We start from the raw sequence: 57,671 nt of genomic DNA on the forward strand, positions 1-57,671 counted from the left end.
GTGTGATGGAGGTGTTCAAGTTCGGCTTTTTGTTCATCGGTAATGAATATTTTCATGACGGATACCCTGAACCTCATTTGGGCGAAAATCAAGCAGTTTCAATGAGCACAGGTATATACCCAATGGATTTCAAGATGCATCGCGACGGCAGGGGAGCGAATCCCCGGGAGCATAGATAACTATGTGACCGGGGTGAGTGAGTGCAGCCAACAAAGAGGCAACTTGAAAGATAACGGGTATAGATCTCATTCAGATTTAACTATGACTAATCAATTTTATTCTTTGAATACTTTATATATCTCATTTGCTCCATTTAAAATCGGTTCAGTAGAAAGCTGAAACCAATTACTAATCGTTCTCGAATTATTGATGTTTTGATCCAAAAGTGAAGAATCATATCTGTGAACACTTGCAGCGTATCCTATTTGCCTTGAAATTTCACCTAATGTAATTTCAGGAATGGATGTGATTAAGTAAGCAATATTTTCTGAAATTTCTTCTTTGTTTTTCACTTTAACTGATTGGTGTTTTGAAAGTATGCGGGAGACGGTTTTTGATATTTTAACCCCCTTCAAGAGATGTTTTTCAAGAGTGTTTAAGAAATCCTTCTTATTTAACCTTTTTTCAATCTTTGTATACAGTTCGGTGTATAGGATATCAAAATGGAGTTGAATTTGACTAGCATGAACCATGCTTAAGTCATAGGTAGAAAATAACTCACCGCATAAATTGCTATCCTTTCTATATTCATGCACCTTATCAATATACTTAATTAAAAAAAATGTTGACTCAAAGTTATAAATAGTCATGTCATCTAAATTGTATGGTAACTCGTATTGTTCAAAGCATAACCTTATAATTCTTTCTAATTTTTCATTATCGTTATTTTTTAGGAATATTTCAGCTAATACTTTTTTTGCTGCAATATCATCTGGATGTTCTTCTATCTGTTGTGTAAAATCTTGAATTGCCATTTCCGTTAACTTGGTATCAATTGACCATTTGTGGGCCAAAATTGATAGTTTTAGATTAGTGAGATATAAGTCTCCAGGGAAATATATGAGCCCATCTTGTATTGTAGATATAGCATCAAATACTTTATTACCTTGATAAAGAGACAGTGTTTTATGATAAAATATAGAGCTCATATCAAAACCTGTTTGAATAGCAATATTCATTGCTTGATCATATAGCTCTACTGCATTAAGAGGAGATTTTCTTATGTCGCGGATCATTCCTGCTTTAGTTAGAACTGCTTCAATTAGCTCTGGGTTAATACTTAAAGCCTGATCAAGGCAAGAGAACGCTTTTTTATTTTTACCTAACTCACAATAACATTGTGCTAAATTCTTCCACGTCTTTGCATCTTTGGGATTTATTTTTAACACTTCACCATAATTTCTTATGGCATTATTAAAATTACCTATCGCTAAATCCATATTTGCATAATTATAGTAGTCTAACCAATCCCAACATTCTCCATGTAGAGCTTCTTCATGTATTTTTTTTGCATCTTTAACAAGATTAAGGTTCTTTTCTTTTATTCCTTTCTCACAGAAAATACAGGCTTTAATTTTAAGGATATGATTGTTTTTCAATCCTTTATTTTCAAACTTTATAATGACCATTAAAGCTTGATCATACTGATACAAATTATAATAACTTAAAGATAATAAGCTGATCTCCCCTAATGTAGGATCCTTCTTGTTCTTTAGTTTTCCCACTATAGAATCATAATTTTTATTCTTGAAGAAATTTAATAATAAATCATAACTGACTTCTTCAGTAATCAAGTTTTCTAACACGCCTTTTTCTAAAGAGTTTAACCCTAGATTGATGATTATCTCATTTTTATTTTTTATAGTGATATAAATCTCATTAATACTTTCACCATTAAGAGTTTTATGAAAGGAGTAATTAAACGTTTTTGTTTCTGCTTTTTTATTTTTATTAAATTTCTCTAAAATTATGGAGTTCCACTCCCAGTAGACAACATCTTCAGATATAGAATGAATTATAAATATAGAGCTAAGTGTATTCGATAGATAGTTTATGGTTTTGATTGGCACGGGATATTTAAAGTTACCATCTGAATCGACAAGTTGATTTCTTCTGCTCTTAAGTTGAATGTGGCTTCTAATGTTTGTTGCAAAACCATCTTCGATAATTTCTAGAATACAATCAACACCATAATCGCCACCACTTTCTTTACGAAGAATAAATTTTTCAGATGGAATTATTGATTCTATTTTTCTAAAACTATCGGTTTCTTGCTGATGTGTTGGATAAACCTGAGGAAGCATTCCCATAATAATTACCTGTTTAAAAAACATATCTATGATTATTCTACTAATCGAAATAAAAGTAAAATTAAACATATCTCATCACCACAGCCCGCGCACTTGTGATATGTAACGCCCGCGCTTGTCTCTATACTCCAGAACTATCGTCTCTTTCCTAATGTACCACCGCGTCAGATAATGTCGAATGTTATAGGCAATACCAGCTACTGATCACAAATCGAACTTGTTTATCCAGACAGCTCAGAAAAATGAGTCATGTCACGTTTATCAGACAGAAAGCTCAACACAGAAATGTCTAATAAAACTACATAGGCTTTGGCCTGATGGTCGACATGTACTCATAATATTTTTGAGGTTATGAGTTATTCGAATATGGAAATGTTGAGTAAACTGAAAATCAGCTAATAAATGGCTGATGATGTCTTTGGGATGATCTATTTGCCTCAAAAGCTCACGTGCTAGGATATTAAAATTCATTTTTCGCTCAAATAAGAAGTGTTAAAGGTTTTATTTGTGCCTCATTTATTATAAGACCTTTTAAAATATCAAAATATCAAAATATCAAAATATCAAAATATCAAAATATCAAAATATTAAAACCAGCCGGTTTTATAACAGAGCTTTTTTGTTCCTGACTGGGAGATTTGAACCTTGGCAGGCTTTTATATACTTGTCAATAAGTTATCCAACCTGAGTACATTCAAATGATTCATCAATCCCGCAGTAATTCAAAGAATAAGCACTAGCTTTTCTCAACAAGCTCAATAAGCCGTAAATAACGAGGATCCGTTACTAGGCTCGGTTCCACCTCTTCGATCAGTGCAAGCACTTTTTGTAACTCGTATGGTGGACGAGTGAGACTTAACGGTGTAATTCTGTTCATTAAATCCAGTGTCGTTTCAGGAAAGTAAGCTGTAATGGGCACTTTATTACCAAACTCTTGTGAGAATCGGTAGAATGGACGATTATCCGTTTCAACTGGTACCAAGAACATTTTCACTGCCTCGTAAACACTAGGAAAGCTATCGCCAGTATCATCAAGTAGACCTATCCATGCCTTCACCGAAGCGGTTGTCCTGTATCGGTGTTCTTTGGGCCAGTCCTCACTAATTAACGGAATAACATGTTTGGTCCAGCCGTTTTCGTTTTTCTGTCCAACCAAGCCCAACCAAAAAAGGAATCGATTTCGAGTCTCATCAGTCATTACTCGTAAAATCGAGCGTATTTCTCTTCGGGAAAGGCCTCCAGGTTCATCAGGGTGAAAGACTCTTAAGAAGCCTAACCACTGGGCGGCTACCACTGAATAGTCTCCTTCCCAGGAACACCTTTCGAGCCAGGGTATGAGCTTAAGCAGAAGGGGTTTGATAAGTCTGGCCAAGGGAGGTGAAGGTACATGACCATCATGAAGAAAGCCGTTCCAGGCTGGTTCCGAAGAGAGATGTTCAAAGGCCAACATCGGAATGAGATGTTCCTCTGTCCAGCTAGGGTCAACAAACATTAGCCAGTTCAACTTGCTAGCCGTTATTGCCACTGCATGGTCCGCACCTTCTCCCGGGGCCGTAAAGAGATGCTCGATACGTGACTTAATATAATCAGGAATAAGTGAACCGGCCTGCTGTTCTGCCCCAGGTATAGCTTGAAAAAGGGCTTGGGTACACTTACCTACAGGGCCGTTGATTGCATGACTGAAAGTGCGTCGGGATTGATTAATAACTTCTCCACCTCGGTGGATCTCACCAAGGCCGCTTTTCGTGGCATTAGCCTCACCGCTCAGTATGCCTTCAACGATACGATCATAAACTGTCCAACCGAGATCGGCATCAAATTTAAGAGTTGCAATTAAGTTTTGTTCGAGCCAACGGCTCAATGTATGACGTAATTCGACGATAACTGTGTTCGGGAGTCGTGCTACACGATTCAGAAATACCCACATCAGTCTGGGTTTAATGTCTGCAGGAAGTTCACTTATCATCGACGACCAGAATTCTTCAGGATAATCGTCAGTTTTTCCCGCAATCGTCAGCGCGGACAACGCTTTCCACGGATTTTCTTTTACTAAACCGGTAAAAGGCCGCTTCCTAGTAAAGTCATCATTTTCCTGCTTTAGTTCTTCTCTTGCCTTAGGAATTATTTCGTTTAAAGGAAGATCCAAAACTACATCTGGTTTTTCGTCCGTACCAACCCAGCCCGTGCGGGAGCCCCAGCTGATTACCACCGAGGTTGCCCAGCCGTCATTCCATGCAGAAATTCTTTTGATCATCACGGCAAGCCGATCACTATAAATTTCTGCCAGTTCACAGCCTTGCAGCTCGAGGTAGCGAGCGTACTTGGCTGCTAATACTTCCCTTTCTTCCAAGAATTCTTCATCAGACCAGTAAGGGAATTGATTGGGACCTGTCAGAATGCGCTCGATAATTTGGTCCTGGTTCTCATGAGAGAATTCTTTCCAGCGGTCTGCCAGTAGGAAAAGAAGCTCTCGAGTAACATTTGTGTCCCAGAAGTCCTTATGTTCTAAGGACAAGACTTCTTTGGCAACATGATCAGCCCCAAATACGTTCGTTTTACTGAACGCATACAGTTTGAGTTTCCTGAAGTAGTACTGTTCTGTTGCGGGCCAAATCGTTGCATGTGCATTTGCCAATTCAGGCCATTTGGCAGCTACTCGATCATAAAGTCGGATAAACCAGATAAATATTTCTGCAGATTTATTGAAGAATTCTTCTCCTTCGACCTCACGATCTGGATAGCAGCTAGGAGTTGGGAAGTAGAACTCCTCAATATCCTCCAACAGTCCTGAGGCAATGGTTAATTGCTTCTCAAGGATGTCAAATACCTGTAACAATACATCATCAGGGACGTCTATATCTTCGTTGTGTCTTTCAGTGAACACAACTTCGTATTGACCTAATTCACTTAAATGGATTTCCTCCCAAGGGCTCTTCGGCGGTCTGACATGCCCCAAGCCATACGGCGGTTTAATCTCCAGCCGCGGTGTCATAACCCTACGGAATTCTCGCAGGACGCTTGCAGTCCAACCTTCAGCATCAATACGTGCTTTCAGTTCATACCAACCATTATCATAATGATAATTACGAGGATCCTGATGATGTTCAATGATTAGATTCCAGATATGACGAACACCCTTATGAACAGAGCCTAAGTAGCCTGTTTGCCATTCAAACTGTTTTAACAAATGTGGATGGAGTCTATTCTGCCGGATAGCCCACCAGGCGATTACCGGACTATCGATTGATTTGCCAAGCCAAGTGATGAGATGGGCAAGCCTTTTTGGAATTGTTTCGAAGGGCCCAGCAAGCCGATGAAAATCATGTGGGTTATTATCTTCATCCCTCCAGATAATGAGATTATCGTTTCTGATGCCTTTTTTACGCTCATCGTCAGATATATCTTTCAGATCGTCATCGAGTCCATAAGCGTCTTGTGGATCAAACGTTTCTGCATCAGCTTCATCAAATTCGCTATATCTTTTCTTCTTTTTGGCTGATCGAATATTCGCATCCATTACACATATCCATTCTGGATGTGGGCGCGGCTCTGCTTCGGCGAATAATCTCGCACCTTGTGCGGTGCGAAGAACATGAGCGACCTGACCACGCTCATGGGGAGTCAGAATTTTCGGGTCTTGCTGGCTTTTAGAGATTATAGAAGCTCGCCATCTACGTGGGTCATCTGCTCGTTCTGCCCATGCTTCCATACTCTTCCAAAACACAGGATGGTCGGAATAGGCTATGGCTGTAACTCCTCGATCACGCCATTTGGCTTCGATCTCCTCAGGAAGTCCACGATCAAATGCATAGAGTCGGGAACGGTCATACTGACCATCATGATTGAGTCCCTGAAGAAGATATTTGACCGGTGGATCTTCTGCTTGATAGCCAACCAATACAACGATGTAGTGATCAAGAAGAAGTTTGATAAAGTTGGTAGCCCATCCTTCTGAAAGATAAGCACGTCCAAAATCTGCACTACTCAACACGTAAGGATGATTTTCAGAGGCAGCCTCCACCAGTCGCCCATGCAGATACGTTATTCCCTCAATTTTCGAACCGAAGTTCAGGTCAGGAAATGCTGGCGGAACGTGCCTGGTAAGTTTCACTCCCTTTTGACCTACTTCGAATAATCGGTCGAAGTTCGTAGTTACAATCTGCGGTACTCCACTCTTGTTTGAGGAAATTCGTTTGATCAGAGCATGCTCGTACCCAATATCTTCGTTAGCTTGAGGAGCATTTAGACGCTTAGTGACAAGAGCATTAACTTCATCCTTGCCATATTCAAGGTGGAGCAGGTTGAAAATTTGGTCGAGAGGGACATTCGCCGCAGATTGGTCGTGTAGCCATGGGCGAAATGCAGTCATGATTTCTGAGTCGCATGGTGGGTCAAAGCATTCAATTACGTACCGAGTAAGGTCTACAAATGTTGGCATTCCAGATGATAACGAAACACCAGCACCACATAGAAATACGACTCGACCAGTATCACAGCGTTCTAAGAGGATATCAGGTATGGAGGGCCCTTCAGAATGGAATCTCATGAGCTTAACTTATCAAGGCGTTAATTTTATTCTTAGATTTTACTATTTTTAGCAATGTGATGAAACCTAGGGGGTATTAGAAATTCTTTGTCATTCCAGTGATATAATTCAAAAGGAATGAAAAAATGATTCAGTCTTTCGATTTCGACAATATCCTGAAAACAATTCAGGATGGTTAGGCTATGACGATATTAATCACGACGAATAATTTAAACACTTCTTAGCCGTAGATGAACTGACCCATCAAACTAGAAGATCCTGCCCTTTATTTTGAGCCGACCTACGACTCAGATGCATGCTTGGGTAGGAACAAGTGCTTGTAGTGATCCCCTTCAATGCAATCTTTTGACCAGAAACTTGCAGCTCTTTGTAGATGAAGCAAGATTTAACTCCTGACTTTTAGGCTTTACTCACTTACCTCTGATAAATCCGACTGTTAGAGGTGATTCAGATAACCCCATATACTGACACAACTCTTAATTTAAAAAAAGCATTAGTAGCCAAAGTGTAAGTGGCATCATATCCCCTATTGGCAGCCTTGAGAATTAGGTAGCAACTTTAGATTGTAATTAAAACAATAATCTTATTGTGATACCTAAAACAATCTGCTTACCTAAATCCATTTAAAAGGATGTTTTTGTATTGATACTTAGGCGCGTTAGGTTGTGATTTCAATCGCTTTCGCAGCATGGGGGAGTAAAATCCATTCTGATTTTACCTTATTTCAAGTGAGTTGAAACACGTACTCACTTACTTTTTCACATAAGTGTCAAGTAATGAAACCCATCAGCCTTTCGCCTCAATGAGATTGAACTATGCCTTAATCTCATTTCACCTCACATGAGCAGAATCGTTTTCGCACATCCAGCCCACGTTTGTGCTATTAGCATCTTAACGCTAGCTCTATTACGCTATTACGGTGGGCTTAGTAAACTATCGTAAGTTGGCAATGCCAGAACTTACCTGAATAATTCCAGAAATGTTATCTGAGCCAAAAAAAGAGCTTGCTCTACTCTGATTAGTATGGTTATAGTTTTCCGGCATCCGGTGTCAGGACGTTAATCCTGACAACTCAGAAGACGACACATGGTGCCCCAAACATCTTTCTTGTGCTATTAGTCTGACTCACCTTTTTTCCAAACATTGGATATAACCAGTGTCTTTCAAGAACAATGATGGCTCAAGCGGGGAAGCCGAAATATTTACCAATACTTTCAGAGCTGGTTGCACCATCCCTGTCCGGGCTACCACTAGCGAAATTGGCATATCCGGTGGAAACCCTTACCCACTTCTCTTGAAGGAGTCTGCCACCATGCTGGCTACTACCCCACTCCAAAATTTCCCTAAATTCGAATATCGTTTTCTGGTCCTGCCACACGCTGACATGGCGACTAAACCTTGCTGCGTCTCTGTTAAGGTTTCTACCGAACTGGAAGCCCGATGCATACTGGCGCCTCATTTTATCCTGTTCTTTGCCGCCTAGGAGGTACGTCATGCATAATTCTCTTGACCTCGTTGACGCGATGAACAAAATCGAATGCCTAGCCGCTGCTGCTCAGTTTCTGACGAGCAATGAAGAAGAGCGCATGGTTCAAATGGAACTGCTCAGCATCATCGAAGATACCGCCCGTAAGGCACATGATTTCAAAGGAGGTAGCGATGCGTAACTATTTCCAGATCAAAGGCTATGGCATCAATAAACGCGGACTGATAGTAGATATCAGCTATCAGATCATTCCTTCCACCAACAAACATACCACCGCAAACGCATTACAGAAGGCGGAGTAAGATGGCCTTACCCACGTCACCTCAATGTGCAGGAGATAGCAGCATGACCCATAGTCAAATGTCCCTTGAGGAAGTAATTAGCCGAGTACAGCAAGCGCAGACGGTGCTGTCTGTCTGGATGAAAGCTCTAACCACTGACGACGGTAACGTGCCGGACATGGTTGATTCAGTGATAACCATTCTGGACGGCCTACCAGATGCAATCGCACTTCAAATGGAGGAACCAAGCATGAGCCATGAGACCACTCTCCCTGAGATGGCTGAGAAAGCATGCCAAGCAGAAATCATTTGCCGAATGTTGGAAAGTTACCCGCATGAGATGACTGAGCCTGAGCTTGAAGCTATTTACTCCTTGCTTAGCAAATTAATCGGTAATGTTGCCTATTGGCTGGTCGAAGAGCTGGCCCGAAAAGGAGGCAGGTAATGGCTATCGAGTTCACTGAAATCGACCAGCAGGCGGCGGAATTGAGAAAAGCACGCTCTATTCTTTCTTTGATTACGGATAGCCTACCTAACACCGATGAGAACGAAGAATGCTCATGGGCTATTACGGCAGCATACAGCATCGTTTCCAATGTTATTGAGGCGCTAGATAAAATAGTTTCCATCCACCTACAGGAACTCCATGAAGGAAATAATAACTATGAGAGCTAACATCACTAACAACGTTCACCTCAATAGATTAGCCGACAGGTTTAAAAGTCTCTGAAAGGAAAGCACATTAAATAAAGAGGGTTTCAGGAGCTGACTGGAGAAGAAAACATCAGAGAAAAGCCCTTACGGCCACATGAGTTACCATTTCCGATTAAGATAAATCCTACTCTGGCGCTACCGCCTCTCCCATACTGATAGATGATTGGTGCTTATAGATTCGGATAACTATACTTTTTCCAAAGGCTTTCGATTGGCCTTAGGATTAATCTGAATGACAACTTTTGGGGATGGAGATAAATATGAAAAAAGTAGCGATTACCATTCTTTTGGCGCTAGCTCTGTCTGGTTGCGACAAACCGAAAATTGATGCGTCAAATGATGAATCAATGAAAGAATCAATTCAAAAGGTTAGAGAATCTTTACCCGAAGATAAGAGATCTCAGTTTGATGATGCTCTTATGATTGTCGCATTTAGCCAAATAAGTATGCAGGACCTTATACAGGGAGGAATGAGTGATAACTCATCCATACTTGAGGACAAAATGAAAGATTCCTTGGCAGGTAAGACTGGGGATGAAGTGATTACCTACGCTGATACAGTCAAGAAGGAACGAGCCGCGAAGGAAAAAGAACAAGCTCTGCAAGAGATAAAAGAGCTAGAAGAGAAACAGCAAGTCTCAAATAAAAACCTTGAGCAACTGAAAGCTTTCAAGGTGACAAGATCTCGGTTCTATTTTGAAAAGCAACAATATGGCAGAGATCAGCCGGTCATATCATTGAGTGTGGAGAACGGGACTACAAAGTCTGTCTCCACAGCTTACTTTAAAGGCGTTATTGCTAGTCCCGATAGAGAAGTACCTTGGTTTAGCGACTCATTCAGTTACCAAATTTCAGGCGGCCTTGAGCCAGGTGAGAAAGCTGATTGGGATTTAGCGCCAAACAGATTCTCAGATTGGGGAACAGTTGATGCTCCCGCGGATGCTGTTTTTACCGTAACAGTCATTCAAATAGATGATGCTGAGGGTAATTCAATTTTTGGCGATACCTCATTCAATGATGAAGATGCCTCTAGACTCGCAGAACTCAAAGCGAAATATCCTGAGGATACCCACTAAAAATGGACTAAAGTAGCCCACCGCTAGGTGGGTTATTTTGCGGAATGTTTCCATTTGATGTGGGCCGCTTCCAGACCGACCAGTGAGCCATCCAGACGTAAATCATAGCCACAAATGGCACACGGTAGTGATAAGCACGCAAAACTACATCACGAAAACGTGGATCACGGCTACTTGACTTCTTATTAATATCAAAACCGAGTCGTTCAGAAATAACAGATAGAATAACTGTTATCGAATCATATTTTCGCAAGGATAATTTATTGGTCAAGATATTTTCACCAAATTAAAAATTTTCATAATAAATTATTAATTCATCTTCTCCTCCAATAAATTATTTAAATGAATACAAATTCATTTACCCACAGCATAATTATGTTGCAACTATTATACGAAGTTACGAAACATTATAAATTGCAATTATTACCAATCAAAACTTCATTATATAAAAACAAATATCTAATTAGATTGGCATTATAAATAAAAAAGATAATCATATTAAACACCTAACAATAAATCACTTATTTTCTGTGCTAATCAAGATAATTTGTATTTCTCTCAAAATACACATAATAATCATTTGCACTGGTGGTTTTAATATGTTAATTATTTTCACTTGTTAAGATTTATTTTTTCTCTAACACATCTTGAACTACTTATGTAGTTGAATAACATAACATTATTATTACTTTTCTCAAAATATCAAGAGGAGACTGTTATGGCATTACAAGAAATTGGAAAGATGAGTCTTAAAAACTCAGGCGGATTTATTGCTAGAATCCAATTTAGTTATATGGATGGCGACGGTGAAAAGCATTTAAGTAATAAAGGTAATGATATTAATCTTGGAGCAACAAAAACTGCTGATCCAGGCGATCTTGGCGTTCCTGATGGCGCAATGATTTTTATGCATGTGTCTGTAGTATGGGGAAATGATAATGAAGCTCGTCAAACTTTTTTATACAAAAAAGGAAGTCAATCAACTGCGAGTTATGTTATCAGTGGCACGACATTAAATAATGATCTCGGCTTGATCGATGTTTCGTAATACATATAGGCCCTCCATTTTGGGGGCCTGTTTTATAAATTAATCACATTTCACATCTTATCCCTTCAATTACAGCACACCTGATAAAACTAGAAATTTAACTTTGTGGAAACCTTGGATTCTCCTTAATCTAGTAAACACTTCTAACTTATTTAGTGAATAACTCCCAAGAATCTCGTTACTTAACCAATACTTTGCCAGCCAGTAGAACTATGTTGAATATTATGGAACTCTCAATAACCGGTGCAAAGTTAAGTTATTTCTGCACAACCCGCCTTTTCCTGAAAGGACATCTATGACCATGACAAATTCATAGTTTTCCAATTATCTCTAGTAAGCTATTTTAAAAATACGTATTGATGTTAAAATTTTTGTACCATTTCTACAGATGCGAAATCATATTCTTAATAAACTATTACAAAGAACAACCCGATTGATTTTTTAATCTGTATTCGCAAACGCGTAGCACTGTCTATTCAGAAGGAGAGCTTATGAAATCAAGAGCTGCTGTTGCATTCGGACCAGGCCGCCCCCTTGAAATTGTTGAAATCGATGTAGCCCCGCCCCAAGCCGGTGAAGTGTTGGTCAAAATCAGTCATACCGGCGTGTGTCATACGGATGCCTTCACCCTGTCAGGGGATGATCCGGAGGGCGTTTTTCCTGTCATACTTGGGCATGAAGGCGCTGGCGTAGTCGTTGAGGTTGGCGAAGGCGTAACCAGCGTCAAACCCGGTGACCACGTTATCCCTCTTTATACCGCAGAATGCGGAGAATGCCTGTTTTGCCAATCAGGAAAAACCAACCTGTGTGTAGCTGTGCGGGCAACTCAAGGGAAAGGCGTAATGCCGGATGGCACAACCCGTTTTTCCTACAAAGGGCAGCCTATTTATCATTATATGGGATGCTCCACATTCAGCGAGTACACAGTGGTAGCCGAAGTATCACTGGCAAAAATCCACCCGGAAGCAAACCATGAAGAAGTGTGCCTACTGGGCTGTGGTGTCACTACTGGCATCGGCGCAGTGCACAATACCGCGAAAGTGCAATCCGGTGACTCTGTCGCCGTCTTTGGACTCGGCGGCATTGGCCTCGCCGTGATCCAAGGCGCTCGTCAGGCAAAAGCTGGCAGGATCATTGCCATCGATACAAATCCGGCAAAATTTGAGCTGGCAAGACAGTTCGGCGCCACCGACTGCCTGAATCCGAATGATTACGATAAACCTATCCAACAAGTCATTATCGGGATGACGGAATGGGGAGTAGATCATACTTTCGAGTGTATTGGTAATGTCAATGTGATGCGTGCTGCGCTCGAAAGCGCACACCGTGGATGGGGGCAATCAGTGATTATTGGTGTGGCTGGCGCTGGACAGGAAATCTCAACCCGACCATTCCAACTGGTCACAGGTCGTTCGTGGCGAGGCACTGCCTTCGGTGGTGTCAAAGGCCGTAGTCAGTTGCCTAAAATGGTGGAAGAGGCAATGAAAGGTGAAATTGAGTTAAAACCTTTTGTTACTCACACCTTACCGCTCGAACGCATTAATGAAGCATTCGATCTGATGCATGAGGGAAAATCTATTCGTACAGTCATCCATTACTAAGCTGTTCTGAGGGAGTTAAAAACCATGCTGTAATAGGTAGTTTTTAACAAAACAAGAAACGATAGCCCCAGGTTCACCATGAAATGAGTGAGCCTGTATGTTTTACAGAGAGGAAAAAGAATGGAGAGGATTGAACGCCACACTTGTTTTGGGGGATGGCAGGATGTTTATCAGCATGAATCGGCCGTACTTGGCTGCACCATGAATTTTGCAGTCTACCTTCCTCCTCAGGCTGAACATCAGAAATTACCTGTGCTGTATTGGCTCTCGGGCCTAACCTGTAATGAGCAGAATTTCATCACTAAAGCGGGAGCTCAACGCTACGCTGCCGAACAGGGTATTATCCTTGTCGCCCCAGATACCAGCCCTCGTGGTAAGAAAGTTGCAGATGATGACGCTTATGATTTAGGTCAGGGCGCCGGTTTTTACCTCAATGCAACACAAGAACCTTGGGCGCAGCACTATTGCATGTATGATTATGTGGTGTCAGAGCTACCAGAGCTGATCGAAACACACTTCCCGGTAACAGCCGCACGAGCCATTAGTGGTCATTCTATGGGCGGTCATGGCGCACTGATGATCGCACTACGCAATCCAGATCGTTACCACAGCGTATCGGCCTTTTCACCGATTGTTGCTCCCTCTCAGGTTCCTTGGGGAGAAAAAGCTTTTCGCACTTATTTGGGCGAAGATCGTGACACATGGAAAACCTATGACACAATCGAGCTGCTAACCAATAGCGCCAAATCATTGCATATGCTAATTGATATCGGTACCGACGACCCATTTCTTAAAGAACAATTACGTCCTGAGCTGTTGAAGAATGTATGCGAAAACAGTGGGCATTCCTACACGCTGAACCTGCGCACCGGTTATGATCATAGCTACTATTTCGTCGCCAGTTTTATCGGCGAGCATATCGCATATCATGCCAACGTATTGAAGGGAACTTGTTCTGATAATCAATAAACCACACACAAGTCCATCAATTTTTTACTATAAAGGATGCTCAAATCAATACAAGTTCAGACAAAAAGCCCGACATTAAAAGGCATTAAGGAAGTTTTTTTACCACATGTATCTTGGGTCAATCCTGTAAAGTAGGCCGCTGGTTTGAAGTGAGTTCTCCAGCGGCATCCTGCCAAATCCTGCAACAATTTTATGAAGAATCACTGGAATAACTTATTAAAAGGCAGAAGATATAGGGAACAAACTTTTCATCGATGACAAAATAAAAAATGCGATTCGTCATAAATAAATTGAATAATATCCCATGTAAGATATTGGAGAACAAAACACCCAATGAATTATTTTTAAATCAAAAAATTATCTTATAGTATAGATAAAATCATTTTCACTTATTATACCAATATACACACTTTAATAAATCATTCACCCAAGATGATAAATCTTAGTCATAAACCCACTAGATAATTGACTACGAAAAAATCAGGATGGCAAAACATCTAATGAATTATTAGAGAAATATGAAACTATTTACTAACAGTGTAATTATGTCGCAATTACTATGCAAAACAATTGAAATTATTACCAATAAAAATAATAAAGTTATTATTGTATAAAAATAACCATCTCATTAGATTATATTGTAAAGAAAAAATAGGAACCAGATTACATATCTAATGAAATAAAATCGCTTATTCTGGTATTTATCAAAATAATTTTTGTTTTTGCTAAAATGCACATAATAATTATTTGATCTAATGGTTTTAATATGTTATTTATTTTTACCTGTGAATATCTATTTTTTATTTAACACATCTTAAATTGCCTATGTATCTGAATAACTAAACGTTATTAGTTTTTTCTCAAAAGGAGACTGTGATGACATTGCAAGAAATTGGCAAGATGAGTCTTAAAAATTCAGGTGGATTTGTTGCTAGAATCCAATTCAGTTATATGGATGGCGACGGTGAAAAGCATTTAAGTAAACAAGGTAATAATATTACTCTTGGATTAACCGATACCGTTGACCCAGGCGATCTTGGCGTTCCTGATGGTTCAATAGTTTTTATGCATGTATTTGTAGTATGGGGAAATGATAATGAAGCCCGTAAAGCTTTTTTATACAAAAAAGGAAGCCAAATACTTGCTAGCTACGATATCAGTGGTACGACATTAAGCAATGATCTTGGTTTAATCGATATTTCGTAATAGATATAAACTTTTCATTTTTAAACTGCCTCCCTATGTACGGATTAGTGTCCAACATTTGGGAGACAGTTCATGCTTGCACTCTCTCACATTCCGAGCCTGAAAACACGTTTATCAGGCATTGTTCCTAATATTTCAGTCACTCTTCTACATGTACACCATCACACCAAAAGTGTGTTAGTTAGTAGCGAAATTCTTTTTTGTGATTTGAGTTATAAAAATCCATTTGAAAAAAAATAGTTCTGTTCATCTCCAGCACAGTACTGTTACTTTAGTATCTCTGTATCTTCTTATAGAGCTCCGGTATTAAATCATTACCTATTATTTGGTTGGAAATATAGAGGTGAAGACTTGAGCGATTTTATATTCTCGAAAAACCATCTGAATCCCTTTCAATCTCAGTTGGAGGAACTTGATGCAAAATTAGTTCCTATTGAGGGAGAGGTTCCTTCAAAGTTAAAAGGTACTTTCTTTAGAATTGGTCCCGGTCGCCTGCACAGGGGAGACGAATATTATAATCATCTATTTGATGGGGATGGGATGATATTCAAAGTAACGTTCAGTGATAATGGGGTATTCTATAGAAACAGACATGTATTAACAAAGGAATACTTAAGAGAGGAAAAAGCTCAAAAGTTACTGTATCGCTCAGTTGGAACCGTCCCCAGAAAAATAAAATTCAGGATGAGATTTTTTATTATTAAAAATACGGCAAATACAAATATTGTGTATCATTCTCATAAACTTCTGGCGTTATGGGAAGGAGGGATGCCACATTTAATTAATCCTGTAACTCTTGAGACAATTTCAAAATATGATTTTTCTGGAAAGCTAAGAACACGACTTTCCTTCCTTCCCAAACTTAACCTTTGTGAAGCACCATTTACAGCACATCCTAGAAAAATATCAGATGATGATAATTTATATGGATTTGGCGTGACATATGGTATTGGATCTAAGTTGACGCTATACAAAATAGACAGTGCCGGCGACCTGACTGTTATACGCAATATTCAGCTTAAGAAAAGGTACTTAATTCACGATTTCATAGTGACAAAAAATTACTTTTTATTTTTTTTAGGTGGGCCGCATATAAAACTTACGTTGAGGAATATAATTGGCAATGAAAGCATCCTTGCATCCATGAATTCACGTGAAAGTGAAGATAGCAGGATTCTTTTAGTTTCAAGAGAATGCCATGATGCGAAATTCTATGATGCAGTTCCTGGATTTATTTTCCATTTCGTAAATGGCTATGAAGATGCCAATGGGAATGTGATTTTCGATGCCTCATTTTGGAGGTCATTCCCAGTATTTACACACAATATATTTGAAAATAATAGCTCAGAGCTTTGTCGTTTTACTTTATGTACTGCATCCGGGAATATCGATAAAGAAATTTTATTCAGGGGAAATACTGATTTTCCAGCCATAAACCCTATCGTCTGTGGTAGAAAGCACAGATATGCCTGGTTCGTTTGCTGGGGGGATTCTGAAAGTGAAGAGAAATCAATAATTAAATTTGATTTTTTTAACAAGAGTGTATTAAGCCACAGTTTTGATAATGATTTGCCTGAAGAGCCTGTTTTTGTAGCCAAAGAGGATTCTGTTAAAGAAGATGATGGTTGGCTTATTTTTAGGGTTTATGTCGAAAAATTGCACTGTACAGATATCGTGGTTTTAAATGCTGATGATCTCTCAGTAGTGTGCAGATTACGTTTGCCGCACCATATTCCAATGGGAATGCATCACTGCTGGATAAATGAAGTTATGCTGGAAGCCTAAAGCCTATCATTGTTTTTCAAATGGCTTAGTGAAATTATTTACGTGATTCGGGAAATATTTATGAACGTTAATACTGCACGCGTTATGAATTACGAAGAGACATTACTGGAGCTACAGAGTGCGCTACAACAGCACCTGGAACTGGTACTTCCTTCAGGAGCCCCGGATGACAAAGTCTGCGCAGCCATGCGAGAAAGTACGCTGGTGTCTGGAAAACGTATCCGCCCCCTCTTATTGCTGCTCATAATCCTGGATCTTGGAGAAAACCCCAAGAAGACTGACTTTCTACAACTGGCATCTGCAATTGAAATAGTGCATGCAGCCTCATTAATTTTAGACGATCTTCCCTGTATGGATAATGCTGAGCATCGGCGCGGACACCCAGCTATTCATCGGCAGTATGGTGAAAGTGTCGCGATCCTAGCGGCTGTAGCCTTGCTGAGCCGAGCTTTTGGCCTCATTGTAGAAACAAACCTTCCTGAATACGATAAATCTGCTGCTGTCGCCATACTTTCCCATGCAGTTGGTTTAAACGGTCTTGTCCAGGGGCAGTTTCGCGATCTGAATAATACATTCTGTACTGGTAATTATCATACCATTGCGACCACCAACAATTTAAAAACCGGTTTGCTTTTCGACGCAACATTTCAGTTAGCGGCAATTGCTGTGAATGCACCTGATATAACTCGTCAGGCATTGCGTCATGTATCACAGCATTTGGGGCAGGCGTTTCAATTACTGGATGACTTGAACGATGACCAGAATAATACAGGTAAAGATATGTATCAGGATAAGGAAAAGTTAACAATGGTTACACTGCTCGGAAAATCTAAAGTGCATGAACATTTACGCAGGCACATCAGATACATTGATAAATATTTGGCAGTAGTGGGTCGCAGAAATTTAGCCTCACAATATTTTATACGATACTGGTTTGATAAAAACATTGCGATGTTTAATTAATTTCAACCTTGGCCTGAAAAAAATGAAAAATATCGATCACACTCAGCGTAAAAATGAGCATCTGGATATTATATTCCATTCCCCTCAAACTGAGACCCAAGTAAGAACGGGGTTTGCTGAGCGGGGAGCAGATAAAAGTCGCCTGCTTTTGCACAGGAAGCGCCGATATTGCTGCGCTGCGTACCGCTGTTCTGCTACCAACATGAATTTTTCCACTATGACTGCATATCTTTAACCTCTTTCAACAAACACGAATTTCCGTGATGTATATGACTCTCAATGAGATTAGTAACTTTGTGATTGTCGGAGGATCAACAAAATGATGTACGACTGGGATCTGATTTTGGTGGGGGGAGGATTGTCCAACGGGCTGATCGCGATGCGTCTTCAACAGTGTAAACCACATCTGCGAGTGTTGCTTATTGAAAGTACAGAAATAATAGGAGGTAATCACACATGGTCATTTCATCAACATGATCTTACTGAGGCGGAACATGGATGGATTGCACCACTGATCACCTATCGCTGGTCAGGTTACGACGTAATTTTTCCAGCATTTCAACGCACATTGCCACATTCATATTTCAGTATCACGTCCCAACACTTTGCAAACATACTCCGAGCATATTTGGGTAAGCGTATACAGACTCGTTTATTGGTAAAGGAGCTGACTCCACAGAAAGTTTACTTACAGGACGGCTCGGCTCTAAGCGCAGGCGCAGTCATTGATGGGAGAGGCTGGCGACCGGGGCCATTTATGGGGTGTGGTACCCAGGCATTTTTTGGTCAGGAATGGGAACTGGAAGAAGCGCACTCTTTAACCCACCCGATTTTAATGGACACCAGTGTGGGACAGGATACAGGTTATCGATTTGTCTATGTCTTGCCGTTTTCCTCAACTCGTCTGCTGATAGAGGACACTCACTACGTTGATCGGGGACCACCGGATAAGACCTTGTCACAGGCAACTATCGCAGAGTACGCAAAGAGGCATGGCTGGAAACTGGGGAAATTAGTTCGAGAAGAGAGCGGTTGTCTCCCGATTACACTTACAGGGGATTTTACCTCTTTCTGGGCACAACTAGCAGGCCAGCCCACCTGCGGGTTACGCGCAGCTTTGTTTCACCCCACAACAGGCTACTCTCTGCCACACGCCGTTCGGTTAGCAGATCGTATCGTTGCTCTGCCAGAGCTTACCGATACATCCTTATTCATTACCCTCAGGGATTACGCACGACATCAGTGGCAACACCAGCGCTTTTTCCGTCTTCTAAATCGCATGCTCTTCCTGGCTGGGAAGCCACAACAACGTTGGAAAATGATGCAGCGTTTTTATCAACTTTCCCCAAATTTGATTGCACGTTTTTATGCAGAGCAACTTAATGCCGTCGATAAAGCCCGGATTCTCATAGGTAAACCTCCGGTGCCGATAAAAGGCGCCCTAAAGGCAATGTTTAAACAACACAAGAAGCTTCAGGGTTTTTATCATGATTAAAGCGCTGGTAATTGGTGCTGGGTTTGGTGGGCTGGCGCTGGCAATAAGGCTCCAGTCCGCGGGGATTCCGACATGTATTTTGGAACAACGGGACAAGCCGGGTGGACGCGCCTATGTTTATAAGGAACAGGGGTTCACCTTTGATGCCGGCCCCACCGTAATCACCGCTCCCAATGCCATTGAAGAATTGTTCACACAGGCTGGTAAACGTATGGCTGATTACGTCGATTTACTTCCCATACGCCCTTTTTATCGGCTCTGTTGGGAATCGGGCAAGATATTTGATTACGACAATGATCAGCAACATCTGGAAGCTCAAATTCATAGGTTCAATTCAGGTGATGTCAACGGATATCGACGCTTTCTGGACTATTCCCGGGAAGCCTTTAATGAAGGCTACCTAAAACTTGGAACAGTGCCCTTCCTCTCTTTTCGCAATATGCTGAGTGCGGCGCCACAGTTGGTACGTCTACACGCATGGCGTAGTGTTTATAGCCATGTGGCGCACTTTATCAAGGATGAGAGTCTGCGCCAGGCATTTTCATTTCACTCGCTACTGATAGGAGGTAACCCCTTTGTTGCACCTTCTATCTATACTTTGATCCACGCACTGGAACGAGAATGGGGGGTCTGGTTTCCGCGTGGAGGAACCAGCGCCTTGGTTGAGGCAATGGTGAAATTGTTTACTGACATTGGTGGAAAAATTGAGCTTAATGCAAAGGTAAAACGCTTCACCACCCATGACAATCGGGTTACAGGTGTACAATTAACTGATGGACGCAATATGACATGTGACGTTGTGGCCTCAAATGCCGATGTTATTCACACCTATAAGCACCTATTGGGTCAGCATCCGGTCGGAATGGCCCGCGCCCGAACACTGGCGCGTAAACGAATGAGCAACTCACTGTTCGTGCTTTATTTCGGTCTGAACCACCACCAGGCCCAATTAGCCCATCATACAGTTTGCTTTGGTCCACGCTATAAGGAACTCATCGAAGATATTTTTTATCATGACCGACTGGCGGAGGATTTTTCGCTCTATCTCCATGCCCCCTGTGTTACTGACCCATCCCTTGCTCCTCCGGGATGCGCAAGTTACTACGTTCTGGCCCCTGTACCACATCTGGGGACAGCTAATCTCAACTGGGATATAGAGGGGCCGCGCTTACGTGACCGTATTTTCGCGTATCTGGAAAAGCACTATATGCCAGGTCTGCTCAAGCAATTAGTCGTTCATCGTATCTTTACCCCATTTGATTTTCGTGACCAGCTAAATGCCCATCTAGGTTCGGCCTTCTCCTTTGAACCGTTGCTGACACAAAGCGCCTGGTTCCGACCACACAATCGGGACAGCCGTATTGATAATCTGTACCTCGTCGGCGCAGGCACACATCCTGGAGCGGGTATTCCCGGCGTGATTGGATCAGCAAAAACCACAGCCACATTGATGTTAGAAGATATCGCCAGATGAATCCCACGCTACTTAAACACGTTACTCAGATAATGAAGCAAGGCTCAAAAAGCTTTGCCAGTGTCACTCGACTTTTCGATAGGGCAACACGGAACAGCACAATGATGCTGTACGCCTGGTGCCGTTATTGTGATGATATAATAGACGGGCAAGAGCTGGGGAGACGAGTAAGCAATGTTGATAAGTATGACGCCCACGAGAAACTTCAAATGCTGCAATGCCTGACGAAGCAGGCTTATGATGGTTTACCGATGACCGAACCTGCTTTTGCAGCCTTTCAGACAGTCGCTCTGAGTCATGAAATCCCTCAGCAACAGGCCTTCGAACATCTGGAAGGATTCGCGATGGATGTACGCGGTGATCCTTGCAGAACGTTGGATGACACTCTGAGATATTGTTACCATGTCGCGGGAGTGGTTGGACTGATGATGGCAAGGGTGATGGGGGTTCGCGAGGATAGTGTGCTGGATCGGGCCTGCGATCTAGGAATTGCTTTTCAGTTAACTAATATTGCTCGAGATATTATTGAGGACGCAAAGGCCGGGCGTTGCTACCTTCCGCTAGAATGGCTTTACCAAGAAGGGTTAATGCCGGACACACTTATTTATACCGAAAACCGTCCTGCGCTAGCTCGGGTGGCATCCCGATTGATTGCGGAAGCGGAATCTTATTATACCTCTGCCCTGATAGGGCTTGCTGGTTTACCTTTACGTTCAGCCTGGGTCATAGCTTCTGCTCATAGTATCTATCGTGAAATCGGCATTAAAGTGCAGCAAGCAGGAGTACAGGCCTGGGAATGCAGACAAAAAACCAATCGTAGAGAGAAAGTTACCTTATTAATGACCGGCGCAATGCAGGCGTTTACATCTCGGGTGGCAACAATAACGCCTCGCGATCCCAAATTGTGGCAGCGGCCTCATTAAAACTTAATGCCGCTTCGTTGTGAGGTACCCTGTATTTTGTCACCTCAGCAGAGATGTTAACTAACCAACTTAGGTAATCCCGTATTTCTTTGTAAGCAAGATGCATCCCACTTAGATTTCATTTACGTTCAATTACCACTCTCACCGAGCAGGCGCCAATATTGTTGGATATAGCAACCTTCTAACAATAATCGCTATAAATATTGGTATGACTCCTGAATAACCGTGAGTCAAAGACATCCCGAAACCCACTATGAACTATGATTCAACCAATCAGGCTTAACCATATGAGATTTGCAATGGCTGGCGCAAAGTAGGTTATTTCTCCGCAACCAGCCTTTTCCTGACATGCTGCACTCTACTCCCTCTTTCGAGGGTTCAAACCCATTGCTGGGTAAGGATTAGTCAGGTTCGCAATAGGCATTCCAACAGCCTATGCTTATCACATCTAGACATGATAAGCACTTGTTTTAAAAAGCAAAACGGCGAACTCTAGAATGGAATGTCATCATCAAAATCCATTGGCGGCTCATTGCTCTGTGGAGCAAAAGATTGAGCTGGACGTGAAGGAGCGCCACCACCGCTGAACTGCTGAGATTGTTGCTGTGGTTGCGGCTGCTGTGGCTGTCCCCAACTTCCGCCTTGCGGTTGGCTATCCTGGAAATTACCACCAGCGCGGCTTCCCATCATTTGCATGGTGCCGCCCATGTTCACCACCACTTCTGTGGTGTAACGCTCCTGACCGTTCTGATCCTGCCATTTGCGGGTTTGCAGAGAACCTTCAATATAAACCTGTGAACCTTTACGCAGGTATTCTCCCGCGACTTCTGCCAATTTGCCAAACAAAACAACCCGGTGCCATTCAGTCTTCTCTTTCATCTCACCGGTCTGTTTATCGCGCCAGCTTTCAGAAGTCGCCAGAGTAATGTTAGTCACTGCACCGCCGTTTGGCATATAGCGGACTTCCGGGTCTTGCCCCAGGTTACCGATTAAAATAACTTTGTTTATGCCTCTGCTGGCCATTGGGAATACTCCTGATGAAATGAATTTCTACAATTATTAAGTAACGCAGTTTAACATGCGACACTAAAAATGAAACGCAGCCGCTTTAAAGCAGACTTTGCGAAGCTCACCGTACTTCCATGTTGTCATACCGTACTTATTACATTATTTCACTTAAATACTGTATATCTAATCAGTCAACTCTGTGTAATAATAACTCACTTATTATTATATACCCTATGGATTTCAAGATGAATCGCGGCGGCAAGGGAGTGAATCCCCGGGAGCATAGCAAACTATGTGACCGGGGTGAGCGAGTGCAGCCAACAAAGAGGCAACTTGAAAGATAACGGGTATATGCACGTATGAATAATCCGGGAAATGATTCATGGATAACATCGAAGTTCGGGGCGCACGTACCCACAATCTCAAAAATATCAATCTGATAATTCCCCGAGACAAGCTGATCGTTATCACGGGCTTGTCCGGCTCAGGTAAATCTTCTCTGGCATTTGATACGCTTTATGCTGAGGGACAGCGTCGTTATGTAGAATCGCTTTCAGCTTATGCGCGTCAGTTTCTGTCGCTGATGGAGAAACCCGATGTTGACCATATCGAAGGATTATCCCCGGCCATTTCCATCGAGCAAAAATCTACTTCCCATAATCCACGTTCAACCGTGGGGACAATTACCGAAATTCATGATTATCTACGTTTGCTGTTTGCCCGCGTAGGTGAACCACGTTGTCCAGAGCACGATATTCCATTGGCGGCACAGACGGTTAGTCAGATGGTAGATAATGTGCTAACACTGCCAGAAGGCCATCGTCTGATGTTGCTGGCGCCGATCGTCAAAGAGCGAAAAGGCGAGCATACTAAATTGTTGGATAATCTGGCGGCACAAGGTTATATCCGTGCTCGCATTGATGGTGAAGTCTGTGATCTATCTGATCCACCGAAATTAGAATTACAGAAAAAACATACCATTGAAGTCGTTATTGATCGCTTTAAAGTTCGCGCCGATCTGGCGCAACGTCTGGCGGAATCTTTTGAAACAGCGCTGGAACTTTCAGGCGGTACCGCTATTGTCGCCAATATCGATGATAATACAGCCGAAGAGCTGATTTTCTCTGCTAACTTTGCGTGTCCTGCATGTGGCTATAGCATGAGTGAGCTGGAACCTCGCCTATTCTCTTTCAATAATCCAGCCGGTGCTTGCCCAACTTGTGATGGTTTAGGTATTCAGCAATTTTTTGATCCTGATAGAGTCATTCAGAATGGTGATATCTCTCTAGCTGGTGGAGCAATTCGTGGCTGGGATCGTCGTAATTTCTACTATTTCCAAATGCTGTGTTCATTGGCGGAACATTATAAATTCGATATCGAAGCTCCCTTTAATTCCCTTAGCGCCAATATTCAGAAAGTGGTGTTGTACGGTTCCGGTAAACAATCCATCGAATTTAAATACATCAATGACCGTGGCGATACCACGGTACGCCACCATCCGTTCGAAGGTGTACTGCATAATATGGAACGCCGTTATAAAGAGACGGAATCCACCGCCGTTCGGGAGGAACTGGCGAAATATATTAGTAATCGCTCGTGTATTTCCTGCCACGGAACCCGCTTACGTAAAGAAGCCCGTTACGTATTTATTGAGAATACCACTCTGCCGGAGATCTCAGATTTCAGTATTGGCCATGCAATGGATTTCTTTCAAAACATTAAACTCAGTGGTCAACGTGCGCAAATTGCTGAAAAAGTATTGAAAGAGATCCGCGACCGTCTGAAATTCCTGGTTAATGTCGGTCTGAATTATCTGACTCTCTCTCGTTCTGCCGAAACTCTATCCGGCGGCGAAGCTCAACGTATCCGCCTTGCCAGCCAGATTGGCGCAGGTTTAGTGGGCGTGATGTATGTACTTGATGAACCTTCTATCGGGTTGCACCAGCGGGATAATGAACGCCTGCTGGAAACGCTAATCCACTTGCGCAATCTGGGAAATACCGTGATTGTGGTTGAACATGATGAGGACGCCATCCGAGCTGCCGACCATATCATTGATATCGGCCCCGGCGCAGGTGTACATGGCGGTGAAATCGTCGCGGAAGGCACAGTTAAAGACATTATGGTGAGCAAAGAGTCACTGACAGGTCAATTTCTGAGTGGCAAACGGGAAATTGCCATCCCAGAAAAGCGTATCCCGGCTGATCCGAAAAAAGTGCTGAAACTGATCGGAGCGAAAGGCAATAACCTGAAAAATGTGACGTTCAATCTGCCGGTTGGGTTATTTACTTGTATTACCGGGGTTTCTGGTTCCGGTAAATCGACGCTAATCAATGATACCCTGTTCCCCATTGCCCAACGTCAGTTAAATGGCGCGACCAATATCACCCCTGCACCTTATATCGATATTCAAGGGTTAGAGCATTTCGATAAAGTGATTGATATTGACCAGAGCCCGATTGGCCGAACTCCCCGCTCTAACCCGGCAACTTATACCGGCGTATTCACACCCGTCCGTGAATTGTTCGCTGGCGTACCTGAATCACGCGCCCGTGGTTATACACCCGGACGATTCAGTTTTAACGTCAAAGGTGGGCGCTGTGAAGCTTGCCAAGGTGATGGTGTTATTAAGGTAGAAATGCACTTCTTGCCTGATATTTATGTCCCTTGTGATCAGTGCAAAGGTAAGCGTTATAACCGTGAAACACTGGAAGTAAAATATAAGGGCAAGAATATCAATGAAGTATTGAATATGACGATCGAAGAAGCTCGTGAATTCTTTGATGCGGTTCCTGCTCTGGCCCGTAAACTGCAAACTCTCATGGACGTTGGTCTTTCTTACATCCGTCTGGGTCAGTCAGCAACAACGTTATCAGGCGGTGAAGCGCAGCGAGTAAAACTGGCACGTGAACTATCTAAACGCGGAACTGGGCAGACGTTATATATTCTTGATGAGCCAACAACAGGTTTGCATTTTGCTGACATTCAACAGCTATTAGCGGTTCTGCATCAATTACGCGATCAAGGGAATACCATTGTGGTTATTGAACATAACCTTGATGTGATTAAAACCGCTGACTGGATCGTGGATCTTGGCCCAGAAGGAGGTAGCGGCGGCGGCGAAATCCTGATTTCTGGTACACCAGAGGAGGTCGCCGAATGTGAAACATCACATACTGCACGTTTCCTGAAACCGATATTGAAAAAAGAAGCATAATTCGCAAACAAGGGGCAATTTAAGCCCCTTTATTTCTGACGACGATTTCTCAAACCTTTGAGGTAGAACCCCTTTAACCAACTTGAGGATGGAACTTAAAGCATAACGCAGTTGTTTTACCCACGGCTTTCCCAATAATGGCAAGCAATTTTCGCTGCCAGTTCAGCGTTATTAAGTACCAACTGAATATTGGCAGATAGGCTATCACCCCCAGTTAACTCAGCCACTCTGGATAACAAAAACGGCGTACACGCTTTTCCAGTTACTCTCTGTTCTATGGATTCTCGTACTGCCCGTTCGATCGCAACGTTGATCTCCGCTTCCGGCATGGCGTATGGTTCAGGGATAGGATTGGCAATCACCAAACCGCCCTGTAATCCAGTATCCCATTTTACTGCCATCGCCTGAGCTATTTGTTCTGGGGAATCCAGACGAATATTGACGGGGAATGGGCTGGTACGACAGAAGAACGCCGGCAAAACATGAGTCTGATAGCCAATTAATGGTACACCGTGAGTTTCAAGATATTCTGTTGTCAGGCCAAGATCCAGAATGGATTTAGCACCAGCACAGACTACCGCGACACTGGTTTTCGCTAACTCCTGTAAATCGGCAGAAATATCAAAAGTCTGTTCCGCGCCACGGTGCACACCACCAATACCGCCGGTAGCGAAGATTCTAATCCCGGCCATAGCAGCAATAATCATGGTAGAAGCAACCGTCGTCGCGCCATTTTTTCCGGCAGCGATAACAAAGGGTAAATCACGACGACTGACTTTAGTTATCTTGTCACCTTCTCTACCTAAAAACTCTATTTCTTCATGCGACAGACCGGCTTTCATCATCCCATTGATAACAGCAATTGTTGCAGGAACAGCGCCATTTTCCCTGATTTTCCGCTCAACTTGTCGCGCAGTGTTTACATTTTGCGGATAAGGCATTCCATGAGCAATAATGGTCGATTCCAACGCTACAATCGGTTGATGATTCTCTAAGGCCTCTGTAACTTCTAGGGAAATATCCAAATATTCATTGCTAATAGCATGATTTTTCATGAGATTGTAATTCCAACAGTTTTTGGACACTGCCATTTGACAGATTTGGATTATTAGTAAATTCGCAAGAGAGCGTGAGTGCAGAGCATCCTTGGGCAAAGCGAACACTTTCTGCTAGTGTCATATTTTCTAGCCAGCAGTTCACCAGTCCAGCCATCATGGCATCTCCGGCGCCTGTTACATTGACAATCTTGATACTGATGGGAAGTGACCACCCCGCCACGCCATTACTTTCACTAAAGTAGACACCCTCTACGCCCATGCTGAGTACTAACCGCTGCACACCTTGATCGTGAAACCACCGCGCCACTGCCGGAACATCGGTAGGTTGGGTAATTTTCATTCCACTCAGTGCTTCCGCTTCCAAACAATTAGGTTTTAAGGTGTGGATATAGGAAAGCCAGTTTTTAATCTTAGGTGCTTTAAATGCGGATACTGTATCCACAAATACCGGCACTGTTCCGGCATTAGTCAACAGCCAAACCAAAGCTTCTTCAGATAAATTGCAATCAATAGCCAATACACCAGCATGCTGAATAAGATCACAATGATTCGCTAACAACGATGGCGTCAGTTTTTCCAAAATATGCATGTCATTGATGGCGACTAACATCTCACCACCGTCATCTAATAAGGAGACATATGTCGAGGTATTTTCACCATAAAGCTTATAGCAGTAGTCGATATTAACGCCTGCGCATCTGGCCTGATCCAGTAAAGTGCTACCATAGAAATCATCGCCAACAACAGAAATAAGATGACATTCTTTACCTAATAACGTGATATTTTGGGCAATATTTCTGCCTACACCACCAGGGGTACATTTTATTTTTCCTGGGTTAGAATCTTGATAAATGAGTTTATTTGATGCATAACCGCAAACATCCATATTAATAGAACCAACCGCTACTACATAATTGTGGTCAGATAAAATATAACCTTTCCCTTTTATATATCCCTTATTCATTAAATTCATAATATGACCAGCAACACCTGAGCGACTTATACCTAAAATATCGGCAATTTCCTGCTGAGGAATTAACGGATCTCGTCTCAGAAGTTGCAATATTTGTTTTTCCCGATTCGTCATTTTTAGACACTTGTTTGTTCTTAAACACACGTTTGTTTTATGTGTTAAAAACAAAACAGTAAAGCAAGATTTTTTATTTTACAACGAAGTTGAGAGAATGATCGTAAGAGTATATGACTGGATTTTCAGCCTGATTTTATGTGATAACTATCAAGTTAAATCCGGTTGAAAAATCATTTTTTCTGAATATTAATAATCAACCGGTGTTTTATGCTAGAAATAAATTCAATAAAACAAAGCACTAAGTAAACCCTTATCGAAGGCTAACAAATGTTTGGATATACCTTGAAATGGTGAAAATTATTTTTCACCATCTGAAACATGTTTCATTAAAAAGTGATCTGTTTCACATTAAAAAATATACTTCATAGCCGAAAATATCCGCGAACAAATTATATATGCTGAGATTAGAACAATTCTCACGTTAAACTTCACCCTATAAAGAATAAATATAAATAGTTTAACTCTATTACACTTATAAACAAAAATGCTTATAAACCTCTTGCTCATATAAACAAAAATGTTTATATTTATTTTCAAGTTAAACAAACAGGAGGAGGCAGTGAAGCAAAGCGAGTTTCGCCGGTAGCTTAAAGCTCAAAGAGAAGAATTTAAAGATGGGACTAACCATTTGAAAGTTTTCTTGAACGGTAAGCAAACCACGATGCCAAGGCACCCTAGTAAAGAAATCCCAGAACCGCTGAGGAAATTAATATTAAAACAGCTAGGCATCAAATGACAGACCGGCCCTAAGGGGCTGGTTACTCGCATAACTTCACTGAGTAAAATATGCGATACCCAGTAAAATTCGAACATGACGAAACAGGTTGGGCTGTGATATTCCCAGATATCCCAGAAGCCTTAACAGGCGGAGATACTAGAGAAGAAGCGTTAGCTATGGCGCAGGATGCTCTGGTTACTACATTTGATTTCTACTTTGAAAACCGGCGCGAAATACCAACACCATCGACTGAAGGAGAAGCTTTTGTCGAAGTACCAGCCAGTATAGCGGCTAAGGTTTTACTGTTGAATACGATGCTTCAAACAAGAACAAGCAACGCAGAGCTTGCGCGGTTATTGGGAACCCGACCGCAAGAAATTCAACGTATAGTGTCATTAGGTCATAGCACTAAAATTGACACCATCGCGAATGCGTTAAATGCCTTGGGAAAACATCTAGAACTTGTTGCCATTTAAACATCACCATCAAATAGTCTTAAACCTTGCCACAGCAAGGTTTAAGTAAATGACTAAATTTAAATTACGGCCTAATTACCATTTATCTCGATAGTCAAATGATATTTGATACCAATATTTATCTGTTTCAATGTTATTTTTAAAATATGATTCAAGTGTTGGCACCCATTCTTTTTTTACATCTAATGCACCATTATTAATATTATCTTCAATAGGAAGCCCTAATTTTTCTATTACTGAACCATCATCTCCCAGATCTCTAGAATATTCCTCACCAATAAACTCTTCCGTTTTTCTATCAAACCACGCAATGTTTAACTTTAGTCCCATAACTTACCTCATAAAAATTTTTTAATGCTACATTTTAGATCAGCCGCTGCTAATTGCTTACCTGTTTTATTAAACAAAAAGTACACATTAATACTATATATAAACACAGACAATTAAAGTAGAAACAGATCGATCTCAAGCAATTAATTACCGCAAATATTAAACCTGACAGCCTAGTCTACACAGATAATTTTGCCAGCTATGATGTATTAGATATATCCGATTCTAAACACTATCGAATAAACCATAGCACAGAGTTTGTAGACGCTAAAAATGGTCAAAATCATATCAATGGGATAGAGAATTTTGAAACCAGGCCAAACGTCATATGCGTAGATTTAATGGCATACCAAAGGAGCATTTTGAGTTGTTTCTCAAGGAATGTGAGTGGAGATTTAATACACTGGGTGTAAAAGACCAATTACACTTTCTAAAACAAATAGTTAAAGGTAAAATATAATCGCTATCTAGGACAACCCCTTAAATTCTATTTTTCTTATAAATATCAGGACGAACAATTTGCCAAACAAAGTTATCTGATTTTACCGGCGAATAACCCGTCTTTTCATATAACCAAGGAGCTGTGGTAGTAACCAGCATAATTCTTCTGAGCTTTACTATTTGAGGATGTTCCAGACAACACTCCATCATCCAACGTGCTAATCCTAACCCCTGATAATCATCCAAGATAAAAACATCACATAGATAACCAAAGGTCGCGAAATCAGTCACAATACGCGCAAATCCTATCTGCCGCGAATTTTCGTACAAACCAAAATTTAAGCTATTTTCAATTGATAAATTCACAGTTTCTTTATCAATTCCTTCTGCCCAACTCATTTTTGCCAGAAACTGATGAATAAAATTAATATCTAATTCATGTTTATCCGTAGAAATAATATAACCATTCTTTTCCCAACGATTTAACTTTTCCATTTAGCTTCCTTATTAAATAAAACGATATTAATTACCCTTTAATCATAATAATCAAAGAATAGCATTCGTCAAGATATATTATAAAAATTTTCTCGTAGAGAAACCCAAGTTATAATAAGTAATCATCATTTTTTTAAGTAAGTAAATTCAATAAGCTAATGATGAAGTGTATTCGTTATTACCATCAAGATAGGATTATATAAAGAACTGACTCTCTATTCATCATATAGCTCAATCCTTCTAATCGCTAATCCTTACCTGACATATCGGGTTCAATTCAAACAAGGTAGCTTTATACTCTGGTGATTGATATGTAAGTTACCGTTTTTTAGCTATAGTAATAATAAATACATTATGTCCATTTTTTTCATCTTCCTTGATATTTTCTATAGCTTCTTTATTATTTTTTTCCACCTTTTCTAAGTCATTCCCCGGATTCACTAATCCATCCCAAATAGCATCTAACCTAGCCTCAAATTTTCCGGTGTTACAATGCCAAATAAACCCTTCAATACGTGAAATTACTAAATTCTTATTAGTGGCAATTTCACAGACTCCAATTGCCGCTTGAGGTGTTAACTTCATTATCACGCTTCCACCTAAGGTAAAAAATTCATTAGGATTAGTATAAACACGCAACTTATCTATAGATATACTCATTTTATTTACTCCACTTAATTCGACTATCAGCCTTCCAACCAGAATCCGTTTTATCCACTATACCCGTTATCTTTCAAGTTGCCTCTTTGTTGGCTGCACTCACTCACCCCGGTCACATCGTTATCTATGCTCCCGGGGATTCGCTCCCTTGCCGTCGCGATGCATCTTGAAATTCATAGGGTATATCTGAGTAACCTCTCCCATTCTATCGTTTACTACTATATATCCATTCGTGATATATCGTTTGACTAATAATTACAGGTCAAAATAAAAATAAGAATAAAAATATTAAAATTCAATTAGTTGCAGAAAAAAGCAAGCGCACCATATTATGGTGCGCTTCTAAAAAGGGATGTACTGCTATTTTACAAATTATCGATCATTATCATCAATAACAGATTATTTATATTAGAATCCATTATTTATTTACCGCCGCAAATGTCTCAGCAATACGTGCAACATTACGATGGTTAACACCTGCCATACAGACTCGGCCATTACCGACCAGATAAACAGCAAATTCTTGGCGCAAGCGATCCACCTGTTTCTGACTAAAACCGGTATAGCTGAACATCCCGCGCTGTTTCACAAAATACTCAAAGTTTTTCTCTGGTAATACGGTTTTCAACGCATCCACCAGCACCGTGCGCATTTCCAAAATACGCAAGCGCATATGTTCAACTTCTGTCAACCATTGTGCCTTCAAAACAGGATCAGTCAGTACTTTCGCCACAACCTGCGCACCAAAATTCGGCGGGGTAGAGTAGACGCGACGTACACCCGCTTTTAACTGCCCAAATACCCGCTCTTTGGTCTGTTCATCATCACAGATGACAGACAAACCACCCACGCGCTCACCATACATAGAAAATATCTTGGAGAAAGAGTTGCTCACCAGACAAGGCAAACCGGCTGTCGCCATAGCACGAATGGCATAAGCATCTTTTTCCATACCATCCCCAAGCCCCTGATAAGCAATATCAAGGAATGGCAGTAATTCTCTCTCTTTAACAATCTGAACAACTTGATCCCATTGATCATTGGTCAGATCCGATCCGGTTGGGTTATGGCAACAAGGGTGCATCACAATAATGCTTTTTGCCGGCAATTTCCTGAATGTTTCCAGCATTTCATTGAATTTTACCCCTTTAGTCTGTGTATCAAAATAAGGGTAATAGTTCACCTTAATACCAGCCCCCGCAAAAATAGCGGCGTGGTTTTCCCAAGTTGGATCACTGCACCACACTTCTGAATCAGGGAAATAACGATGCAGAAAATCAGCACCGATTTTAAGGGCGCCAGAACCGCCCAATGATTGAATCGTTGCCACTATCCGCTGTTTCAATACCGGATGATCTTTACCAAATAACAGTTCCTGAACCGCAAGACGATATGATTCCAATCCCTCCATCGGTAGATAAAGAGAAGCCGTCTGTGACAACGCTCTAAGCTGTTCTTCTGCGGTAGCCACTGCCTGCAATTGCGGAATCACACCCTGCTCATCGTAATACAGCCCGATACTCAGATTAATTTTTTCCGTGCGAGGATCTTTTGTAAACTCTTCAGCCAGCGAAAGAATAGGATCACCAGCATAAGCATCAACATTCTGGAACATCAGGCTCTACTCCTTATCAGTCAGTTATTTAATAAACAATATAACCTACAGCATTATTCGTCCAGGTATTCCATCACCACTCTGGAAGTGAGTTTGGTCACCAGTTCATAAGTAATGATACCAGTGCATTCAGCAATCCGTTCCACTGGCAGCACATCTCCCCAGAGCACCACTTCATCACCCACTTTATCTGTCGCATCTGGCCCTAAATCAACAGAGATCATGTCCATTGAGACACGACCAGCAATCGGCACTTCACGACCATTAATATGTATTGGCGTTCCCGAAGGCGCACTGCGCGGATAACCATCACCATAACCAATAGCCACAACACCAAGATAAGTATCACGTTCACTGACCCAAGTCCCGCCATAGCCAACCGATTCACCAGCTTTATGCTTACGAACAGCAATTAAGCTCGACTTTAAGGTCATTGCTGGGATCAGGTTAAAATCCGTGGCCGTTTTATCAGACAATGGCGATACACCATACATCATCAGCCCAGGACGCACCCAATCTTGATGGACTTCCGGCCACAACAGGATACCTCCCGATGCATCAATGGATTTTTCTCCCGGTTTGTCAGCACAGAAAGCCTGAAAACAGGCTATCTGCTGGCAAGTGGTGTCTACCGTTGGCTCATCAGCTCTGCCAAAATGGCTGACAATATTGACGGGCTGTTGCACATTTTTACAACGACTTAGCCGTTGATAAAATTCTTCGGCATCTTCCGGCCTTACACCTAAGCGATGCATCCCGCTATCCAATTTCATCCATACTTTTATCGGATGAGATAATTTAGCCTGTTCCAGCGCTTCCAACTGTTCAATGCTGTGAACCACGGTTTCAATATGGTTAGCAACCAATGTTGGTAGATCAGCCGCACCAAAGCATCCTTCCAATAACAGAATCGGTTTGACAATACCACCATGACGCAACGTCAATGCTTCACCAATTCGCGCTACACCGAAACAATCGGCGTCATCCAGCGTATGTGCTGTCTCCAGTAAACCGTGGCCATAAGCGTTTGCTTTCACAACTGCAATCAGATTGCTTTTAGGGGCGATCTCCCTTACCCGTTGCAAGTTATGTCGCAGAGCGCGGCGGTCAATAACTGCGGTTGCCGCTTTCATTCTATTCCTTAAATTTATTGATTCTTTGGTAGTTAATACTTATTCGTCGTCATAACTTGGTCCGGCGTAGTTATCAAACCGCGACCATTGACCATTAAACGTCAGGCGAACTGTACCGATTGGACCGTTACGTTGCTTACCAAGAATAATTTCAGCCACACCTTTCATGTCGCTGCTCTCATGGTAAACCTCGTCACGATAGATAAACATAATGAGGTCGGCATCCTGCTCAATAGAGCCGGATTCACGTAGATCAGAGTTAACTGGGCGCTTATCTGCCCGCTGTTCAAGGCTACGGTTGAGCTGAGAAAGTGCAACCACCGGTACTTGAAGCTCTTTAGCCAAAGCTTTTAGTGAACGGGAAATCTCCGCAATTTCCAAAGTACGATTATCAGATAAGGCCGGAACCCGCATTAATTGCAGGTAGTCGATCATGATCAGGCTCAATCCGCCATTTTCGCGGAAGACACGCCGAGCACGGGAACGAACTTCGGTAGGCGTCAGGCCAGATGAGTCGTCAATATACATATTGCGTTTTTCCAGCAATATCCCCATCGTACTGGAGATCCGCGCCCAATCTTCATCATCAAGCTGACCGGTACGGATACGGGTTTGATCCACCCGTGAAAGGGATGCCAGCATACGCATCATGATCTGGTTGCCGGGCATCTCAAGACTGAAGATCAAAACAGGCTTATCCTGCATCATGGCTGCGTTTTCACACAGGTTCATGGCGAAAGTGGTTTTACCCATAGAAGGACGCGCAGCCACAATGATCAAGTCTGATTTTTGCAAACCTGCGGTTTTCTTATCCAGATCCTGATAACCGGTTGAAACACCGGTTACACCATCGTGAGGACGTTGATAAAGTTGCTCAATCCGCTCGACGGTTTCTTCAAGGATCTGTTCTATTCCTTTCGGCCCTTCATCTTTACTAGCACGATTTTCAGCGATCTGGAACACCCGAGATTCGGCCAGATCCAATAATTCTTCGCTGCTCCTGCCTTGAGGATCATAACCGGCATCTGCAATTTCATTTGCAACTGCGATCATCTCGCGGACAACAGCACGTTCGCGGACAATATCCGCATAAGCATTAATATTAGCCGCACTTGGCGTATTTTTAGATAATTCGGCCAGATAAGCAAAACCGCCTACATTATTCAGTTCCCCACTCTGCTCAAGGGATTCCGATAATGTAATCAGGTCGATAGGGTTGCCCATCTCCAGCAACCGCTGCATTTCAGCAAAAATGCGCCGATGTGGACGGCTGAAAAAATCATTGCTAGTAACACGTTCGGAAACATTATCCCAACGTTCATTATCCAGCATTAAACCGCCTAACACAGACTGCTCTGCTTCCAAAGAGTGTGGCGGAAGTTTCAGCCCTTCCATTTGGCGATCTTTCGGTTCAGCCATTTTGTTGTGAGTTGATTTTTTTCCCGCCATGAATCCCGCAATAATCTACTGATAAATCTGCAACAGCACATGAGTATACGCTATGAAGTGCCTTGAGTAATTACATATAGTTTGTAATTATTTCTGACACATTAAAGCCCGTTTACAATCAGTTCAACTACTACGCGCACACACATTCCCCTTATATTGATGAGGTTGAGTCATGGCAAAACATATCGAATTTTCCTCTATTGGCGGCCCCGAGGTCCTGCAATATTCTGAATTCACCCCCAGAGCTCCTGCTGACGATGAAGTACAAGTAGAAAATAGAGCGATTGGAATCAATTACATCGACACTTATATGCGTAGCGGACTATACCCACCGGCACAATTACCGAGCGGTCTTGGCACTGAGGCCGCAGGCGTAGTGACCAAAGTGGGTTCCGCTGTGACTACCATAAAAGTGGGTGATCGTGTAGTTTATGCGCAATCAACTTTAGGCGCTTACAGTGAAGTGCATAATGTCGCGGAAAGCAAAGTCGCTGTTCTGCCAGATACCATCTCCTTCGAACAAGCCGCTGCTTCTTTTCTGAAAGGGCTGACTGTTTACTATCTTCTGCGCCGTACCTACAAAATCCAGTCAGGCGAACCCTTTTTGTTTCATGCCGCCGCTGGCGGCGTCGGGCTAATTGCCTGCCAATGGGCAAAAGCTTTGGGTGCAAAACTGATCGGAACGGTTGGCTCTGATGAGAAAGCACAACGCGCTAAAGATGCCGGTGCATGGCAGGTCATTAACTATAACCGTGAAAATATTGTCGAACGGATTCATCAAATCACCAACGGTGAAAAAGTCGGTGTAGTTTATGATTCTGTTGGTAAATCGACCTGGCTGGATTCACTAGACTGCCTGAAACGCCACGGGTTGATGGTCAGCTTTGGCAATGCATCCGGGCCAGTTACCGGTGTCGATTTAGGGATTTTAAATCAGAAAGGCTCACTGTTTGTTACCCGCCCTTCTATCGCCGGCTATATTTCAACTCGCGAAGAATTGGATGAGGCGAGCAAAGAATTGTTTGATCTGATTGCCAGCGGCAAAATTAATGTGGATGTCCCAGAAAATCAGAAGTTCCCGTTAAGTGAGGCAACAAAGGCACATCAGATTCTAGAAAGTCGAGCAACGCAAGGATCAAGTTTACTGCTCCCTTAGCGGTAAGATGAGCGGGTTATTAACCAAATCAACAAGTCTAATTCCTCATTATGCCGCAATTGCCTGCACGAGTAACCTTAGACCGGAGAGCAATGCTGGCTGAATATTTGAAAGATAAAACAAAACAATACCCCTCCTGGTAGGGGTATCACACCTCAAACAGGTAAGTAACGATAAGATTGAGGCGCTGTTATCCCCTGACCAAGCATATTTAAAGGCAGAGGTTTATCGTATTTTTTAACATTACCAATACTAATTGCAACAGCCTTTTCTCTTCCTTCAAAATAACTATCAAAAAAATCCTTTGTTGTGCCCGCAAATTGATGAGTCATCTCCCATACAACAGAAGGAGCATCAGAAATAATATCTTCAATTTCAAACTCACCAACAACCATTCCGATCGGCATAGTCGCATATATAACAACAGATTGAACTTGATTATTTTTAAAAGCAACTTTCCTAAATTCAAATTTCTTTGAACCATCAAGTATTCTATCAACATATTCTGGTTTAATTGACAATAAAACTTTCATTAACTTCACTCAGTTTGATAATATTATTAAATTGATCATCAGTTAATTTCATTATTCCCCAATAATCATCATTATTTAAACCGACTTCATTAATGAGTCTATCACGAATAATCCTTTTGGGTAAAGCCATATTATAAGTAAACCTTACTATATATGGATATTTTCTTCTTTTATATTCTTCAATTAATTCTCTTTCACTAAAGACACTAAACTTACTACAATAATCAATATAACTTTCTAACGTTAGGAACTCATCAATAACTCTAACTTCTTCAACAACGCAAATTGAACTAATCACAGATCTATATCGCGCAGGTCCTTGTCCATCAGACGTTCTATATATAACAATGATATCCCCTCTCTTCATATGAAGGACATATTTCATTTATATTTTAGTGCTCAATTCTCATATATAACTGTGCCTTTAATAGCAAAACGAGCGGATACTACATCCGCTCAGTCACCATAGCTAACGCCTGTTCCACAACAGAAATATCCGCTCCCGATTTGTGTGCATTCTCACTAAGATGACGACGCCACTGACGCGCCCCCGGAATTCCTTGAAAAATACCTAAAATATGGCGGGTAATATGACCCAGATATGTTCCTTTTGATAGTTCTTGCTCTATATAAGGATAAAGCGCTTTGACCACGGCAACGGTATCAACCACCGGCATTGAAGCATCAAATAATTCATGATCAACCTGTGCCAGAATAGACGGGTTTTGATAAGCCTCACGCCCAATCATAATTCCATCTACATGTTGTAGATGCTGTTTCGCTTCTTCCAACGATTTAACACCGCCATTAATAGCAATCGTCAATTGAGGGAAATCTTTTTTCAATTGATAAACTCGTGGGTAATCCAGCGGTGGAATCTCACGGTTTTCTTTTGGACTTAAACCAGAAAGCCACGCTTTACGAGCATGAATGGTAAATATATTGCAACCACTACGTCGCACAACGGTATCAATAAAATCACACAGGAATTGGTAACTGTCTTGTTCATCAATACCGATACGGGTTTTAACTGTCACCGGCACATTAACCACATCCTGCATGGCTTTGACGCAATCAGCGACCAGTTCCGCTTCTCCCATCAAGCAAGCGCCAAAACGACCATTTTGTACCCGGTCAGAAGGACAACCGACATTTAGGTTAATTTCATCATAGCCACGTTCTTGAGCAATCTTCGCACAATGCGCCAACGCTTGCGGATCACTGCCGCCCAGTTGTAATGCTATCGGATGTTCTTCTTCGCTATATGCCAGATAATCGCCTTTACCATGAATAATCGCCCCGGTTGTCACCATTTCGGTATATAACAGCGTTTGCTGACTTAATAAACGATGGAAATAACGGCAGTGACGATCTGTCCAGTCCAACATCGGGGCGACGGAGAAACGGTTAAGGCTATATTTAACCGTTTCTTTATCTTTTTCATTGAATTTAAAAGTTTTTTCAATTTCTTTACTTTGGTGCATTGCTATACTTTTTAGATTATTTTGACATTCTCAGTACCCCATAAATAGGGGGACCTAACGCGGAGAATAATATTAAATTATGGCCTACTATAGCATAGAGAAACGTCTCCGTACTGATGGCACTATCAGATATCGTTGACAATTGACGCAAAGAAGTATCGCAGGTGATTTATACCCTTCATCTTTCAAGCTGCTGCTTTGTTGGCTGCTTTCACTCACCCCAGTCACATAGTTCTCTATGCTCCTAGGGATTCGTTCACTTGCCGCCGCGCTGCAACTCGAAATCTATTGGGTATAATGTAGAACCGTACAGTTTGCTATCAGGAATATTTTTGGGGAAAGCGCGGAGTACGTTTACTACTTTAGTATAATTATTTCGGCTTTAAGGGATAAACGGGACCAAAGTCCCATTCCTTTTACTGATATTGAACATTGAAGTTAATAACCGCGCCACACGCTGCTGCATAACGTTCCAAAGTCTTCATACTTGCGCCAAGAGGATTTTTTTCAAGCCTATTGATACCTGATGGTTTGATACCAATTTTCTCTGCCAGCTCAGTCTTTGACATGCCAGAACGTTCACGCATCTCAAATAATATCTGTATCAGTTCCAACTCCTTGTCGGCTTCCTTATACGCAGCGATAGACTCCGCGTCATTCAACATCAACTCCTTCAATTCGTTCAGTGATACTGGTTTCATTTGAACTCCTTAAGCCTCATATGGGCTGTCTTGATGGCTGCTGCCGGGGTTTTCTCAGTCTTCTTCACGAATGCATGTAGCAGATAGATCTTCTGACCTCTCGCAAACGCATACAGTGACCGGGCAATGTCTTTATCTCCTACCCTTAGTTCAAATATACCACCGCCGATAACTCGGCTATGTGGCATCCTGAGAGCATTGCCTTCAATTGCCAGACGTTCTATTAACCTAAACATCCTACCACGTATCTGAGATGGCAATGTGGCAAGTTCAGTAGCAGCGGCTTCATGAGTAAGTATAGTATCGGCAATATCATTAAAAGCCGTCGCCTAACACAAGAAAAAGCCGCTCAATTGTTAGGCATGACTCAACCCCGTTTATCTAACATGCTACGTGGGCAATTCCGAGGTATCAGCGAGGCAAAAATGTTAGATTGCCTGAATCGACTAGGGCGTGACGTTCAGATTGTGATCGGGAAACCGCGCCGGACACCCGGTAGCCTTAAAGTCGTTTTTTCTTAATACAACTTTCACAATAGCCCAATCTTCTGGGCTATTTTTTACCTGCTGTAAAAAAACTTAAACCTGACTCCTGTCAACAGCTCCAGCTAATGCGGAACTGTGAGACCTTTATTCTAGCCAGTAGATCGGCAAATAATTATTAAGTACTACCTAATCAGTGCCAATATCATCATGCCCTTCTTCAAATTCCCATTGAATATTATATTTGTCTATAAAATAAAAATATCTGATCTTACCTATAATCTCACACGTTTCTTGTTTTAAAACAGCGTTTTTTTCATCCTCTTCGTTAAAGAAGATAAATTCATCACGGGTGATTTCATCTATTTTGTATGGCTTATATAATGGCGATGAATTTATTAATCTGACATCAGGCGAGTTTTTTATATGCTCAAATACACTATCTATATTTTTTACTCTAAGACAAATATGCCCAATACCTCCAATATCATTAACTTCTTTTATTTCAATCCTTTTTGTTCCAGTTGGATTATGATATTCCATTAATTCAATAAAAACCCCAGCACCAGGAATTTCCAGAAATGCTATTGATACATCTACCTGTTCAGGGTTATCAATAAAACCTGCTGATTTTGCAAAACCCTTATTTTTGAAATGAGGAAAGAATTGCCTAGGTATTGCCCCAAATAGATTTTTATAAAAATCTATTGCCGCCATCATATCATCTACAACAATATTAATATGACCTAATCCTTTAAAGTCTATCATTATCTTTCTCCATTAATTTATATAGAGTGTAATTCCACACGAAATAAAAATAATTAAATAAAATTATCAATCACATCCGCTAAAGTCAAGTTATAAATCATATAATAATAACTTAATCAATTGAGAAATAATCACTATAAAAATAAAAAACAATGAAAAAATTAGTTTACAGTAGATAATCAACAATTAAGATTTAAGTTTAAAGCCTGATATTCCCCCAAAAATCAAACAGATCAATTTTTGGGGTGAATCAAAGAAGTTGCGTCTATTTATCTCTCTGGTTTTTCAGGCCAATCAATATCCATTGCCTGTGAAACATCTATCCGATTAAGTTTTACCCTGTATTCTTTCCATGCCAATAAAGCCATTTTCTCTTCCTCAATCGCAATACCTAAATCAACAGCATCTTGCAGTGGTGCAATTTGATTTGTTGCCTCAGCAATGAGTTGTTGTTTTTGAAATTCAGCATATTGCCGTAATGCATCTTCCGTTGGCGGGGGAATATCTGCCCACTCCGGCAAACCTTTTTTATTGGCTACACGATGTTTTCCTTCTGGCGCATGATTAGCAGCATATTCCTGATAAATATCATCACCGACTTCTATAATATCATCCGGCAATGAACCAGCAGTAATATAATTTTGTTTCAATTCTACCGGGTAGAAAGCATTCGTTTTTGCACTGTAATAATACATAATTAATATCCTATCGCTATCCAAAAGAATGGGCTATCCCATTTGGCGTTTACCCAAGAATTTAATAAATCGAAAGATGAATGATCAATTACATTTACATAGCCAACAGATGCCCCCATAAAACCCATTTTACTTTGAATAGAATTAATATTGACGGCATAATGGGTATTGGAAAAACTAATCGGCAATTGAATACGCTCTATACGGCCAGCATCAATGACCTTAGTACGCCCCCATTGATAGATAACGCCGGTATCTCCACATTTCCACCAACCATTAATCGCTTTACTGGCAGAATTCTTATTACCTTTAGCATTAACTTGGTTATCTACTTCTTCTTTTGTGTACACCCCAATATCCACGGCATCCAGATCAATATTCTCAGATAATTCCTTACCATTCACTTGCCGAATGTTGGGCACTCTGCCATTAATATTCTCATTTAACGAAGTTATTATTTCCTGGACAAGCTTTTGCGTGACTGCCAGCGTATTACTATCGCCAAGTACATCTGTAAGTTGAATAACACCTTTTTGTGTTAATGAAGCACTTGGAATTTCTATTAAAGCTTTTTTCTCTAAAGCGGTATTTAATTGGATAGTGAGTTTGTCTATATCTCCATCATCCAAAACATCATCACTACATTGTGTAGCGATAAAATTAGCCACCACCGATGATATAGTTGACGACTGACGCAAGACCTTATTTAATAAATCAATGGAAATAACATTAGGGAAAATCCCCATATTCAATTCCTGACGTTCTTCATATTCTTCTTGGGAAACAATATTAGCATCAGGACCAACGGAAAAGGCTTTAAAGTCATTCTTATTACTCATGAGTTCTCCTTAAGGAAAAAACTTATGCTTTCATTAAATAAGACTTTGAATTAATGAAAATTAAAATATCCACCTAATTGCCGTATATAACTTTAGATCTTATTTAAATAATAGCCTTTTTCTGACAAGGAATGATGAAATATTTTTATAACTTAGATAAATTAACTATTTTCTTATAGTTAGCACTGTTTAATAGATCAATTACTTGTGAAACCCAATTTATGGCTAAGCTGTTCATTTACATTCAGCATCCGAATCCCCTCTGTTTTAACTGCTCTCTAAAAATTCAGGTAAGCAAATGAAATAAGCGACTATACCTTAATTTAAATTTTGTGATGTTCCTCTCACAACAAAGAATCGCCAGTTCCAATAGGCTTCGCCAGCTTATAAAAACATTCTTAAGGATTTATTAGCTTGAATTATCCAGAATAGGTCTATTCTTAATATGTGGACAAGTTCTATTGTCAATACTTATTAAACCTACTAAGTAAGGGAAAATTATATGCCATCAAGAAGAGACGTCATAGTTGGAGGATTAAGTCTTGCTGCTGCCGGTACGCTATCCGCTGTATCCTCAGCCAACGCCGCAACTGCTAACATAAAGCTGACAGGAGCCTACAAAACAAATAGTGCAGAAAAATCCCTTGATATTATTAATCTTTACGACCTGGAAAAAGAAGCACGTAAATTGATTCCTGCCCCCCAATTCGGCTATATCAGCGGCGGTTCAGGCGATGAATGGACTTTACGTGAAAACACCAGAGCGTTTGACGATTTTCAAATTATTCCTCGCTATCTCGCAGGAGTAAAAGAGCCTGACACAACAACTGAATTGCTCGGCAGTAAAGTGGATATGCCTATTTTCATTCCCCCGATGGCAGCACATGGGCTATCTCATACTACCGCTGAATTGGGAACGGCAAGAGGCGCTGCCGCTGCCGGCACACTGTTTACCGCACAAACTCTAGCTAATTCACCTCTTGAAGAGATAGCAAAAGTGAGTAATGGCCCCAAATGGTTCCAAATTTATTTTACCAAAGATATGGGCATTAACCGCGAAATGATACGCAGAGCCAAAGCGATGGGGGCAACCGCAATCGTCTTTACGGTCGATTTAGAGTGGAGTGGTAATAGAGAAACCGATAAACGTAATAAATTTGTTTTCCCACATTCATTACCATTTCCTAATATTCCAGGCGTTCCCGCAGGAGCAAGCTTATCAGAGATTACAGCGCTATTTAAACGGGATCTTGATTTTAATGACCTTGAGTTCCTCGCCAAAGAATCAGGCCTTCCAATCATCGTAAAAGGGATTCAATCCGCCGAAAATGCTAAAGAATGTGTTGAACACGGCGCCGCAGCGATTCAAGTATCTAATCACGGCGGCCGTCAATTAGATACTGTCCCGGCAGCGATCGCTTCATTACCGCACATTGTTGAAGCGGTTGGATCTAAAATTCCAGTCTATCTGGATGGAGGCATCCGCCGCGGTACCCATGTGTTTAAAGCGCTCGCATTAGGCGCTAAAGCTGTCGCTATCGGCAGGCCCATTTTGTATGCGCTAGCATTGGGCGGAGCGCCAGGCGTAACTTCCATTTTAAACCTACTTAAGGATGAACTGAAACTTAGCATGAAACTGGCAGGATGTGCGGCCATTAAAGATATAGAGAGAAAATTTATTAGTTTGATTTAACCCATTAACTAATAAAGTAAATATTGGCCCCGTTTCATTTAGAACAAGTGATTTCAGGAAACGGGGTAAATTATGTTACTTTTTAATAAATCCGAATATTGAAAACAGAAACTTGTAGTAGAGATTTACAAACTCAAATAGACCATCTTCAATGGGGAATGAATTTCGTAGTGACAGACAATATCAGCAAACAAGTCGAACTTTACATTCAAGTTGAAACCACAAAAAAAATAATTAAGCCACTATTTTCTATATTAATTACTTATTTCCCCTTGAAATGTTCTTCAAGGGGAAACATTTCATGTAAATATTAATGAAGTACACGAGACGCTGACAGCTCAGTAATATCAAATTCATAACTTTGTTGTTCTTCCATGTTACTACGTACAACATCTTCTACTAATGCAGAAAAACCTGTCATCATCTGCCTTTCCATGATAACGCCTTTTGGTTCAGGCCACGGTAAACTAGCAATTGGCCAGTCACAATGTGACTTATAATAATTAAATTGTTCCAGCCGTTCTTTAGACCGGTTAAAATCATTACTCCAGTAAGCATTTCCTAGCCGGAAATTTGTATAAAACTCATCAAAATTACCGAAGATTTCATAAACATAATCAGCGGTTTTCAACATATTTTTCCATGCCATTTCTTCACTAATATAACCGGCACAAAAACAGTTACGACTTAAAACAATTGCAAGCCACAAATCAAACCCCCACACTAATGCAGGAGGGCGTTCATTAATAGGTTTGGAGCATTTATGAATATAGTCAGGTGTTACTTCAACTAATTTAGCAAGCACTTTAAACATTTTTCCATCACTAAGAGCAACATCAATAGCAAAATGTTTTGAATGTATCCCCTCCCACAAACCCGTTAGCATTTTCATATACCCGTCTTCATCAATAATTCCCCAGTCGCTATATAATTGGGATTGATGTTCCTGGGTCAGAGATAATGGGAGCAGGCAGTAACGATAGTTATCATGGGCAACTCGTGACTGTAAAGGATAATGCTCTAGAGTTTCACTCCAAAAACCTAGCCAATAGTCACTAACAATATTTAACCGTAATGCCTGGCGCTTCTCTTCTGGTAAAAGAGATAAGCCTGCTTGTTGATAATAACGCCGTTGCTCCCATTCAGGACGCTTAACAATGCGATAAATAATAACAGAGAGTAACATTACACCCAATAATGCTATACCTCCTACTTGTGCCAGAAGTAAATAGTCGGTATTAGGGACAGATACATTACCTATTATAAATAAAACAATTGCTACAGATAATACAATACCCATACATACCGCAATTACAAATAAAACATTAATCAATGCATATAATGCTCTTAGAAAAGGTAACTTTCTTTTTTCACAGATAATATGCTTCATTACCTGATAGCCTTTGACAGGGAACTGTCTATAATGAGGCTGATTTTGTAAAAGCTCTTTCATCACAAATGCTTCCTTTCCGAAAATTATCTGTCATATACGATAATTCTTGTCTGTATTATCATAAACTTCAAGAAAACATTATTTTTGCTATTGAGTACCAATTTAGCCAAATTAACTCCATCAGGGGACAATCACAATGAACTTTACTGGATAATATTTTCCATTGAAGAAACATGATAACATCACAATATTATCATCGTACTGGTTGTAAGGGGCGCAATGAAATTGATTAATCAAAAAAAGTTACTGGAACAGGCCGAAGTTATTTGCCAAGCTCGTGGAGTTCGCTTTACTCCGCAACGGCTTGAGGTTTTGCGTCTAATTTCAGCGCAGCCAGGGGCAATCAGTGCTTATGATTTACTGGATTTGCTACGGGAAGCAGAACCGCAGGCCAAACCGCCTACCGTATACCGGGCACTGGAATTTCTGCTGGAGCAGGGATTTATTCATAAAATAGAATCCACCAACAGTTATGTCCTGTGCCACCATATTGAGCAACCAAGCCACACCTCAGCAATGTTTATTTGCGACCGTTGTGGTTCTGTTACAGAACGAGATGGTGGAACCGTTGAATCCGCCATTCAACAGTTAGCAAAAACAGCCGGGTTCAGTTTACGCCATACCGTCATCGAAGCGCATGGCTTATGCTCACCCTGTGAAGAGATCGAATCCTGTACTAAACGAGGTGAATGCCAGCATGACCACAGCATTGAAGTAAAAAAGAAATAGATAGTAAGTAAATACTTACCTTTGGTACAGAGCCAGACTGAAATAAACAACCGCAGAATCACGTTTAAGATAATCATAATCACAACGATAAATTCAATATACCCGTTATCTTTCAAGTTGCTTCTTTGTTGGTTGCACTCACTCACCCCGGTCACATAGTTCGCTATGCTCCCGGGGATTCGCTCTCTTGCCGTCGCGATGCATCTTGAAATCCATTGGGTATAACATGATTCTGCCGGAATATTTCAATTCTTTAACAATCTCAAAAATAACAATTTGATATTTTACTATCAAGACCAGTTGCCGTTACGAATCACCCCAACCGCTAATCCTTCAATTGTCAGACTCTGTTCACTCAAATCCACCACAATTGGCTTAAATTCAGGGTTTTCTGCCAATAATTCAACGCTATTTCCAGTCTGCTTAAAACGTTTTACCGTCACTTCATCTTCAATACGGGCAACAATAATCTGCCCATTACGAACATCTTGTGTTTTATGCACGGCCAGCAGATCACCGTCCATAATCCCAACGTCTTTCATAGACATGCCGCTGACTCGCAACAGGAAATCAGCACTTGGCTTAAACAGTGCAGGATCAACCTGATAATGACTTTCGATATGTTCCTGTGCCAACAGTGGTTCACCTGCGGCTACACGGCCAATTAACGGTAAACCAGATTCTTCAAACAATAAACGGATACCTCTAGATGCCCCTGCGACAATCTCTATCACCCCTTTACGAGCCAATGCTTTCAAATGCTCTTCAGCCGCGTTAGGTGAACGAAAGCCAAGACGTGCTGCAATTTCAGCACGCGTTGGCGGCATCCCCGTTTGCGAAATATGGTCACGCACCAAGTCATAAACTTGCTGCTGCCTTGCGGTAAGTGCTTTCATTTCGTCCCCTGTTTGTTTATACAGTCAATATGTGAGTATATACAGCTAAATAACGATTGGGAACCTACCAGGGTAGAAAATTAGCCAATTATAATATAATACCTAACTATTAAACTAAATCAGGCCATAAAATAGCGCCAAAGGATGGTTCCCCAGACAATTAATGACAACATCATCGTCAGAAAGACAGCCGCCGATCCCATATCTTTCGCGCGACCCGACAGTTCATGGAACTCACTGCCAATACGGTCAACCACTGCTTCAATAGCACTATTCAGGATTTCCATAATCAACACCAACATCACTGAACCAATCAGTAAAATGCGTTCAACTGCGCCGATATCCAGATAAAAAGCAACTATTATAGCCAATATCGCTAAAATTATTTCCTGACGGAAAGCCGCTTCATTTTGCCATGTCGCCTTAATACCTTTCATCGAATATACAATTGCGTTAATGATACGGGTCAAGCCTTTGGATTGATTCGCCATAAATTATTCACACCAAATATGAGGTTATTTAACACTTTTCCCTTTTATTATTGTCTTAACACAACAGATCTCAACACCTGTTTCTGGTATGCTGGCAACGTGTTGCTAACAAGAGGCTTCAAGATATTTATGTCAAGTTGGCGTAAAATATATTATAAATTATTGAATTTACCACTAAAAATACTGGTAAAGAGCAAACTTATCCCTACAGATCCTATTACTGAATTGCGGCTCGATACGACACGCCCGATTCTATACGTGCTGCCGTATCATTCCAAAGCAGACTTACTGGCACTACGTCAGCAATGTCTTGAGCAGGATCTGCCGGACCCATTAAATTCACTGGAGATCGGTGACACTGAACTTCCCAGCTATGTATTTATCGATAATGGCCCACGCGTATTCCGCTATTGCGCGCCAAAGCAGGAATCCGTAAAAATCTTCCATGCTTATCTAGATCTACATCGCAATAATCCAAATTTGGATATTCAAATGCTGCCGGTTTCTGTCATGTTCGGTCGTTCCCCTGGACGCGAAGGGCAGAGCGCCCCATATTTGCGGCTACTCAATGGTATCCAAAAATTCTTTGCCATTCTCTGGCTAGGCCGAGATAGTTTTGTGCGCTTTTCAAACACAGTATCTCTACGCTATATGGCAACTGAGCATGGCACGGATAAGACTATTGCCCATAAACTGGCTCGTGTGGCGCGAATGCACTACTCGCGCCAACGCCTGGCAGCCGTTGGGCCGCGCCTGCCGGTTCGTCAGGAGCTGTTTAACAAGTTACTGGCATCGAAAGCGATAGAAAAGGCGGTCTCTGATGAGGCCCGCACCAAGAAAATCTCACATGAGAAAGCCCGACAGAATGCCATTAACATAATGGAAGAGATTGCTGCGGATTTCTCTTATGAAACGGTACGGCTGTCAGGCCGTGTACTGGGTTGGACCTGGAACCGCCTGTATCAAGGGATCAATGTTCACAATGCTGAACGTATCCGCCGTCTGGCACAGGATGGTCACGAACTGGTTTATGCGCCCTGCCATCGTAGCCACATGGATTATTTGCTGCTCTCCTACGTGCTCTATCATCAAGGCTTGGTACCGCCCCATATCGCCGCTGGCATCAACCTGAATTTTTGGCCGGCAGGGCCAATATTCCGCCGTCTTGGCGCATTTTTCATCCGCCGCACGTTCAAGGGTAATAAACTCTACGCCACGATATTCCGGGAATATCTAGGTGAGTTGTTTGCCCGAGGTTATTCTGTTGAGTACTTCATGGAAGGCGGTCGCTCCAGGACAGGTCGTTTACTCGATCCCAAAACGGGTACGCTGTCCATGACGTTACAAGCGCTGTTGAGAGGCGAATCACGCCCAATTACCATTATTCCAATTTATATCGGCTACGAACATGTGATGGAAGTTGCCACCTATGCTAAAGAGCTTCGTGGCGCAACCAAAGAGAAAGAGGGCTTTTTCCAGATGATACGCGGTTTGCGCAAACTTCGTAATCTGGGACAAGGCTACGTTAACTTTGGCGAACCCATCCCGTTGATCCAATACCTTAACAATCATGTTCCTAGCTGGCGCGATTCTATCGATCCAATAGAATTCCATCGCCCCGAATGGTTCAATCCGACAGTCAGCCAACTGTCTGAGAAGATTATGGTAAACATCAACAACACCGCGGCGGCTAACGCAATCAACTTGTGTTCAACTGCCCTGCTTTCGTCGCGTCAGCGAGCGCTAACTCGTGAGCAACTGCTTGAGCAACTGGATTGTTATATACAGCTCATGCACAATGCGCCCTACGCTACTGATGTCACTGTACCAAAGAAAACTGCGGAGGAGTTGTTAGAGCACGCTCTGCAAATGGATAAGTTCGAGGTAGACAAAGACAGTATGGGTGACATTATCATTCTGCCACGTGAGCGTGCAGTTTTGATGACCTACTACCGCAACAATATTCAACATCTATTAGTACTGCCATCACTGATTTCCTGCATCGTTATTCATCATCGCCGCATCAGCCGCGAAGCGTTGTTAAACCAAGTCGCCATCATTTATCCACTACTTAAAGCCGAGCTGTTTATGCGTTATAGCAAAACAGAGCTGCCAGAAGTGGTTAATACGCTGATCAACGAGCTGACTCGCCAGTGCCTTATCTGCAACAAGGAGCATGGCATGCTGGTGTTGAATCCAGCACGTATCCGCCCCCTGCAATTGCTGGCAGCCGGTGTCCGTGAAACACTGCAACGTTATGCCATCACCCTCTCTTTACTGAACGCCAACCCGGCAATCAGCCGGGGAGTGCTGGAAAAAGAGAGTCGGATGTTAGCGCAACGTCTGTCAGTATTGCATGGCATCAACGCGCCTGAATTCTTTGATAAGGCGGTATTTACTGCATCGGTCAATACACTGCGTGAAGAAGGTTATATCAGTGACAGTGGTAATGCGATTACAGCAAATACTCAGGAGCTGTATCAGGTATTAGGTGAACTGATGTCACCTGAGATTCGTCTTACTATCGAGAGTGTCAGCTTGCCGCCAGAGCATAACGACACCGAAGAGAGTAGTACCAAGGAAGGATAATCTTCTTAAATACTGGTGATAATGGTTATTCACATTATCACCAGATGTTTCAGACATAGCTGAAAAAGATGCCAAGGAATAGCACCAGACCAACGTAATTATTATTGAGGAATGCCTGGAAACAAAGTTCTCTTTCCCGGCCGGCGATCAATTTCTGCTGATAAATAAATAGCGTGCCCGCAAGCAACAGCGACCAATAGTAGATACCGCCCAGATTCATCATATAACCCACCAGCACCAGCACCAGTAACATAGCGAGTTGCAATAACCCTATAATCAATTTATCGAAACGACCAAACAGGATAGCGGTGGACTTAACGCCAATTTTTAAATCATCATTTCGATCAACCATCGCATACTGTGTATCGTAAATAACCGACCAGAAGATATTAGCCAAGAATAACAGCCAACACTCTAGTGGTAAGGATTCACTAACCGCAGCAAATCCCATAGGAATAGCCCAACCGTAAGCTGCCCCCAGTACAAACTGAGGAAGATGACTAAACCGTTTAACAAAGGGGTAAAGCCAAGCCAGAGCCAAGCCAACGACTGACAATCCGATCGCCATTTTATTTAGGGTTAGAACTAGTCCGAAAGAAATCAGCGCCAATACGGCAAACAGGATCTTACTTTCTTTCTCACTAATAGCGCCACTCGGCAGGGGACGTGTTTTTGTACGTTCAACACAACCATCAAATTTTCTGTCAGCAAAATCATTGATTGCACACCCTGCTGCACGCATCAGAAACACACCAGCAGTAAAGACTAATAATATGTGCATATCCGGAATGCCTTTACCGGCCATCCATAAAGCCCAGAAAGTCGGCCACAACAACAATAATGCACCTATAGGTTTATTAATACGCACTAAACGGCAATAGGCCAGCCATTTACTTTGCGCCATACTTCCCGCCACTTCTGTTTCCCCCTTTTAAATTTTACCTTTGTATACAGGTGACTCAGGTAAAAAGACTTCCGTCAATAATAACGGTTTACCTGATAACCTCAGCAATGATCGTCTCGCCCAACGGTTCCCCTGCTGCCCCACATGAATATAGTCGCGCGTTAATTTATTACCACTAAAAAGATAGCGCCCCAGTGGGACTGTTCCCAAATCAACCAAACTTTCATCAGGGCCGGTCAATGTTGATTCAGGGATTAACGTCCGCCCCAATAGCCAGGGAATATTATCACCGCATAGTACGATCTCACGCAGCCAATATCTTTGGCTAGTTAGCAAACGCTCACTTTCATCAGAAAGTTGTTCTGCGGTAATAAAACATTCTCTGAATGGTATGATACGAACACAATTGCAGTATTGCTCAAAACGGCGGGTCATGGAGCCTAATTCCATCAACCAATCTGAAATCTCATCAGGTAAAGTAAGCGAATCCACCGAAAGCCAATGAATTGGCGCCGTTGTTAATATTGAGTCAGCTAACATGTGATTTTCCATTAGACAAATTTCTTCTATCCGAGGGCACAATTAATAGCCACCGAGAATACCACGTTATAGGTAGGAAGAATAAAAAGTTATAACGGATTCTATCAATAACGTTTACCAAATATGAGCGAATCATGATAAACATAATTCGCTCATATCAATTAAATGTCCAATTCAGAATAAGCGATTAACGCCATGTTTTAAAACGGTTAATCAATCCATTTGTCGAACTATCGTGACTGACAACCCTATTATCACCCTTAAGTTCTGGCAAAATACGGTTAGCCAATTGCTTACCTAATTCAACTCCCCATTGATCAAAAGTAAAGATGTTGAGAATCGCCCCTTGCACAAATATTTTATGTTCATACATGGCAATCAACGCCCCCAAGCTAAATGGGGTAATTTCACGTAACAGAATAGAATTAGTCGGGCGATTTCCTTCAAACACTTTAAATGGCGCAACATGTTCAACTTCAACCGCAGTTTTACCGCTGACGATAAATTCAGCATCCACCTGCTCACGGGATTTACCAAAGGCTAATGCTTCTGTCTGGGCAAAGAAATTGGATAATAATTTGTTGTGATGGTCACTCAATGGATTATGGCTGATGGCTGGTGCAATAAAATCACAGGGGATCAATTTAGTTCCCTGATGAATAAGCTGATAAAACGCATGCTGACCATTTGTTCCAGGTTCTCCCCAGATAATTGGACCGGTTTGGTAATCTACTGGATGACCATTGCGATCAATATATTTACCATTGGATTCCATATTGCCTTGCTGAAAATAGGCAGCAAAGCGATGCATGTACTGATCGTATGGCAGAATCGCTTCAGTTTCTGCGCCAAAGAAATTGTTGTACCAAATACCAATTAACGCCAGCAATACAGGAATATTCTGCTCAAATGGGGTATTGGCAACATGCTGATCCATTGCATGCGCCCCACTGAGCAATTGTTCAAAATTTTCAAACCCAACAGAGAGCGCAATAGACAAACCAATTGCTGACCACAACGAATAACGGCCGCCAACCCAATCCCAAAACTCAAACATATTTTGGGTATCGATACCAAATTGCTTAACTTCCTGTTCATTTGTGGAAAGCGCCGCAAAATGCTTTGCAATATGCCCTTCATCACCCGCGCTTTCTAGGAACCAGTCACGAGCAGAATGAGCATTAGTCATCGTTTCCTGAGTCGTAAACGTCTTGGACGCAATGAGAAACAGCGTCGTTTCCGGGTTAAGTACTTTTAAGGTTTCCGCAATATGAGTTCCATCAACATTAGAAACAAAATGCATATTCAAGTGATTTTTATAAGGTTTCAGCGCTTCCGTCACCATATAAGGGCCAAGGTCTGAACCACCGATACCGATATTCACAACATCAGTCATCACCTTACCGGTATAACCTTTCCACTCGCCATTAATCACGCGTTCACTGAAATCTTTCATTTTTGCCAACACCGCGTTGACCTGCGGCATAACATCTTCCCCGTCAACCCTAATTGGGGCGTTGCTGCGATTACGTAGAGCAATATGCAGGACAGCACGATTTTCAGTACAGTTAATTTTCTCACCCGAAAACATACTGCGAATAGCCCCGGCAACATCCGTCTCTTTAGCAAGTGCCTGTAACTTTTCTAATGTCTCAGTTGTAATGCGATTTTTTGAAAAATCCACCAAAATCTGGTCATCGAATGTCGCGGAGAACTTAGCAAAACGATTTGGCTCCTGTTCAAACAACTCACGTATGTGAATATCCTTTATCTGCGCAAAATGCCGTTCTAACGCTTTCCAAGCTGAGGTTTGACTAGGATTGATATTTTTCATAGCTATGCTCTCTATCAACTGACTGTAATTAATTGGGAGTAAAGAAAGATTGTAACCTGTAATTCTATGATTCAAGCCTCTTTTCCTTTAATCGCTGATATTGGTCAAAACGATTAGGTTTTTCTAGTTCTATTTGCTGAGGTGTATAAAAAATAATTGCCTCTCTCTACTATCCTCAATTTTTTTTATGATTCTTATGGCGTCATGAAAGATATTGATGCAGCTCTTCACTCCGTTGACTCAAACCGGTTAACCCGATATTTCTAAAAAGACTATCCAGTTAACAGAAGGTTATCGCAATGAGTGCTGTTTCATTCCAATGCCCAGAAATTGGCGGGCATGTAGTCGCAAAATTTGGTGGTACCAGCGTGGCAAATTTCGATGCCATGAATAACAGTGCAGATATCGTACTGGCAAATAAAGCAGTCCGTGTGGTTGTGCTGTCTGCTTCTGCCGGTATAACCAACTTATTAGTTGCATTAGCGGAAGGCTGCGATGCAGATAAGCGGGCTGACTACTTGAAACAGATCCACACCATTCAATACGCAATTATTGATCGCTTGCATGAATCCGATACGATTCGTCAAGAGATTAATCGTCTGCTGGAAAATATTAAAACCCTTGCCGAAACCGCATTTCTGGCCGCTTCAGCGGCTCTAACAGATGAATTAGTCAGCCACGGTGAACTGATGTCCACACGATTGTTTACCGAATTGCTTCGCCAGCGCGGTAAAGATGTCGAATGGTTCGATATACGTAAGGTGATGTATACCGACGATCATTTTGGTCGTGCAGAACCAAATCGTGAACAACTTCAATCGTTGGCAACAGAACATCTCTTACCACAGATGAAAAACACCCTAGTTGTCACCCAAGGTTTTATTGGTCGTGAAGAGAGCGGTCGTACCACTACACTGGGGCGTGGCGGCAGCGATTATACTGCGGCACTCCTAGGAGAAGCCCTTGGCCTAAAGCGCGTTGATATCTGGACAGATGTCCCGGGCATTTACACCACTGACCCGCGAGTCGTTCCAGCCGCACAACGAATTGATAAGATTGCCTTTGATGAAGCGGCGGAGATGGCAACATTTGGCGCCAAAATCCTACATCCGGCAACGCTGTTTCCTGCTATTCGCTGTGGCATTCCAGTATTTGTCGGTTCCAGTAAAAACCCACAGGCTGGCGGTACGCTGGTTTGCGATACGACAGAAGCCGCACCACAGTTCCGCGCTATTACCCTGCGACAGAAACAGACGTTGCTGACACTACATAGCCTGAAAATGCTGCACGCACAGGGATTTTTGGCTGAAATATTTACCATTCTGTCACGTCATAATATCTCAGTGGATTTGATCACCACCTCTGAAGTCAATGTGGCATTAACACTCGACACCACTGGCTCCACTAACACAAATGGCAGCCTGCTGACCAATGCGCTTATGACGGAGCTTTCGGCGCTATGCCGGGTTGAAGTGGAAGAAAATCTGGCGCTGGTGGCAATTATTGGTAATCAGCTTTCTCAAACCAACGGATTAGGAAAAAAGGTTTTCAGTGTGCTGGAAAGATTCAATCTCCGTATGATCAGTCATGGCGCCAGTAACCATAACCTGTGCTTGCTTGTTCAAGGCAAAGATGCAGAACAAATTGTTCAAACGCTTCATCAGCGTTTGTTTGAATAAACATAGTTTTTCAGGTATTTAATATCCCGCCCAGTCTTTTGACTAAGCGGGATATGACAATAAATCCATCATTTCACTCCCAGATAATTTATTGTGTAGGAATCAGTATTAACTCCCATGTTAAAAGAGCAATAAACATCTCCTCAAGTAAATAAAAAATGGCTGCTACAATAAGACTAAATAGATCTTCATAATAGTGACATTCCCTCTTTCCTCACTCTCTTTAGTACGAAAATGCATATTCATCGGCAGGATCATAAAAAATTTATTTTAATTTTTCCATTTACTTTTAAATAGCTTTCTGCTGCAAATCCCAGTGTGAACTAGTTAGCACTTTCAATTACGCATTTAATTATATTGAGGGATGGCAAATCACAGGATATTTTAAAAAAAATATTATTTTCTCATTTATTAGAAAATTGTGCGCAAAACAATCATATTATCTTGATAAAAAAAGGACTATCAATTAGTATGCATCACTATTAAAACTTAGGTATTGATATACCATATTGTTTAATAACATATGTAAAATCAATCAAATGAACTGAAGGAATAACAATTATATTAGCAAGCAAATATACTTTAGCTTGTGCGGTAGCTATTGTTTTTTCTAGCCATCAATCAAGCAGTAGCTATTATGAATATCAATAAATCATACAAATACAATCTTGGTATAAAAGGATAATATATGGAACTTGAACAGCAAGTATTATCGATAGTCAGCAGAATTGCCAAAAAAAATGTTGAATTAGATGATGAACTTTTGAGGAAAAGTTTAATAGATTCAATCACTACAGTCGATCTCATCCTGGAATTACAAGAGGAATTCGATTGCTACATATCATCAACTGATGCTGAATCTATTATCGAAACCCCTAAGTCAATTATCAACTATTTAAACAACTTAAAATGATGTTAAAAAAGATATCTATTAATATTACAGCATTATTATTCGCAGTAATTATTTTTTCATCTATTATAGTACCTATTAATAGTTTCCACTCGAAAATAGTAGAATACAAATATATTGAAGACGATAGTAAATCGAACAACTATATACCTACTATTACAGATCAACACAATGTTATTGATTTCTCAAAAGAAAAGTCGCTTGAATATGGCTTTAAAAATAATCAGGTTATTTTGTTTGGATCTTCTGAATTAACAAACAGAGCACATAAGTTCATTCCATATAATTTTTTAACAAAAAATTTAAATATTCCTACAATAGGTATTGGTAAAGCGCATTTTGAATTATTAGCAATTTATGGTTATTTATCAGCTTATCGAGAATATTTAAATAAAGATAGTAGAATTGTCATTATTCTATCTCCGGGATGGTTTGAAAAGACAGACCTGCTGCCACAAGCATACAATTCTCATTTTCCATCATATATCGCAAATAAACTCGCAAATGATGAGAATGCAAAAAATATATTTTCCAACTATCTCAATGAAAACAAAGATAACTTTGAAAATTTAAATTCTACCCAATTAAAGTTGATTCATAAAGATAATATAATAGTATCGTCAGTTGCAAATGTTTTAAATTATATAGCAGATGCAAGAATAAACATCAAAAACATAATAACTGACAATAATGAAATTAAAATTCAAAATATTTATGTCCTTCATAAAGATCCTTTAATGAAAGAAAAATTTAAATTTGCCAATACCGAAGTTCAATGGTTAAATCTTGCTAATGATGCTAAAAATATTGAACTTAAAAATATGAGCAAGGAAACACAATGGGTAAATAAAAAATACTATGAAAAGTATGTAAAAGATAAAAAAAACAAAAAGGCATTCCCTAATGGAATCAATTACAGCAAAGAAATGCACGCCCTTGACAATATATTAAGTTTATTAGCGAAATATAATGTCGATGCTCTATTTATTATGCAGCCATTAAATCCTTATGTATACACAGATACAAATGATTTTAAGCCAATTGAAAATATTATATCAGAGAAAATAAAATTTCATGGCATGGGATATTTAAATCTTATTGAAGAGCAATATCAGCCAGGAGTATTAACTGATATTATGCATATGGGGGAATATGGTTGGTTATTAACTGATAAAGCTATTGTGGAACATTTTGCGAAATGAAATACTTTATAAAGGCTTTTTTATTATATCTTTTTCTAATGCTTACCTTATTTTATCATTCTGATTCTATCGTCAATGGTAGCAGTGAAGTTAAAGTAAAATATGAATATCAGCAATTTTAGAATAAAAAAGGCATAAAAAGACATGTTTGCAAATTTTAACTTTTTCATTTATCTATTTTCAGCATCAATTGTTTTTTCTTTATTTTTTCTATTTTTTAATAAAAAAATAAATCCTAAAATTGCATTAAGTGTACTTTCTATTATTTGCTGGTGTATTATTTTTAGATATAAAATTTATATACCTATAGCATTATCTATTTATTTCTATTTAATAACTTTAATTTTCAAAAAAAATATAATTAATAAATTAGTATCTTCTCTGCTAATAATTTCACCTTTATTTTTAGTTAAATTAAATTTGGAATTTAGTCACCTACTCAGCGTTATCGGTTTATCCTTTTTTACATTCAGGGCTATTGATGTCATTTTATTCTCTAGCAAACAACAGAAAATAGTCATTTATGA

Annotated in this window: 50 protein-coding genes and 4 pseudogenes (1 of these 54 running past the window's edge); 28 read left to right on the plus strand and 26 right to left on the minus strand. The window is 41.1% G+C overall.

What is annotated here, in order from left to right:
- Positions 1-275 precede the first annotated feature (275 nt).
- The gene (locus tag OO184_RS12170; protein ID WP_265379412.1) at positions 276-2,378 is read right to left on the minus strand and encodes a tetratricopeptide repeat protein; all 2,103 of its coding nucleotides are present in this window, start codon (positions 2,376-2,378) and stop codon (positions 276-278) included.
- A gap of 667 nt (positions 2,379-3,045) precedes the next feature.
- Complete coding sequence (locus OO184_RS12175; protein WP_265379413.1) at positions 3,046-6,678, minus strand: SIR2 family protein; 3,633 nt, start codon at positions 6,676-6,678, stop codon at positions 3,046-3,048.
- A 1,333-nt stretch (positions 6,679-8,011) separates the two neighbouring features.
- On the opposite strand from OO184_RS12175, the gene OO184_RS25215 reads away from it, so the two are divergent.
- The 6 genes from OO184_RS25215 (at position 8,012) to OO184_RS12205 (ending at position 10,412) form a co-directional block, all read left to right on the plus strand.
- Complete coding sequence (locus tag OO184_RS25215) at positions 8,012-8,338, plus strand: host cell division inhibitor Icd-like protein (protein ID WP_376712556.1); 327 nt, start codon at positions 8,012-8,014, stop codon at positions 8,336-8,338.
- Positions 8,339-8,348: 10 nt separating this feature from the next.
- A complete protein-coding gene (locus OO184_RS12185) occupies positions 8,349-8,522 on the plus strand; it encodes a hypothetical protein (RefSeq protein ID WP_265379414.1) in 174 nt (57 codons plus the stop codon).
- The gene (locus OO184_RS12190) at positions 8,515-8,643 is read left to right on the plus strand and encodes a hypothetical protein (RefSeq protein WP_265379415.1); all 129 of its coding nucleotides are present in this window, start codon (positions 8,515-8,517) and stop codon (positions 8,641-8,643) included. Before OO184_RS12185 ends, OO184_RS12190 begins: the two co-directional genes overlap by 8 nt.
- A gap of 43 nt (positions 8,644-8,686) precedes the next feature.
- Entirely contained in the window at positions 8,687-9,067 is a 381-nt protein-coding gene (locus tag OO184_RS12195) for a hypothetical protein (RefSeq protein ID WP_265379416.1), read from the plus strand.
- The gene (locus OO184_RS12200; protein ID WP_265379417.1) at positions 9,067-9,297 is read left to right on the plus strand and encodes a hypothetical protein; all 231 of its coding nucleotides are present in this window, start codon (positions 9,067-9,069) and stop codon (positions 9,295-9,297) included. The genes OO184_RS12195 and OO184_RS12200 overlap by 1 nt, the downstream gene beginning before the upstream one ends.
- A gap of 299 nt (positions 9,298-9,596) precedes the next feature.
- Positions 9,597-10,412, plus strand: a complete 816-nt coding sequence (locus OO184_RS12205; protein ID WP_265379418.1) for a DUF6694 family lipoprotein — start codon at positions 9,597-9,599, stop codon at positions 10,410-10,412.
- Between the two features lie 47 nt (positions 10,413-10,459).
- On the opposite strand, the pseudogene OO184_RS12210 reads toward OO184_RS12205, so the two are convergent.
- Positions 10,460-10,617 (minus strand): annotated as a pseudogene (locus tag OO184_RS12210) (phosphorothioated DNA-binding restriction endonuclease); the annotation flags it as partial.
- A 513-nt stretch (positions 10,618-11,130) separates the two neighbouring features.
- Between OO184_RS12210 and OO184_RS12215 the strand changes: the two are divergent.
- The 9 genes from OO184_RS12215 to crtB all read left to right on the plus strand — a co-directional run bounded on the left by OO184_RS12215 (position 11,131) and on the right by crtB (position 21,876).
- Positions 11,131-11,460, plus strand: a complete 330-nt coding sequence (locus OO184_RS12215) for a hypothetical protein (protein ID WP_265379419.1) — start codon at positions 11,131-11,133, stop codon at positions 11,458-11,460.
- A gap of 491 nt (positions 11,461-11,951) precedes the next feature.
- Positions 11,952-13,061 (plus strand): S-(hydroxymethyl)glutathione dehydrogenase/class III alcohol dehydrogenase, encoded by a 1,110-nt coding sequence (locus OO184_RS12220; protein WP_265379420.1) that lies wholly within the window; start codon positions 11,952-11,954, stop codon positions 13,059-13,061.
- Between the two features lie 120 nt (positions 13,062-13,181).
- Positions 13,182-14,030 carry an S-formylglutathione hydrolase gene (gene fghA / locus OO184_RS12225; RefSeq protein ID WP_265379421.1) on the plus strand — a complete coding sequence of 283 codons (849 nt, stop codon included), beginning with the start codon at positions 13,182-13,184 and terminating at the stop codon, positions 14,028-14,030.
- An 876-nt stretch (positions 14,031-14,906) separates the two neighbouring features.
- Positions 14,907-15,236, plus strand: coding sequence for a hypothetical protein (locus tag OO184_RS12230; protein ID WP_049582936.1), 330 nt, complete (start codon positions 14,907-14,909; stop codon positions 15,234-15,236).
- A gap of 351 nt (positions 15,237-15,587) precedes the next feature.
- Positions 15,588-17,021 (plus strand): carotenoid oxygenase family protein, encoded by a 1,434-nt coding sequence (locus OO184_RS12235; protein ID WP_265379422.1) that lies wholly within the window; start codon positions 15,588-15,590, stop codon positions 17,019-17,021.
- Between the two features lie 60 nt (positions 17,022-17,081).
- On the plus strand, positions 17,082-17,984 hold the full coding sequence (locus OO184_RS12240; RefSeq protein ID WP_265379423.1) for a polyprenyl synthetase family protein: 903 nt from the start codon (positions 17,082-17,084) through the stop codon (positions 17,982-17,984).
- Between the two features lie 319 nt (positions 17,985-18,303).
- Entirely contained in the window at positions 18,304-19,479 is a 1,176-nt protein-coding gene (gene crtY, locus OO184_RS12245) for a lycopene beta-cyclase CrtY (RefSeq protein ID WP_265379424.1), read from the plus strand.
- Positions 19,472-20,953 carry a phytoene desaturase gene (locus OO184_RS12250; protein WP_265379425.1) on the plus strand — a complete coding sequence of 494 codons (1,482 nt, stop codon included), beginning with the start codon at positions 19,472-19,474 and terminating at the stop codon, positions 20,951-20,953. Before crtY ends, OO184_RS12250 begins: the two co-directional genes overlap by 8 nt.
- Positions 20,950-21,876, plus strand: a complete 927-nt coding sequence (crtB, locus tag OO184_RS12255; protein WP_265379426.1) for a 15-cis-phytoene synthase CrtB — start codon at positions 20,950-20,952, stop codon at positions 21,874-21,876. The genes OO184_RS12250 and crtB overlap by 4 nt, the downstream gene beginning before the upstream one ends.
- Positions 21,877-22,368: 492 nt before the next feature.
- On the opposite strand, the gene OO184_RS12260 is transcribed toward crtB, so the two are convergent.
- Complete coding sequence (locus OO184_RS12260; RefSeq protein ID WP_088373561.1) at positions 22,369-22,899, minus strand: single-stranded DNA-binding protein; 531 nt, start codon at positions 22,897-22,899, stop codon at positions 22,369-22,371.
- Positions 22,900-23,266: 367 nt separating this feature from the next.
- Here OO184_RS12260 and uvrA point away from each other — a divergent pair, with 367 nt between their 5' ends.
- Positions 23,267-26,101, plus strand: coding sequence for an excinuclease ABC subunit UvrA (gene uvrA, locus OO184_RS12265; RefSeq protein WP_265379427.1), 2,835 nt, complete (start codon positions 23,267-23,269; stop codon positions 26,099-26,101).
- A gap of 116 nt (positions 26,102-26,217) precedes the next feature.
- Here uvrA and OO184_RS12270 read toward each other — a convergent pair whose 3' ends face one another.
- Positions 26,218-27,156 (minus strand): pseudouridine-5'-phosphate glycosidase, encoded by a 939-nt coding sequence (locus OO184_RS12270; RefSeq protein WP_265379428.1) that lies wholly within the window; start codon positions 27,154-27,156, stop codon positions 26,218-26,220.
- Positions 27,137-28,246 (minus strand): PfkB family carbohydrate kinase, encoded by a 1,110-nt coding sequence (locus OO184_RS12275; protein ID WP_265379429.1) that lies wholly within the window; start codon positions 28,244-28,246, stop codon positions 27,137-27,139. The genes OO184_RS12270 and OO184_RS12275 overlap by 20 nt, the downstream gene beginning before the upstream one ends.
- Before the next feature lie 562 nt (positions 28,247-28,808).
- Here OO184_RS12275 and OO184_RS12280 point away from each other — a divergent pair.
- Positions 28,809-28,985 (plus strand): annotated as a pseudogene (locus tag OO184_RS12280) (type II toxin-antitoxin system HicA family toxin).
- A 50-nt stretch (positions 28,986-29,035) separates the two neighbouring features.
- Entirely contained in the window at positions 29,036-29,443 is a 408-nt protein-coding gene (locus tag OO184_RS12285) for a type II toxin-antitoxin system HicB family antitoxin (RefSeq protein ID WP_265379430.1), read from the plus strand.
- A gap of 75 nt (positions 29,444-29,518) precedes the next feature.
- On the opposite strand, the gene OO184_RS12290 is transcribed toward OO184_RS12285, so the two are convergent.
- A complete protein-coding gene (locus tag OO184_RS12290; RefSeq protein WP_265379431.1) occupies positions 29,519-29,773 on the minus strand; it encodes a cloacin immunity family protein in 255 nt (84 codons plus the stop codon).
- A gap of 155 nt (positions 29,774-29,928) precedes the next feature.
- Here OO184_RS12290 and OO184_RS12295 point away from each other — a divergent pair.
- A pseudogene (locus OO184_RS12295) lies at positions 29,929-30,233 on the plus strand (transposase); the annotation flags it as partial.
- 20 nt (positions 30,234-30,253) lie between these two features.
- Here the strand turns inward: OO184_RS12295 and OO184_RS12300 are convergent.
- The 5 genes from OO184_RS12300 to dnaB all read right to left on the minus strand — a co-directional run bounded on the left by OO184_RS12300 (position 30,254) and on the right by dnaB (position 35,566).
- Positions 30,254-30,709 (minus strand): GNAT family N-acetyltransferase, encoded by a 456-nt coding sequence (locus OO184_RS12300; RefSeq protein ID WP_265379432.1) that lies wholly within the window; start codon positions 30,707-30,709, stop codon positions 30,254-30,256.
- 318 nt (positions 30,710-31,027) lie between these two features.
- Positions 31,028-31,369, minus strand: a complete 342-nt coding sequence (locus tag OO184_RS12305; RefSeq protein WP_218117400.1) for a colicin transporter — start codon at positions 31,367-31,369, stop codon at positions 31,028-31,030.
- A 418-nt stretch (positions 31,370-31,787) separates the two neighbouring features.
- Positions 31,788-32,984, minus strand: a complete 1,197-nt coding sequence (locus OO184_RS12310; RefSeq protein ID WP_265379433.1) for an amino acid aminotransferase — start codon at positions 32,982-32,984, stop codon at positions 31,788-31,790.
- Between the two features lie 53 nt (positions 32,985-33,037).
- Positions 33,038-34,117, minus strand: a complete 1,080-nt coding sequence (alr, locus tag OO184_RS12315; RefSeq protein WP_265379434.1) for an alanine racemase — start codon at positions 34,115-34,117, stop codon at positions 33,038-33,040.
- Positions 34,118-34,156: 39 nt separating this feature from the next.
- Complete coding sequence (dnaB, locus tag OO184_RS12320; RefSeq protein ID WP_049582966.1) at positions 34,157-35,566, minus strand: replicative DNA helicase; 1,410 nt, start codon at positions 35,564-35,566, stop codon at positions 34,157-34,159.
- 172 nt (positions 35,567-35,738) lie between these two features.
- Between dnaB and OO184_RS12325 the strand changes: the two genes are divergently transcribed.
- The gene (locus tag OO184_RS12325) at positions 35,739-36,722 is read left to right on the plus strand and encodes a quinone oxidoreductase (RefSeq protein ID WP_265379435.1); all 984 of its coding nucleotides are present in this window, start codon (positions 35,739-35,741) and stop codon (positions 36,720-36,722) included.
- Positions 36,723-36,877: 155 nt separating this feature from the next.
- On the opposite strand, the gene OO184_RS12330 is transcribed toward OO184_RS12325, so the two are convergent.
- From OO184_RS12330 to OO184_RS12350, 5 genes are all read right to left on the minus strand, one after another.
- A complete protein-coding gene (locus OO184_RS12330; RefSeq protein WP_132346865.1) occupies positions 36,878-37,255 on the minus strand; it encodes an ASCH domain-containing protein in 378 nt (125 codons plus the stop codon).
- Positions 37,233-37,640 carry a hypothetical protein gene (locus OO184_RS12335; protein ID WP_312023699.1) on the minus strand — a complete coding sequence of 136 codons (408 nt, stop codon included), beginning with the start codon at positions 37,638-37,640 and terminating at the stop codon, positions 37,233-37,235. Before OO184_RS12335 ends, OO184_RS12330 begins: the two co-directional genes overlap by 23 nt.
- 61 nt (positions 37,641-37,701) lie before the next feature.
- Positions 37,702-38,739 carry a tRNA dihydrouridine(20/20a) synthase DusA gene (gene dusA, locus OO184_RS12340; RefSeq protein ID WP_049582974.1) on the minus strand — a complete coding sequence of 346 codons (1,038 nt, stop codon included), beginning with the start codon at positions 38,737-38,739 and terminating at the stop codon, positions 37,702-37,704.
- Positions 38,740-39,155: 416 nt separating this feature from the next.
- A complete protein-coding gene (locus tag OO184_RS12345) occupies positions 39,156-39,440 on the minus strand; it encodes a helix-turn-helix domain-containing protein (RefSeq protein ID WP_049582975.1) in 285 nt (94 codons plus the stop codon).
- On the minus strand, positions 39,437-39,739 hold the full coding sequence (locus OO184_RS12350) for a type II toxin-antitoxin system RelE/ParE family toxin (protein WP_265379467.1): 303 nt from the start codon (positions 39,737-39,739) through the stop codon (positions 39,437-39,439). Before OO184_RS12350 ends, OO184_RS12345 begins: the two co-directional genes overlap by 4 nt.
- A gap of 3 nt (positions 39,740-39,742) precedes the next feature.
- Between OO184_RS12350 and OO184_RS12355 the strand changes: the two are divergent.
- Positions 39,743-39,961, plus strand: a pseudogene (locus OO184_RS12355) (helix-turn-helix domain-containing protein); the annotation flags it as partial.
- Between the two features lie 150 nt (positions 39,962-40,111).
- Here the strand turns inward: OO184_RS12355 and OO184_RS12360 are convergent.
- From OO184_RS12360 to OO184_RS12370, 3 genes are all read right to left on the minus strand, one after another.
- A complete protein-coding gene (locus tag OO184_RS12360) occupies positions 40,112-40,690 on the minus strand; it encodes a VOC family protein (protein WP_265379437.1) in 579 nt (192 codons plus the stop codon).
- A 269-nt stretch (positions 40,691-40,959) separates the two neighbouring features.
- Positions 40,960-41,385 carry a tail fiber assembly protein gene (locus OO184_RS12365; RefSeq protein WP_265379438.1) on the minus strand — a complete coding sequence of 142 codons (426 nt, stop codon included), beginning with the start codon at positions 41,383-41,385 and terminating at the stop codon, positions 40,960-40,962.
- 2 nt (positions 41,386-41,387) lie between these two features.
- The gene (locus OO184_RS12370; RefSeq protein ID WP_265379439.1) at positions 41,388-42,224 is read right to left on the minus strand and encodes a gp53-like domain-containing protein; all 837 of its coding nucleotides are present in this window, start codon (positions 42,222-42,224) and stop codon (positions 41,388-41,390) included.
- A gap of 502 nt (positions 42,225-42,726) precedes the next feature.
- Between OO184_RS12370 and OO184_RS12375 the strand changes: the two genes are divergently transcribed.
- Positions 42,727-43,917 carry a lactate oxidase gene (locus tag OO184_RS12375; RefSeq protein ID WP_265379440.1) on the plus strand — a complete coding sequence of 397 codons (1,191 nt, stop codon included), beginning with the start codon at positions 42,727-42,729 and terminating at the stop codon, positions 43,915-43,917.
- A 310-nt stretch (positions 43,918-44,227) separates the two neighbouring features.
- Here OO184_RS12375 and OO184_RS12380 read toward each other — a convergent pair whose 3' ends face one another.
- Positions 44,228-45,370, minus strand: coding sequence for a DUF1266 domain-containing protein (locus OO184_RS12380; RefSeq protein WP_265379468.1), 1,143 nt, complete (start codon positions 45,368-45,370; stop codon positions 44,228-44,230).
- A gap of 219 nt (positions 45,371-45,589) precedes the next feature.
- On the opposite strand from OO184_RS12380, the gene zur reads away from it, so the two are divergent.
- Positions 45,590-46,099, plus strand: a complete 510-nt coding sequence (zur, locus tag OO184_RS12385; protein ID WP_265379441.1) for a zinc uptake transcriptional repressor Zur — start codon at positions 45,590-45,592, stop codon at positions 46,097-46,099.
- 290 nt (positions 46,100-46,389) lie between these two features.
- Here the strand turns inward: zur and lexA are convergent, their stop codons facing one another.
- Together lexA and OO184_RS12395 are read right to left on the minus strand one after the other, a co-directional pair.
- Positions 46,390-46,995: a transcriptional repressor LexA gene (gene lexA, locus OO184_RS12390; RefSeq protein ID WP_265379442.1), complete on the minus strand. Its 606-nt coding sequence runs from the start codon at positions 46,993-46,995 to the stop codon at positions 46,390-46,392.
- Between the two features lie 119 nt (positions 46,996-47,114).
- Positions 47,115-47,486: a diacylglycerol kinase gene (locus tag OO184_RS12395; protein ID WP_265379443.1), complete on the minus strand. Its 372-nt coding sequence runs from the start codon at positions 47,484-47,486 to the stop codon at positions 47,115-47,117.
- 129 nt (positions 47,487-47,615) lie between these two features.
- Here OO184_RS12395 and plsB point away from each other — a divergent pair, with 129 nt between their 5' ends.
- Positions 47,616-50,075 (plus strand): glycerol-3-phosphate 1-O-acyltransferase PlsB, encoded by a 2,460-nt coding sequence (plsB, locus tag OO184_RS12400; protein ID WP_265379444.1) that lies wholly within the window; start codon positions 47,616-47,618, stop codon positions 50,073-50,075.
- A gap of 49 nt (positions 50,076-50,124) precedes the next feature.
- Here plsB and ubiA read toward each other — a convergent pair whose 3' ends face one another.
- The 3 genes from ubiA to pgi all read right to left on the minus strand — a co-directional run bounded on the left by ubiA (position 50,125) and on the right by pgi (position 53,353).
- Positions 50,125-50,979 (minus strand): 4-hydroxybenzoate octaprenyltransferase, encoded by an 855-nt coding sequence (ubiA, locus tag OO184_RS12405; protein WP_265379445.1) that lies wholly within the window; start codon positions 50,977-50,979, stop codon positions 50,125-50,127.
- Positions 50,980-51,006: 27 nt separating this feature from the next.
- Positions 51,007-51,519 (minus strand): chorismate lyase, encoded by a 513-nt coding sequence (gene ubiC, locus OO184_RS12410; protein ID WP_265379446.1) that lies wholly within the window; start codon positions 51,517-51,519, stop codon positions 51,007-51,009.
- A gap of 187 nt (positions 51,520-51,706) precedes the next feature.
- On the minus strand, positions 51,707-53,353 hold the full coding sequence (gene pgi, locus OO184_RS12415) for a glucose-6-phosphate isomerase (protein ID WP_265379447.1): 1,647 nt from the start codon (positions 53,351-53,353) through the stop codon (positions 51,707-51,709).
- A 299-nt stretch (positions 53,354-53,652) separates the two neighbouring features.
- Between pgi and lysC the strand changes: the two genes are divergently transcribed.
- The 4 genes from lysC to OO184_RS12435 form a co-directional block, all read left to right on the plus strand.
- Entirely contained in the window at positions 53,653-55,032 is a 1,380-nt protein-coding gene (lysC, locus tag OO184_RS12420) for a lysine-sensitive aspartokinase 3 (protein WP_265379448.1), read from the plus strand.
- A 688-nt stretch (positions 55,033-55,720) separates the two neighbouring features.
- Positions 55,721-55,945: a phosphopantetheine-binding protein gene (locus OO184_RS12425; RefSeq protein ID WP_265379449.1), complete on the plus strand. Its 225-nt coding sequence runs from the start codon at positions 55,721-55,723 to the stop codon at positions 55,943-55,945.
- A complete protein-coding gene (locus OO184_RS12430) occupies positions 55,942-57,144 on the plus strand; it encodes a D-alanyl-lipoteichoic acid biosynthesis protein DltD (RefSeq protein WP_265379450.1) in 1,203 nt (400 codons plus the stop codon). Before OO184_RS12425 ends, OO184_RS12430 begins: the two co-directional genes overlap by 4 nt.
- A gap of 144 nt (positions 57,145-57,288) precedes the next feature.
- A protein-coding gene (locus tag OO184_RS12435; protein ID WP_265379451.1) for an MBOAT family O-acyltransferase crosses the window boundary here: on the plus strand, positions 57,289-57,671 show its beginning. 742 nt of this gene lie beyond the right edge of the window; the window shows 383 of its 1,125 coding nt (coding positions 1-383); it begins with the start codon at positions 57,289-57,291; its stop codon lies beyond the right edge, outside the window.

Source organism: Photorhabdus aballayi, from assembly GCF_026153155.1.
Taxonomy (GTDB): domain Bacteria; phylum Pseudomonadota; class Gammaproteobacteria; order Enterobacterales; family Enterobacteriaceae; genus Photorhabdus; species Photorhabdus luminescens.

Coding starts and splice junctions, on each gene's coding strand:
- OO184_RS12170 (WP_265379412.1), bottom strand. CDS start 2,378: ATGTTTAATTTTACTTTTATTTCGATTAGTAGAATAATCATAGATATG.
- OO184_RS12175 (WP_265379413.1), bottom strand. CDS start 6,678: ATGACTGCATTTCGCCCATGGCTACACGACCAATCTGCGGCGAATGTC.
- OO184_RS12185 (WP_265379414.1), top strand. CDS start 8,349: ATGCATAATTCTCTTGACCTCGTTGACGCGATGAACAAAATCGAATGC.
- OO184_RS12190 (WP_265379415.1), top strand. CDS start 8,515: ATGCGTAACTATTTCCAGATCAAAGGCTATGGCATCAATAAACGCGGA.
- OO184_RS12195 (WP_265379416.1), top strand. CDS start 8,687: ATGACCCATAGTCAAATGTCCCTTGAGGAAGTAATTAGCCGAGTACAG.
- OO184_RS12200 (WP_265379417.1), top strand. CDS start 9,067: ATGGCTATCGAGTTCACTGAAATCGACCAGCAGGCGGCGGAATTGAGA.
- OO184_RS12205 (WP_265379418.1), top strand. CDS start 9,597: ATGAAAAAAGTAGCGATTACCATTCTTTTGGCGCTAGCTCTGTCTGGT.
- OO184_RS12215 (WP_265379419.1), top strand. CDS start 11,131: ATGGCATTACAAGAAATTGGAAAGATGAGTCTTAAAAACTCAGGCGGA.
- OO184_RS12220 (WP_265379420.1), top strand. CDS start 11,952: ATGAAATCAAGAGCTGCTGTTGCATTCGGACCAGGCCGCCCCCTTGAA.
- fghA (WP_265379421.1), top strand. CDS start 13,182: ATGGAGAGGATTGAACGCCACACTTGTTTTGGGGGATGGCAGGATGTT.
- OO184_RS12230 (WP_049582936.1), top strand. CDS start 14,907: ATGACATTGCAAGAAATTGGCAAGATGAGTCTTAAAAATTCAGGTGGA.
- OO184_RS12240 (WP_265379423.1), top strand. CDS start 17,082: ATGAACGTTAATACTGCACGCGTTATGAATTACGAAGAGACATTACTG.
- crtY (WP_265379424.1), top strand. CDS start 18,304: ATGATGTACGACTGGGATCTGATTTTGGTGGGGGGAGGATTGTCCAAC.
- OO184_RS12250 (WP_265379425.1), top strand. CDS start 19,472: ATGATTAAAGCGCTGGTAATTGGTGCTGGGTTTGGTGGGCTGGCGCTG.
- crtB (WP_265379426.1), top strand. CDS start 20,950: ATGAATCCCACGCTACTTAAACACGTTACTCAGATAATGAAGCAAGGC.
- OO184_RS12260 (WP_088373561.1), bottom strand. CDS start 22,899: ATGGCCAGCAGAGGCATAAACAAAGTTATTTTAATCGGTAACCTGGGG.
- uvrA (WP_265379427.1), top strand. CDS start 23,267: ATGGATAACATCGAAGTTCGGGGCGCACGTACCCACAATCTCAAAAAT.
- OO184_RS12270 (WP_265379428.1), bottom strand. CDS start 27,156: ATGAAAAATCATGCTATTAGCAATGAATATTTGGATATTTCCCTAGAA.
- OO184_RS12275 (WP_265379429.1), bottom strand. CDS start 28,246: ATGACGAATCGGGAAAAACAAATATTGCAACTTCTGAGACGAGATCCG.
- OO184_RS12285 (WP_265379430.1), top strand. CDS start 29,036: ATGCGATACCCAGTAAAATTCGAACATGACGAAACAGGTTGGGCTGTG.
- OO184_RS12290 (WP_265379431.1), bottom strand. CDS start 29,773: ATGGGACTAAAGTTAAACATTGCGTGGTTTGATAGAAAAACGGAAGAG.
- OO184_RS12300 (WP_265379432.1), bottom strand. CDS start 30,709: ATGGAAAAGTTAAATCGTTGGGAAAAGAATGGTTATATTATTTCTACG.
- OO184_RS12305 (WP_218117400.1), bottom strand. CDS start 31,369: ATGAGTATATCTATAGATAAGTTGCGTGTTTATACTAATCCTAATGAA.
- OO184_RS12310 (WP_265379433.1), bottom strand. CDS start 32,984: ATGTTCCAGAATGTTGATGCTTATGCTGGTGATCCTATTCTTTCGCTG.
- alr (WP_265379434.1), bottom strand. CDS start 34,117: ATGAAAGCGGCAACCGCAGTTATTGACCGCCGCGCTCTGCGACATAAC.
- dnaB (WP_049582966.1), bottom strand. CDS start 35,566: ATGGCGGGAAAAAAATCAACTCACAACAAAATGGCTGAACCGAAAGAT.
- OO184_RS12325 (WP_265379435.1), top strand. CDS start 35,739: ATGGCAAAACATATCGAATTTTCCTCTATTGGCGGCCCCGAGGTCCTG.
- OO184_RS12330 (WP_132346865.1), bottom strand. CDS start 37,255: ATGAAAGTTTTATTGTCAATTAAACCAGAATATGTTGATAGAATACTT.
- OO184_RS12335 (WP_312023699.1), bottom strand. CDS start 37,640: ATGAAATATGTCCTTCATATGAAGAGAGGGGATATCATTGTTATATAT.
- dusA (WP_049582974.1), bottom strand. CDS start 38,739: ATGCACCAAAGTAAAGAAATTGAAAAAACTTTTAAATTCAATGAAAAA.
- OO184_RS12345 (WP_049582975.1), bottom strand. CDS start 39,440: ATGAAACCAGTATCACTGAACGAATTGAAGGAGTTGATGTTGAATGAC.
- OO184_RS12360 (WP_265379437.1), bottom strand. CDS start 40,690: ATGATAGACTTTAAAGGATTAGGTCATATTAATATTGTTGTAGATGAT.
- OO184_RS12365 (WP_265379438.1), bottom strand. CDS start 41,385: ATGTATTATTACAGTGCAAAAACGAATGCTTTCTACCCGGTAGAATTG.
- OO184_RS12370 (WP_265379439.1), bottom strand. CDS start 42,224: ATGAGTAATAAGAATGACTTTAAAGCCTTTTCCGTTGGTCCTGATGCT.
- OO184_RS12375 (WP_265379440.1), top strand. CDS start 42,727: ATGCCATCAAGAAGAGACGTCATAGTTGGAGGATTAAGTCTTGCTGCT.
- OO184_RS12380 (WP_265379468.1), bottom strand. CDS start 45,370: ATGAAAGAGCTTTTACAAAATCAGCCTCATTATAGACAGTTCCCTGTC.
- zur (WP_265379441.1), top strand. CDS start 45,590: ATGAAATTGATTAATCAAAAAAAGTTACTGGAACAGGCCGAAGTTATT.
- lexA (WP_265379442.1), bottom strand. CDS start 46,995: ATGAAAGCACTTACCGCAAGGCAGCAGCAAGTTTATGACTTGGTGCGT.
- OO184_RS12395 (WP_265379443.1), bottom strand. CDS start 47,486: ATGGCGAATCAATCCAAAGGCTTGACCCGTATCATTAACGCAATTGTA.
- plsB (WP_265379444.1), top strand. CDS start 47,616: ATGTCAAGTTGGCGTAAAATATATTATAAATTATTGAATTTACCACTA.
- ubiA (WP_265379445.1), bottom strand. CDS start 50,979: ATGGCGCAAAGTAAATGGCTGGCCTATTGCCGTTTAGTGCGTATTAAT.
- ubiC (WP_265379446.1), bottom strand. CDS start 51,519: ATGTTAGCTGACTCAATATTAACAACGGCGCCAATTCATTGGCTTTCG.
- pgi (WP_265379447.1), bottom strand. CDS start 53,353: ATGAAAAATATCAATCCTAGTCAAACCTCAGCTTGGAAAGCGTTAGAA.
- lysC (WP_265379448.1), top strand. CDS start 53,653: ATGAGTGCTGTTTCATTCCAATGCCCAGAAATTGGCGGGCATGTAGTC.
- OO184_RS12425 (WP_265379449.1), top strand. CDS start 55,721: ATGGAACTTGAACAGCAAGTATTATCGATAGTCAGCAGAATTGCCAAA.
- OO184_RS12430 (WP_265379450.1), top strand. CDS start 55,942: ATGATGTTAAAAAAGATATCTATTAATATTACAGCATTATTATTCGCA.